Source organism: Bacteroidota bacterium, from assembly GCA_018831055.1.
Classification (GTDB): domain Bacteria; phylum Bacteroidota; class Bacteroidia; order Bacteroidales; family B18-G4; genus M55B132.
Window position 1 is genome coordinate 1 of record JAHJRE010000002.1, and the last position, 57,671, is coordinate 57,671.

49 protein-coding genes (1 of these 49 running past the window's edge) are annotated in these 57,671 nt (G+C 42.3%); 28 read left to right on the plus strand and 21 right to left on the minus strand.

Annotated elements, in window-relative coordinates; translation table 11 throughout:
- Positions 1–2,470: 4Fe-4S dicluster domain-containing protein (locus KKA81_00025; protein ID MBU2649292.1), on the plus strand; the 2,470-nt coding region annotated here is incomplete at its 5' end.
- A 165-nt stretch (positions 2,471–2,635) separates the two neighbouring features.
- Here KKA81_00025 and KKA81_00030 read toward each other — a convergent pair.
- Positions 2,636–3,562: a ribonuclease Z gene (locus KKA81_00030; GenBank protein MBU2649293.1), complete on the minus strand. Its 927-nt coding sequence runs from the start codon at positions 3,560–3,562 to the stop codon at positions 2,636–2,638.
- A 47-nt stretch (positions 3,563–3,609) separates the two neighbouring features.
- On the minus strand, positions 3,610–5,646 hold the full coding sequence (gene rpsA / locus KKA81_00035) for a 30S ribosomal protein S1 (GenBank protein ID MBU2649294.1): 2,037 nt from the start codon (positions 5,644–5,646) through the stop codon (positions 3,610–3,612).
- A 232-nt stretch (positions 5,647–5,878) separates the two neighbouring features.
- Between rpsA and ychF the strand changes: the two genes are divergently transcribed.
- Positions 5,879–6,976, plus strand: a complete 1,098-nt coding sequence (ychF, locus tag KKA81_00040; protein MBU2649295.1) for a redox-regulated ATPase YchF — start codon at positions 5,879–5,881, stop codon at positions 6,974–6,976.
- 76 nt (positions 6,977–7,052) lie between these two features.
- Here the strand turns inward: ychF and KKA81_00045 are convergent, their stop codons facing one another.
- Together KKA81_00045 and clpB are read right to left on the minus strand one after the other, a co-directional pair.
- Positions 7,053–7,769: a PorT family protein gene (locus tag KKA81_00045; GenBank protein MBU2649296.1), complete on the minus strand. Its 717-nt coding sequence runs from the start codon at positions 7,767–7,769 to the stop codon at positions 7,053–7,055.
- A gap of 103 nt (positions 7,770–7,872) precedes the next feature.
- Positions 7,873–10,461: an ATP-dependent chaperone ClpB gene (clpB, locus tag KKA81_00050; GenBank protein MBU2649297.1), complete on the minus strand. Its 2,589-nt coding sequence runs from the start codon at positions 10,459–10,461 to the stop codon at positions 7,873–7,875.
- A 260-nt stretch (positions 10,462–10,721) separates the two neighbouring features.
- On the opposite strand from clpB, the gene KKA81_00055 reads away from it, so the two are divergent.
- The 6 genes from KKA81_00055 to KKA81_00080 all read left to right on the plus strand — a co-directional run bounded on the left by KKA81_00055 (position 10,722) and on the right by KKA81_00080 (position 14,893).
- On the plus strand, positions 10,722–11,978 hold the full coding sequence (locus KKA81_00055) for a gliding motility-associated C-terminal domain-containing protein (GenBank protein MBU2649298.1): 1,257 nt from the start codon (positions 10,722–10,724) through the stop codon (positions 11,976–11,978).
- A gap of 20 nt (positions 11,979–11,998) precedes the next feature.
- A complete protein-coding gene (locus KKA81_00060; protein ID MBU2649299.1) occupies positions 11,999–12,469 on the plus strand; it encodes a DUF1573 domain-containing protein in 471 nt (156 codons plus the stop codon).
- Positions 12,470–12,599: 130 nt separating this feature from the next.
- Positions 12,600–12,872 (plus strand): preprotein translocase subunit YajC, encoded by a 273-nt coding sequence (gene yajC, locus KKA81_00065; protein ID MBU2649300.1) that lies wholly within the window; start codon positions 12,600–12,602, stop codon positions 12,870–12,872.
- 16 nt (positions 12,873–12,888) lie between these two features.
- Positions 12,889–13,887, plus strand: coding sequence for a YbbR-like domain-containing protein (locus KKA81_00070; GenBank protein ID MBU2649301.1), 999 nt, complete (start codon positions 12,889–12,891; stop codon positions 13,885–13,887).
- A complete protein-coding gene (gene coaE / locus KKA81_00075; GenBank protein MBU2649302.1) occupies positions 13,884–14,492 on the plus strand; it encodes a dephospho-CoA kinase in 609 nt (202 codons plus the stop codon). Before KKA81_00070 ends, coaE begins: the two co-directional genes overlap by 4 nt.
- Before the next feature lie 176 nt (positions 14,493–14,668).
- Positions 14,669–14,893, plus strand: coding sequence for a hypothetical protein (locus KKA81_00080; protein MBU2649303.1), 225 nt, complete (start codon positions 14,669–14,671; stop codon positions 14,891–14,893).
- Between the two features lie 75 nt (positions 14,894–14,968).
- Here KKA81_00080 and yidC read toward each other — a convergent pair whose 3' ends face one another.
- The 5 genes from yidC to KKA81_00105 all read right to left on the minus strand — a co-directional run bounded on the left by yidC (position 14,969) and on the right by KKA81_00105 (position 22,809).
- Positions 14,969–16,921 (minus strand): membrane protein insertase YidC, encoded by a 1,953-nt coding sequence (gene yidC / locus KKA81_00085; GenBank protein ID MBU2649304.1) that lies wholly within the window; start codon positions 16,919–16,921, stop codon positions 14,969–14,971.
- Between the two features lie 57 nt (positions 16,922–16,978).
- Positions 16,979–18,601 carry a CTP synthase gene (locus KKA81_00090; GenBank protein MBU2649305.1) on the minus strand — a complete coding sequence of 541 codons (1,623 nt, stop codon included), beginning with the start codon at positions 18,599–18,601 and terminating at the stop codon, positions 16,979–16,981.
- A gap of 111 nt (positions 18,602–18,712) precedes the next feature.
- Positions 18,713–20,161: a glyceraldehyde-3-phosphate dehydrogenase gene (locus tag KKA81_00095; protein ID MBU2649306.1), complete on the minus strand. Its 1,449-nt coding sequence runs from the start codon at positions 20,159–20,161 to the stop codon at positions 18,713–18,715.
- Between the two features lie 142 nt (positions 20,162–20,303).
- Positions 20,304–21,170, minus strand: coding sequence for an RNA polymerase sigma factor RpoD/SigA (locus tag KKA81_00100; GenBank protein MBU2649307.1), 867 nt, complete (start codon positions 21,168–21,170; stop codon positions 20,304–20,306).
- A gap of 169 nt (positions 21,171–21,339) precedes the next feature.
- Positions 21,340–22,809 carry a Do family serine endopeptidase gene (locus KKA81_00105; protein MBU2649308.1) on the minus strand — a complete coding sequence of 490 codons (1,470 nt, stop codon included), beginning with the start codon at positions 22,807–22,809 and terminating at the stop codon, positions 21,340–21,342.
- A gap of 169 nt (positions 22,810–22,978) precedes the next feature.
- Between KKA81_00105 and dapF the strand changes: the two genes are divergently transcribed.
- The 6 genes from dapF (at position 22,979) to KKA81_00135 (ending at position 28,651) form a co-directional block, all read left to right on the plus strand.
- Positions 22,979–23,767 (plus strand): diaminopimelate epimerase, encoded by a 789-nt coding sequence (gene dapF, locus KKA81_00110; protein ID MBU2649309.1) that lies wholly within the window; start codon positions 22,979–22,981, stop codon positions 23,765–23,767.
- A gap of 86 nt (positions 23,768–23,853) precedes the next feature.
- Positions 23,854–24,387: a GNAT family N-acetyltransferase gene (locus tag KKA81_00115; protein ID MBU2649310.1), complete on the plus strand. Its 534-nt coding sequence runs from the start codon at positions 23,854–23,856 to the stop codon at positions 24,385–24,387.
- Positions 24,388–24,403: 16 nt separating this feature from the next.
- On the plus strand, positions 24,404–25,492 hold the full coding sequence (gene mltG / locus KKA81_00120; GenBank protein ID MBU2649311.1) for an endolytic transglycosylase MltG: 1,089 nt from the start codon (positions 24,404–24,406) through the stop codon (positions 25,490–25,492).
- An 11-nt stretch (positions 25,493–25,503) separates the two neighbouring features.
- The gene (locus KKA81_00125) at positions 25,504–26,472 is read left to right on the plus strand and encodes a YfiM family protein (GenBank protein ID MBU2649312.1); all 969 of its coding nucleotides are present in this window, start codon (positions 25,504–25,506) and stop codon (positions 26,470–26,472) included.
- A gap of 128 nt (positions 26,473–26,600) precedes the next feature.
- Positions 26,601–27,239: an HAD family hydrolase gene (locus KKA81_00130; protein MBU2649313.1), complete on the plus strand. Its 639-nt coding sequence runs from the start codon at positions 26,601–26,603 to the stop codon at positions 27,237–27,239.
- A 44-nt stretch (positions 27,240–27,283) separates the two neighbouring features.
- On the plus strand, positions 27,284–28,651 hold the full coding sequence (locus KKA81_00135) for an acetyl-CoA hydrolase (GenBank protein MBU2649314.1): 1,368 nt from the start codon (positions 27,284–27,286) through the stop codon (positions 28,649–28,651).
- A gap of 22 nt (positions 28,652–28,673) precedes the next feature.
- Here the strand turns inward: KKA81_00135 and KKA81_00140 are convergent, their stop codons facing one another.
- On the minus strand, positions 28,674–29,396 hold the full coding sequence (locus KKA81_00140; protein MBU2649315.1) for a hypothetical protein: 723 nt from the start codon (positions 29,394–29,396) through the stop codon (positions 28,674–28,676).
- A gap of 104 nt (positions 29,397–29,500) precedes the next feature.
- On the opposite strand from KKA81_00140, the gene recR reads away from it, so the two are divergent.
- Positions 29,501–30,139 (plus strand): recombination mediator RecR, encoded by a 639-nt coding sequence (gene recR, locus KKA81_00145; protein ID MBU2649316.1) that lies wholly within the window; start codon positions 29,501–29,503, stop codon positions 30,137–30,139.
- Here recR and KKA81_00150 read toward each other — a convergent pair.
- Positions 30,136–30,381 carry a hypothetical protein gene (locus KKA81_00150; GenBank protein MBU2649317.1) on the minus strand — a complete coding sequence of 82 codons (246 nt, stop codon included), beginning with the start codon at positions 30,379–30,381 and terminating at the stop codon, positions 30,136–30,138. The two genes, recR and KKA81_00150, sit on opposite strands and share 4 nt — an antisense overlap.
- Before the next feature lie 43 nt (positions 30,382–30,424).
- Positions 30,425–31,810 carry a phosphoglucosamine mutase gene (gene glmM / locus KKA81_00155; protein ID MBU2649318.1) on the minus strand — a complete coding sequence of 462 codons (1,386 nt, stop codon included), beginning with the start codon at positions 31,808–31,810 and terminating at the stop codon, positions 30,425–30,427.
- A 120-nt stretch (positions 31,811–31,930) separates the two neighbouring features.
- On the opposite strand from glmM, the gene KKA81_00160 reads away from it, so the two are divergent.
- Entirely contained in the window at positions 31,931–33,334 is a 1,404-nt protein-coding gene (locus KKA81_00160; GenBank protein MBU2649319.1) for a tetratricopeptide repeat protein, read from the plus strand.
- Positions 33,335–33,386: 52 nt separating this feature from the next.
- On the opposite strand, the gene KKA81_00165 is transcribed toward KKA81_00160, so the two are convergent.
- On the minus strand, positions 33,387–33,758 hold the full coding sequence (locus KKA81_00165; GenBank protein MBU2649320.1) for a GerW family sporulation protein: 372 nt from the start codon (positions 33,756–33,758) through the stop codon (positions 33,387–33,389).
- Positions 33,759–33,769: 11 nt separating this feature from the next.
- Positions 33,770–34,324 carry a hypothetical protein gene (locus KKA81_00170; protein ID MBU2649321.1) on the minus strand — a complete coding sequence of 185 codons (555 nt, stop codon included), beginning with the start codon at positions 34,322–34,324 and terminating at the stop codon, positions 33,770–33,772.
- A gap of 74 nt (positions 34,325–34,398) precedes the next feature.
- On the opposite strand from KKA81_00170, the gene KKA81_00175 reads away from it, so the two are divergent.
- On the plus strand, positions 34,399–35,319 hold the full coding sequence (locus tag KKA81_00175; GenBank protein ID MBU2649322.1) for a DUF368 domain-containing protein: 921 nt from the start codon (positions 34,399–34,401) through the stop codon (positions 35,317–35,319).
- Positions 35,316–36,062 carry a shikimate dehydrogenase gene (locus tag KKA81_00180; protein ID MBU2649323.1) on the plus strand — a complete coding sequence of 249 codons (747 nt, stop codon included), beginning with the start codon at positions 35,316–35,318 and terminating at the stop codon, positions 36,060–36,062. The genes KKA81_00175 and KKA81_00180 overlap by 4 nt, the downstream gene beginning before the upstream one ends.
- On the opposite strand, the gene KKA81_00185 is transcribed toward KKA81_00180, so the two are convergent.
- From KKA81_00185 to KKA81_00205, 5 genes are all read right to left on the minus strand, one after another.
- On the minus strand, positions 36,059–37,051 hold the full coding sequence (locus tag KKA81_00185; protein ID MBU2649324.1) for a YhdH/YhfP family quinone oxidoreductase: 993 nt from the start codon (positions 37,049–37,051) through the stop codon (positions 36,059–36,061). The two genes, KKA81_00180 and KKA81_00185, sit on opposite strands and share 4 nt — an antisense overlap.
- Before the next feature lie 152 nt (positions 37,052–37,203).
- Positions 37,204–38,952 (minus strand): PQQ-binding-like beta-propeller repeat protein, encoded by a 1,749-nt coding sequence (locus tag KKA81_00190; protein MBU2649325.1) that lies wholly within the window; start codon positions 38,950–38,952, stop codon positions 37,204–37,206.
- Positions 38,953–39,106: 154 nt separating this feature from the next.
- Complete coding sequence (locus KKA81_00195) at positions 39,107–41,443, minus strand: PAS domain S-box protein (GenBank protein ID MBU2649326.1); 2,337 nt, start codon at positions 41,441–41,443, stop codon at positions 39,107–39,109.
- Positions 41,444–41,535: 92 nt separating this feature from the next.
- The gene (locus KKA81_00200) at positions 41,536–42,420 is read right to left on the minus strand and encodes a class I SAM-dependent methyltransferase (protein MBU2649327.1); all 885 of its coding nucleotides are present in this window, start codon (positions 42,418–42,420) and stop codon (positions 41,536–41,538) included.
- Between the two features lie 24 nt (positions 42,421–42,444).
- Positions 42,445–43,188, minus strand: a complete 744-nt coding sequence (locus KKA81_00205; GenBank protein ID MBU2649328.1) for a helix-turn-helix domain-containing protein — start codon at positions 43,186–43,188, stop codon at positions 42,445–42,447.
- Between the two features lie 290 nt (positions 43,189–43,478).
- Here KKA81_00205 and KKA81_00210 point away from each other — a divergent pair, with 290 nt between their 5' ends.
- Genes KKA81_00210 through KKA81_00220 form a run of 3 tightly spaced genes read left to right on the plus strand, consistent with a single transcriptional unit; the run spans position 43,479 to position 46,686 of the window.
- Positions 43,479–44,639, plus strand: a complete 1,161-nt coding sequence (locus KKA81_00210; GenBank protein MBU2649329.1) for a hypothetical protein — start codon at positions 43,479–43,481, stop codon at positions 44,637–44,639.
- Positions 44,640–44,652: 13 nt separating this feature from the next.
- Positions 44,653–45,018, plus strand: a complete 366-nt coding sequence (locus KKA81_00215; protein ID MBU2649330.1) for a hypothetical protein — start codon at positions 44,653–44,655, stop codon at positions 45,016–45,018.
- An 18-nt stretch (positions 45,019–45,036) separates the two neighbouring features.
- On the plus strand, positions 45,037–46,686 hold the full coding sequence (locus tag KKA81_00220; protein MBU2649331.1) for a PQQ-like beta-propeller repeat protein: 1,650 nt from the start codon (positions 45,037–45,039) through the stop codon (positions 46,684–46,686).
- A gap of 156 nt (positions 46,687–46,842) precedes the next feature.
- Here KKA81_00220 and KKA81_00225 read toward each other — a convergent pair whose 3' ends face one another.
- Positions 46,843–48,366, minus strand: a complete 1,524-nt coding sequence (locus KKA81_00225) for a DUF853 domain-containing protein (protein ID MBU2649332.1) — start codon at positions 48,364–48,366, stop codon at positions 46,843–46,845.
- Between the two features lie 177 nt (positions 48,367–48,543).
- Here KKA81_00225 and KKA81_00230 point away from each other — a divergent pair, with 177 nt between their 5' ends.
- A complete protein-coding gene (locus KKA81_00230; protein MBU2649333.1) occupies positions 48,544–49,800 on the plus strand; it encodes an Nramp family divalent metal transporter in 1,257 nt (418 codons plus the stop codon).
- A 7-nt stretch (positions 49,801–49,807) separates the two neighbouring features.
- On the opposite strand, the gene KKA81_00235 is transcribed toward KKA81_00230, so the two are convergent.
- A complete protein-coding gene (locus tag KKA81_00235) occupies positions 49,808–50,206 on the minus strand; it encodes an Rrf2 family transcriptional regulator (protein MBU2649334.1) in 399 nt (132 codons plus the stop codon).
- 145 nt (positions 50,207–50,351) lie between these two features.
- Between KKA81_00235 and KKA81_00240 the strand changes: the two genes are divergently transcribed.
- The 6 genes in view from KKA81_00240 to KKA81_00265 are tightly spaced (at most 52 nt apart) and all read left to right on the plus strand, a layout consistent with a single transcriptional unit that may run on beyond the window.
- Positions 50,352–51,221 carry a universal stress protein gene (locus tag KKA81_00240; protein ID MBU2649335.1) on the plus strand — a complete coding sequence of 290 codons (870 nt, stop codon included), beginning with the start codon at positions 50,352–50,354 and terminating at the stop codon, positions 51,219–51,221.
- Positions 51,222–51,266: 45 nt separating this feature from the next.
- The gene (locus tag KKA81_00245; protein ID MBU2649336.1) at positions 51,267–53,246 is read left to right on the plus strand and encodes a glycosyltransferase family 2 protein; all 1,980 of its coding nucleotides are present in this window, start codon (positions 51,267–51,269) and stop codon (positions 53,244–53,246) included.
- Between the two features lie 52 nt (positions 53,247–53,298).
- Positions 53,299–54,597, plus strand: a complete 1,299-nt coding sequence (locus KKA81_00250) for a 2-oxo acid dehydrogenase subunit E2 (protein ID MBU2649337.1) — start codon at positions 53,299–53,301, stop codon at positions 54,595–54,597.
- A gap of 3 nt (positions 54,598–54,600) precedes the next feature.
- Positions 54,601–55,425: a 3'-5' exonuclease gene (locus KKA81_00255; protein MBU2649338.1), complete on the plus strand. Its 825-nt coding sequence runs from the start codon at positions 54,601–54,603 to the stop codon at positions 55,423–55,425.
- A 7-nt stretch (positions 55,426–55,432) separates the two neighbouring features.
- Entirely contained in the window at positions 55,433–57,052 is a 1,620-nt protein-coding gene (locus tag KKA81_00260; protein ID MBU2649339.1) for an NADP-dependent glyceraldehyde-3-phosphate dehydrogenase, read from the plus strand.
- Positions 57,053–57,062: 10 nt separating this feature from the next.
- Positions 57,063–57,671 carry the 5' portion of a YciI family protein gene (locus KKA81_00265; GenBank protein ID MBU2649340.1) on the plus strand. 66 nt of this gene lie beyond the right edge of the window, so 609 of the gene's 675 nt are visible here — the first part of the coding sequence; its start codon is at positions 57,063–57,065; its stop codon lies beyond the right edge, outside the window.

The window sequence follows — 57,671 nt, forward strand, 5'->3', positions numbered from 1 at the left end:
ACGTGACCATACAATATCTGTAAACGCCATCCTGAGCGATGGCACCGAAGCCGAATTTGGCCCCATCAGCAAAGATCAGTTCCTGGAAAAAATGAAGGAACAAACCCTGGAGGCTCAGATATACAGGAATATTCATGAGGTACTCACCGATCCGGGCAACCGGGAGGAAATCATCAAAGAATATCCTGACCCGCGTGTTCACCGAAGAAATACCGGCTATTCCATTGACCTCCTCCTCAATTCAGAGCCTTTTACCAAAGCTGGAGAACCTTTCAACTTCGCTAAGCTTATTGCCGGTTCAGAGGGGACCCTTGCCTTCATCACGGAAATCAAGCTCAACGTAGTGTCGCTACCCCCGCGTTACACAGGATTGGTTTGCGTGCATTTTGAAAGCCTGCCACAAGCCTTCCAGGGAAACCTTATCGCCCTGAAGCATAAACCCGCTGCGGTTGAGTTGATGGACCAAACCATCCTCAGACTTACCGAACAAAATATCGGACTGAGGGATAACCGCTTTTTTATTTCAGGAGATCCTGCAGCCATCCTTATTATAGAATTTACAGGGGAAAGCGAGGAGGAAATCACCCTGCGTGCGGAAGCTATGGAAAAGGAGATGCGCTCTGCCGGAATGGGATACCATTTTCCGCTAATCTCCGGGAAAGACATCAGCAAAGTATGGAACCTCCGGAAAGCAGGACTGGGCGTGCTTTCTAACATGCCCGGGGACGCTAAACCTGTTTCAGTGATAGAAGACACAGCCGTGCACCCTGAAGTCCTGCCAGATTATATGGATGATTTCAGCCGGCTCCTGGAGAAATATAAGCTCGAATGTGTTTATCACGCACATATCGCCACAGGAGAACTTCACCTCCGGCCGGTGCTTAATTTAAAAAATCGTGATGATGTTGAACTTTACAGAATCATCGCAGAAGAAACCGCAAGGCTGGTCAAGAAATACAAAGGTTCGCTAAGCGGCGAACACGGTGATGGCAGGCTCAGAGGTGAGTTCATTCCCCTTATGGTTGGTGAAAAAAACTATGCCCTCCTGGAAAATATCAAGGACGCCTGGGACCCCCACCATATTTTTAACCCCGGAAAGATAACCGCAACACCGGATATGCGGACAAAGCTCCGGTACGAACCCGGACTGGAAACCCGCGATATTGTGACATTTTTTGATTTCTCCAAAGACCAGGGAGTTCTGCGAGCTACAGAAAAATGCAACGGTTCAGGTGATTGCCGAAAATCTGAAGTCATCGGAGGTACCATGTGCCCGAGCTTTATGGCTACCCGCGATGAAAATACCACAACTCGCGCCAGAGCAAATATCCTTCGTGAATTCCTGACAAACTCAGATAAATCCAATCCCTTTAATCACAAAGAGATTTACGATGTGATGGACCTCTGCCTGAGTTGTAAAGGATGTAAATCTGAATGTCCATCCAATGTCGACATCACCAAATACAAAGCCGAATTCCTGCAGCATTACTACGATGCCAATGGAGTACCCCTCCGGGCAAGACTGATCGCAGAAATATCCAATATCAATAAACTGGGGATGATCATGCCGGGAATATTTAATTTCTTTACCGGTAACCCATTTACATCAACTATAATAAAAAAGGCTCTGGGATTTGCACCAAGACGCTCAATCCCCCCCCTTTACAAAATTACCCTCAGAGCCTGGATGGCAAAAAACAGGAATAAGCTCATTGTTAACAGTGAACGAAAAGGCAAAGTATTCCTTTTTGCCGATGAATTCACCCAATATAATGATACTGCCATCGGGATCACAACAATCAAACTGTTGACCGAACTGGGATATGAAGTTGAAATACCCGGTCATACATTAAGTGGCAGGACATACCTGTCAAAAGGCCTTGTCAGAAAGGCTAAGAAGTACGCAGAAAAAAATGTACGCATGCTGTCGGAGAAAATAAATAAGGAAAATCCCCTAATCGGAATTGAGCCTTCAGGAATTTTGACTTTCCGCGATGAGTACCGGGAACTTGTTTCTCCGGAGCTCAGGGTTAAAGCAGAACATCTGTCAGGGAACTGTTTCATGATAGATGAATTTATCGCATCCGAATTTGAAAAGGGAAATATAACTGCGGATCAATTTACAAAAGCTCCACTCAACATCAAACTTCACGGGCATTGTTACCAGAAATCCCTGGCATCGACCAAGCCCACTCATATTATGCTTAGTATTCCTGAAAACTATAAAGTTGTGGAGATAAAATCAGGATGTTGCGGAATGGCCGGATCATTCGGTTTTGAGAAGGAGCATTATGACTTATCGATGAAAGTCGGGGAACTGGTATTATTTCCTGAAGTAAGAAAAACCGACGCCGAAACCATCATTGCCGCTCCAGGTACCAGCTGCAGGCATCAAATCCACGACGGCACCGGCCGCAAAGCCAAACACCCGGCCGAAATCCTCTACGAAGCGTTGAACAAACGTAAATAAACGTTGAATCTTACGTAAATAGTTACAGGTTTCAGGTTGCAGGTTGCAGGTTGCAGGTTGCAAGTTACAGGCTGCACCTCGTACCCCAGCCTCCAGCATCTAGAAACCCAGCACCCAGTCACCCAGCTACCTGTAACCTGTAACCTGTAACCTGCAACCTGCAACCTATTCTTCCTGATTCACGATCACAACCTTTCCGTCGTCCGCAAGGATAGTCTCCGGAAAAACAGCTTTTGCTTCGTTAAGTAAAGCACCCAGTGTTTTGTAACGGGCTGAATAATGACCAATCATAAGTCGTTTCACACCGGCCAGTTTGGCAATGGTAGCTGCCTGTGCGGCGGTTGAGTGGAATTTGTCAGCGGCATCCTGTGCCTTGTCCTCCATAAAGGTTGCCTCATGATATAACAGGTCTGCACCCTTAATTACAGGGATAACAGGCTCATAATAAGCCGTATCCGAACAATAAGCATAGGATCGCGGAGGTGGTGGTGGCGTGGTAATGTCTTGATTAAAATAAATGTTACCTTCAGGATCAATATAGTTTTCACCTTTTTTAATCTTTTGCAGCTCAATATTCGATAGTTGCCTGTTTTCCAGGAAGTCAGCACGGATATTGGGTCTGGCAGGCTTTTCCCTGAAAAGGAAACCATTTACCGGGAAATTATGGTTCAAAGGAAATGATTCTACGGTGACTGAATCGTTTTCAAATATCATCTCATGCTTTTCAGGATTGATTTCCTGAAAAAGCATGGGATAACGAAGAACTGTATTGGAGGCATCCAGGTGGATGTCGATGATCTCCTTTAGCTTTGCATGGGCGAAAACATACAACTCCTTTGTTCTGCCAAGCAAATGCAAAGAGGTTATGAGTCCAAGCAAACCAAAATAATGATCCCCATGCAGATGAGAGATGAAAATATGGTCAATGCGTTGCATCCTGACCCTGCTTTTCCTTAATTGCAACTGTGTACCTTCAGCACAATCAACCAGGTACAGGTTTTCGTGGATATTTAACAGATGGGCACTGGGGTTCCTCTGCAGCAAAGGTATTGCGGCGCCACTTCCAAGAACGGTTACTGCAAATGTTTTCATTATAGTACAAACAAGGGAAAAAAAATCCTCCTTTCGGAGGATTTTTTTTATTCGTTATCATTCTGTTCTTCCGCAGGAGCTTTGGATTTCTTTGATTTCTTTTCCTCCTGCTCCATTTCGTCTTTCAGATTTGCAAGGGCTTCCAGATCTCCGAGGGTCGTTTTCTCGATATTATCCTGTATCTTCTTCACAGCCTTTTTGGAATCCCGCTGAGCGTTTTTAATCTTCGCAGTTTCCTGTGACTTCTCGGTATCAGCCTTATCCTGGAAAGTTTTTGAATGTGAAAGGATGATCTTCTTGTTATCTTTCGAAAACTCTATCACCTTAAAATCGAGGCTTTCATCAGCTCTGGCGTTGGTTCCATCTTCTTTGGCAAGATGGCGGTTAGGAACAAAACCTTCCACACCGTAGGGCAGGGATACAACACCGCCCTTATCGTTGGTGCTGATAATTGTTCCTTTGTGTATGGAGTTGATGGTAAAGATCGATTCGAATACATCCCAGGGATTCTCTTCAAGCTGCTTATGTCCGAGGCTGAGCCTGCGGTTTTCAACATCCACTTCCAGCACGATGACATCGATCTCTTCCCCGATCTTTGTAAATTCAGCCGGATGTTTGATCTTCTTCGACCATGAAAGGTCGGAAATGTGGATCAACCCGTCAACACCTTCTTCAAGTTCAACGAAAATACCGAAATTGGTGAAGTTTCTGACAACAGCCTTGTGCTTCGAATTCTTCGGATATTTTTCCATGATGTTTTCCCATGGATCCGGGATAAGCTGCTTCATGCCCAGCGACATTTTCCTTTCTTCCCTGTCGAGAGTTAAAATTACAGCTTCTACTTCGTTGCCAACAGTAAGGAAATCCTGTGCAGTACGCAGATGTTGCGACCACGACATTTCCGAAACATGGATCAGTCCCTCAACACCGGCAGCAATTTCGATAAAAGCGCCGTAATCGGCAATCACAACAACTTTACCTTTTACCTTATCACCAACCTTGAGATCCGGGTCAAGTGAATCCCACGGATGAGGTGTAAGTTGCTTCAGACCAAGGGCAATACGCTTTTTCTCGTCGTCAAAATCGAGAATAACAACCTTGATCTTCTCATCAAGCTGCACGATCTCTTCCGGATGGTTGATGCGGCCCCAGGAAAGATCAGTAATATGGATAAGACCATCAACACCGCCCAGGTCAACAAATACACCGTATGAAGTGATGTTCTTGACTGTTCCTTCCAAAACCTGTCCTTTCTCCAGCTTGGTCATAATCTCAGCTTTCTGCTGCTCAAGCTCTGCCTCGATCAGTGCCTTATGCGATACAACCACGTTTTTAAATTCCTGGTTGATCTTAACTACCTTGAATTCCATGGTCTTGTCAACATACATATCATAGTCGCGGATGGGCTTAACATCAATCTGTGATCCCGGGAGGAATGCTTCGATTCCAAAAACATCCACGATCAAACCACCCTTGGTCCTGCATTTTACATAACCCTGAATGATCATATCGTTGTCGAAAGCTTCGTTAACGCGCTCCCACGATTTGAGTATCCTGGCTTTTTTATGCGATAGCACAAGCTGACCAGTTGTATCTTCCTGGCTCTCAACATATACCTCGATTTTGTCGCCGGTTTTAAGATCTTGCTTATAGCGGAGTTCATTCAACGGGATCACCCCATCTGACTTAAATCCAATATTAACAACTACCTCGCGGTTATTCAGCCCGACCACGGTACCTTCAATAACCTCATGCTCCGCAATAGAGCTCAGGGTTTTATCATATATCGCTTCAAGCTTTTCTCTTTCTTCGTTGGAATAAACTTCCTGTTTCTTGCCAATGGTTGACCAATCAAAATCGGCTGGTTTGGGTGCCGCTTTCTCAGCAACAACAGGGGTTTCATTTTGAGGTTCCGGAACGGATTCAGGTTCTGTTTCTGCAACAGGGGTGCTAATTTCTTCTGTAACAGGTTCTGCAAGCGTTGAATCTTGAATCTCACCGGTTTCGGCCTTTACTTCCGCCTGCGGATTAATTTCTTCTACGTTTTCGTTTTCCCTGTTAACGTTTTCCTGATTTTCAGTCATTCAATAAGTAAATTTGTATGAGCCGGTTGCATACAAGGGCAATACAACAAGCCCAGGGGTTAATACTTAACATTTTTTTGATTTTCACAGGTTTACTGTGCCCAATTGCCCTCGCAAATTGGCGTGCAAAGGTACAAAACATTTCTTGAAATAAAAAATACCTTCATTTATCTCTTCAGAATGGAGTCCTTAAAGCCGCGATTAAGTATCTTTACAGCCAAATTTCAATATCATGGCCTTGAAATGTGGTATCATAGGTATTACCAATACCGGCAAAACAACTATCTTCAATTGTATCTCAACATCCAAAGCACAGGCTAGCACTTTTGCTTTCAGTGCTACTAAATCAAATATCGGAACCGTCAATGTCACCGACGATCGGCTTTTTGCAATTGATAAGCTGATAAAATCTGCGAGAGTAGTTCCTGCTACGATGGAAATCATTGATATTCCCGGACTGGCTAAAGGTGCAAGTAAAGGAGAAGGCGTGGGAAACAAATTCCTCGGAGATATTCAGCAAACCGATGCGCTGATCCATGTGCTACGTTGCTTCGACGACCCTAACCTGCCTCATATCGAAGGCTCCGTTGACCCGGTGCGGGACAAGGAAATCGTTGACCTGGAATTACAGGTACGCGACCTTGAAATGGTAGAGAGAAAAATGCAAAGGACAGAAAAAGTGGCGAAAGTCGGAGATAAAGATGCAAAAAAAGAACTTGAGATACTGCAGGTATACAAAGATCATCTCGAAAACTTTCAATCGGCAAGAAGCGTTCCCCTTGACGAGGATGACAGAAAAGCCGTTAAAGACCTTTTCCTGCTTTCTGATAAACCGGTTTTATATGTTTGCAATGTTGACGATGCCTCCGCTATAAACGGCAATCATTATACAGAAAGGTTCATGGAAGTCGTAAAGGCTGAAAATGCAGAAGTATTGATCATTGCCGGCAAACTTGAATCGGAAATCACAGAGTTGGAAAGCCACGATGACCGGATGGCGTTTCTTGACGATGCAGGATTAAAGGAACCGGGCGTAAATAAATTGGTGAGATCCGCCTATAAACTGTTAAACCTTCAATCGTTTTTTACCGCAGGTCCTAAGGAAGTACGCGCATGGACCATCCATATCGGCATGAAAGCACCGCAGGCCGCCGGCGTTATTCACAGCGACCTCGAAAGAGGTTTCATCCGCGCCGAAGTGATGAAATACAACGACTTCATTGCTCTGGGATCAGAACACGCCTGCAAGGAAAAAGGAAAATTCTATGTTGAAGGTAAAAACTATATAGTGGAAGATGGCGATATTATGCACATAAGATTTAATGTGTAATCGAAGATGTCAGATCGGAGATCGGAGATCGACGATTTGATCTTCGATCTCCGATCTTCGATCTGCGATCTTCGATCTAAAACGGTAGTGCATACGCTGCACCGAATCCCCATACAAAAGAAAATGTCTTCATCTTGTTATCCTTATCGGCATCGGGAATATTCACAAACCCAAGGTTTACCCGAAGGTCGGAGAATACTCTCAGGTTCTCCATAATTTCATAGGAAGCTCCTCCTCCGATTAACCAGCCAAAATCAATAGTCTTGAAATTGTCTTTGTATTTTTCCGTTTTTGTGACAACTGTGGGAGGCGCAAAAGGATTATTCGGATCATATATATAGTCCTGGTATGTAACTTCCTTATCACCATCTACTCTAACTCCCATCAGAAATCCAACAAAAAATCCCGTGTTGGCAAAAACATTCAGTTTATCCATTACTTCAAAATCACCCCGAGCCATGAATGGAATAGTAAAATAACCCAATCTTAACTTTGTTGTTTCTCCTGAATACTTGAACTTGGTCCCTTTGCCTTCATAGTTAAGTTCTACCTGTGCACTGATCAGATCCGATATTTGATAAGTCCCATGAACCCCAAATAAAAATCCCATGCCCATCTTGTTGTCATCCACATCACTCCCATACAGGTTTTTAAAAACAGGGCCAAACTTAGCTCCGGCCATAATTTTCGGACCGCCGCCTCCACCCGTCTCAACAGCTTCAATAACCATTTCCTGGGAGAATACTCCAAAGGCTATCATCATAGCCACGAAAAAAATCATTGCTTTTTTCATATCAATTTGTATTAGGTTAATTTATCGCAAAGATAAAAATATGAAATCAAATTTGACAGAAAAGAGTGAAATTATGTGGGTTGGGGGCTGGGGAATTATCTGCTTAATTTTCAAACACCAATTCCCCATCCTTAATGTCAATGCGGATATCGGAATCACGGTTAACGGTTCCTGCAAGGATCATTTTTGATAGCTGATTCAGGAGGTTACGCTGAATAACACGTTTGATAGGCCTTGCACCAAACTGCGGATCGAATCCTACTCCGGCTATATGATCTATGGCCTCATTGGTGATGGAAATATGGATTCCATTTTTCTCAAGCATCTTTTTCACATGGTTAAACTGCATTTCCACAATATTTTGTATCTCGTCGCGGGTAAGCGGTTTGAACATGATGATCTCATCCACCCTGTTTAAAAATTCAGGTCGTATGGTCTTTTTCAGAAGGTCAAAAACCTGCTCCCTGGTCCGGTTAATTATTTCTTCCTTGTTCTTGTCATTAATCCGGCTGATATTTTCCTGGATGATATGAGAGCCAATATTTGAGGTCATTATAATAATGGTGTTCTTAAAATCCACTGTCCGGCCTTTGTTGTCGGTGAGCCGCCCGTCGTCGAGTACCTGCAGCAGGATATTGAAAACATCAGGATGAGCCTTTTCAATCTCATCCAAAAGCACAACGCTATATGGTTTTCTTCGTATTGCCTCAGTCAGCTGACCGCTTTCATCATATCCTACATATCCCGGAGGTGCTCCAATCAGCCTCGATACGCTGTGTCTTTCCTGGTATTCCGACATATCTATCCTCACCATGTTGTTCTCATTGTCGAACAGAAATTCAGCAAGGGCTTTAGCCAGCTCGGTCTTACCAACACCGGTTGTACCCAGGAAAATGAAAGATCCAATGGGTCTCCTGACATCCTGCAATCCGGCCCTGCTCCTTCGAATGGCATCGGCAACTGCCTCAATGGCTTCATCCTGGCCTACAACACGCATATGCAACTGCGTTTCCAGATTCAATAATTTTTCTTTTTCGCTCTGCAACATCTTCGAAACCGGGATACCTGTCCAACGAGATACTATCTCGGCAATCTCCTCAGCACTTACTTCCTCGTTAATCATGGGGCTGCCTTTCTGGGTATCCTGCAACTTTAACTTGAAGGCTTCCACATCACCTTCTGCTTCCTTGATCTTCCCGTATCGCAACTCAGCTACTCTGCCAAAATCCCCTTCCCTTTCAGCCCTTTCAGCCTCAATCTTATAATCCTCAATATCCTTTTTCCGCTTCTGGATGTTTTCAACTATCTCCTTCTCTTCCTGCCATTTGGCTTTTAACTTATTCCTGTCCTCACTCAGGTTGGCCAATTCTTCATTCAAGACCTTCAGCTTAACCTGGTCATTTTCCTTTTTAATCGCTTCTCTTTCAATTTCAAGCTGCCTGATCCTTCTCTCTATAATTTCCAGTGGCTCCGGAAGAGAGTTTATTTCCAGTCTGAGTTTTGAAGCGGCTTCATCAATAAGGTCAATGGCCTTATCGGGCAGAAAACGGTCGGTTATGTATCGCTGCGACAATTCAACAGCAGCTATGATAGCCTCATCCTTGATCCTTACATGATGGTGTGTTTCGTATCGTTCCTTTAATCCACGAAGTATGGAAATGGCATCCAGAATATCGGGTTCTTCAACCATCACCGGTTGAAAACGACGTTCCAGTGCTTTGTCTTTTTCAAAGTATTTCTGATATTCCTTTAAGGTTGTGGCACCGATGGCGCGTAATTCTCCTCTGGCCAGTGCCGGTTTCAGAATGTTGGCTGCATCCATTGCCCCTTCTCCCCCACCGGCTCCAACTAAGGTATGAATCTCATCAATGAATAAAACAATCTCCCCCTCTGAGCCAACTACCTCTTTCACAACGCTCTTTAACCTTTCTTCAAACTCTCCCTTGTATTTTGCTCCTGCGATCAAAGCGCCCATATCCAGAGAAAAAACCAGCTTTGACTTCAGGTTCTCCGGTACATCACCGTTAACGATCCGGTGTGCAAGTCCTTCTGCAATAGCCGTTTTACCCGTACCCGGCTCTCCGATCAGGATGGGATTATTCTTGGTCCTGCGGGATAAGATCTGAAGAATACGTCGTATCTCCTCGTCCCTGCCTATAACAGGATCCAGCTTGCCTGAACGGGCCAGGTCATTCAGATTCCTGGCATAACGATTTAACGCGTTGAATGCATCCTCCGCCGACTGTGAATTCACCGTGGATCCCTTTCGTAACTGCCTGATGGCTGTCTTCAACTCTTTCTCCGTCACACCGCTGTCTTTTAAAAGCTTGGCAGCCGTATCACTGCCTGCCAGTATCCCCAAAAGGATGTGTTCTATCGTAATGAATTCGTCGTTGAATTCCTTCATATAAGCCTGGGCCTTTTGCAAAGCCCTGCTAGCATCGTTCGACAAATATTGCTCACCTCCCGTCACTTTCGGATAAGAACCAATAATCCGGTCAAGCGCCTGGTTCATAATGGGGAGGTCGACATTTAACTTCTTGAGTAAAAAAGGAACCACATTCTCGTCGGCCGACAAAATACCCTTAAGTATATGTGTCGTTTCAATAGCCTGCTGCTCATGCGCCGCGGCCATTTCCTGTGCCTTCTGGATGGCTTCCTGGGATTTTATGGTATAATTGTTAAAGTTCATAATATTAATTTTCCTTTCAATCTTTTACGTTGCCTCTTTCCTCAAAGATACTGCCAGGTAGTGGATATTTAAATTTCAGGACGTTATGACACATTACTGCAAACAATATATGACTTTTTGTCCTGATATTTACTATCTCAGGGCAATAAATTTAAGAATATCACATTATTTGGTGTAAGTAGTTGCAGGATAATCCCAATGGGTTACATTTTTTTTAATAATTTTACACCCCTTTAACTTTAGAATTTAAACATCGGTTCATGTATAAAGGAATACTGATCTTCATCATTTTAAGTTATGCTTCGTTTTCCAGGGCTGGCATACTTTCCGACACTGTCAACGTATTTCAGGCCGATACTGTCCTTTTCTGTCACACCGATAGCGTTGCACTGGATGCCGGGCCCGGCTATGTGACCTATTCCTGGAATACCGGTTCCGAAGCCCAGGTGATTTTTGTTAAAGAAACAGGTTTATACTCGGTGAGTGTCTTCGACGGAACCAATACCTTCAGCACCGATTGCTATTTCATTAATTCAAAGATCATCCAGGAAGGGGAAAAGCTCTGCTATAAGGATACGGTCTTTCTTCTGGCCAGCCCGAACAGCGATTTTCTCACTTATGTTTGGAGCACAGGCGATACAAGCTTTTTTACACAGGATATAATTCTAGACTCAACAACATATTTTTTAAAAGCCATTCATAATAATAGCTTCTGCTTCGACAGCATTACCTTTCCTATATTTCCTCGTATGTATCTTAGCTTCGAGCAACCTAACCTTATTTGCCCCGGAGGCGATTGCAAAGGTCAGGTAAAGGCAACAGCCTCCGGTGGATCTGAACCCTATCACTACCGATGGTTTTCCAAAATTGACCCCGGGGATAGCAGTTATGCCATAGGGTTATGCGACGATCAGTACCGAATTATCGCTAAAGATGGGTATGGATGCAGATTTGATACATCCTATATGGTGGAATTGTTCGACATGCCTGAAATAGAAGCAGAATACACACCCGATACCGTTTATATCACAAACCCACGAGCCATATTTTTCTTTGAAAATAAATCCGCAGATTCAATTGAAGTTACTGACTGGAGCTGGAGCTTCGGTGATAATACCAAGTCCGATCTTGCATCCCCCGTTCATTATTACCAAAGTACCGGTAATTACGACGCTTTTTTCAAATACACAACCATCGATGGTTGTCAGGACTCCCTCCTGCTGATTGTCCCCGTCAAAGAACTGGAACTTAAAGTACCGAATGTGTTTACTCCGAACGGAGATGGTATCAACGATTATTTTGAGATTAAAAAACTCGAAAATTTCGTTTCCAATGAAATGGTCATATATAACCGCTGGGGTAAAAAAGTCTATGAAGTTGTTAATTATCAAAACGATTGGGACGGAAAAGGCTTGGAAGATGGAACATATTATTTTGTTATAAAGCTTAAAGGATACTTTGATGACGATGAAAAATACGGGTCTGTAATGATCATCGGAAGAGAGAAAAATCAGTAGTTCTGTATATATTTGCAAGCATGAAAAAGCGTTTAACCTGGATATTTGCTGCTGTATTGGTTGTATTTACAATTTCCTGCGGAAATCAGGGAGAAAATGAAAGTATATCGTCAGATGTAATAAACAATCCCATTACAGCAAACGGTGAAAGCAACCTGGATGAACTTCCTGTATTGGAATTCCTGGATACTACTCATGACTTTGGGAATGTGATACAAGGAGAAAAAGTGACGTATGCATTCCGTTTCACCAACGCAGGCAAGAGCGATCTGATTATTGCAAAAGTCAGCGCAAGTTGTGGTTGCACTGCAACAGAATACCCAAGGCATGCCATAAAACCAGGTGAAAAAGGAGTTATTTCCATAACATTTGACAGTGAAGGCAGACTGGGATTTCAGAATAAAACCGCTGATGTTCTCGCAAATACTCAACCAAACTTAACAACATTAAGAGTTAAAGCAAAAGTAATAACACCGGAATCGATGAGGTGATCCCGGCTTACGCCGGGACAGGCAGGATAGAAAAATAACCATATAACCATATAATAATTTAAATATGAACAACCTACTCAACATTCTATTATTCATGCCTCAGGGCGAAGGTGGTGAAGGCGGTGGATTTATGCAGTTTCTCCCGCTACTTCTGATCATAGTAGTCTTTTATCTATTCTTCATCCGGCCGCAAATGAAGAAATCCAAGGATCAGAAAAAATTCAGAGAAACTCTTCAAAAAGGCAGCAAGGTCGTTACCATAGGTGGAATTCACGGAAAAATTACGGATGTGAAAGACACTACCGTTACACTGGATGTAGGCATAGGCAATCCGATATTGATGACTTTCGAAAAATCCGCCATCGCCATGGATACATCATCTCAATTGAATCAGAACAAATAAACCATAATCACAGGATGTGAAACCATCCATCATTGGATTTTTAAAAAGGGCCAGGAAACCGACCGATGCAAGATTCAGGAACCAATTATATGTTTTATTGGTTTGTCTTGTATTGTCAGTTATTATCTGGATCCTGATCAAACTTTCCCAGACCTACGTGGCGCCGGTCAGCTTTAAGTATGAATTCACCGGTGTTCCTCAGGATAAAGTCATTTTTCCGGAACAAAAGAAGATCATTGCAACAATCAAAGGTAAAGGATCCGATTTATTCTCCCTGAAATACATGACCATAAAACCGGTTTTTTATATTGATATTTCAGGAATTAATTATAAAAAAGACAAGAAGAAACAGCATTTTTTCCTTTTGTCACGACAAATCCAGCAGGATGTGGCCAATCAGCTGCCAAACCCTTTCCAGTTAACGGGTATATCACCGGATTCTTTGTTTTTTAGCCTGTCTCAAAAAAAAATCATCAAAATCCCTGTCAAACCAAACCTAAACCTGCATTTCCGCCAGCAATATCTCCAGTATGACAGCCTTATTCTTGATCCTGCCTTTATTACGGTCGAAGGACCAGCTTCCATCCTCGATACAATTAAAGTAATCAAAACAGAGAGAAAATCGGTTGACAACCTCGATGAAACCGCAACGTTTAGCCTTTCACTCAAACTGCCCTTTGATGAAGAATATATTAACTACTCCGATAAAATGACCGAGGTCACAATTCCGGTGGAGAAGTTTACTGAATCAAGCGTGGAAGTCGCGGTAGAAATAATACATAATGAACCCGGAATCAGAATCAAGACCTTTCCGGAAAAAGTGCATATTACTTTCCTCATCGCCATGAAAGATTATAGCCGTCTCGATAAAAACCAGTTCAGGGTTGCTGTCCGATACGATGAAGCATCACGTCAACAGCGAAAATTAAAGACAGAACTAATCCAGATGCCGTCTTTTATCCGATTGGTTAAAGCAGAACCTGAATATGTTGATTTCATTATAATGAAGCAATGATAAAGGCAGGATTAACCGGGATCATGGGTAGTGGGAAAAGCACGGCAGCCAGAATATTTGAGGTATTAGGCGTTCCTGTCTTTAATGCAGATCAGGCTGCGAAAAACCTTTACAGCAACCCGGATACTGTCAGAGAAGTCATCACTGCTTTCGGTTCCGACATCCTGGATGATAATCATCGAATCGATTTCGGAAAATTATCTAATGTTGTTTTTAATGATAAAACATCCAACGAAACGATTAACAGGATCATTCATCCTAAAGTCAAATTCCTGGTAGAATCCTGGTTCACAAATAATTCAAATTACCCTATGGCTATTTACGAATCGGCCCTTCTTTTTGAAAGTGGTTTTTACGAATTACTCGATTGGAAGATTACAGTTACAGCTCCGCTTGAATTATGTTTGCAAAGGATTAGGGAGAGAAGTAATCTTTCCGATGACGAAATCCTCCAAAGGATGTCATTCCAATATTCTGATGAAAAAAAAAGAAAACTATCTGATGCCATAATATATAATGACGAAAAGCAAATGCTCCTTCCGCAGGTTCTCCGCCTTTATAAGTCAATCCTGAAAAATCAAGCACCAGGTACGCTAAAAAGCTAACAGAAGAATTCTCTTAGATTTTAATGGATTTTCCTGAAAATCAGCTATAATCCTATTGACTTTTCGATATTATTTAACTAATTTTGAATAGCTTTAATAAGTTTATTCTTATTCTGTTATTTCTAATAATCTAAAAGCACGCTTCATTTTTTGTCGGATTATAAAATAAAAGGAATATGGATAAAGGTCAGATACAGGAAATCCTAATTGAGACCATCTCAATGTGTGCTGATGATACAGGTTGGGCAAACCTAGCTAAAATTGGGGCAATTCTCAGGAAAAAAGGTTTGAAGTACGGTAGGTTATCCAGGATGCTCAAGGAATACGGCCAGATAATTGAATTGAGGGTTGACGAAAGCATCCAGCCTCCTGTAGCTTATGCCCGAATAATTCAAACGTAAGACAGTGGATGGCCAAGAGGCTTTGTTAAATCAAAGAAAAAACAGTTATTAATCTCCCAACAAGAGAAAGCAGATTTATTTTTTCCGTGCGTTGGGATTGTATCCTCTTTTTCTGGCAGCATCTTCCAGTCTTTTCTGAAATCCAGACTTCTTCGCGGGCTTTTTCTTGTTTTCCTGTAGCTGTGAATAAATTTTGTCTTCATTAATAGTTTGACGTATTACATACATCTGCCCGAATGTGAACAAATTAGCTAACAGATAATAATAACTCAGCGCTGAAGCATAATTATTGAAGATTCCAAGGAACATTACCGGCATAAGGTACATCATTGTCTTCATTCCCGGCATTTGAGTAGTTGATGACCCCATCATCTGGTTGTTCATCCAAGTGTAAATGATCGTTGATACTGTCATCAGCAAGGTAAACAAGCTTACATGATCTCCATAAAAAGGAATATTGAAAGGCAGGTTAAATATGGAATCATAACTGGAAAGGTCGTGAGCCCATAAGAATGGCTGCTGTCTTAGTTCAATGGAAGAAGGGAAAAACCTGAACATTGCCAGCAGGATAGGAAGTTGCAGCAGCATTGGAACACAACCGGCCATAGGATTCACACCCGCCTTTCGGTAAAGTTCCATGGTTGCCTGCTGTTTCTTCATTGCGTCTTCCTTCTTGGGGAATTTTTTTGCTAACTCGTCAACTTCAGGTTTCAATACGCGCATTTTTGCTGTCGAACGGTACATTTTATACGCTATGGGGAAAAGGACTATCTTCAATAAAATAGTAAGTACCAGGATGATAATACCATAGTTCCAGCCAAGGCCACCAAGATAATCGAATACAGGAATCACGGCAAAACGATTGATCCATTGCATCAGGAAAAAACTCCAGCCCAAAGGGATCTGCCTTTCAAGGTCCTGTTTGTAGGAACGCATAACTTTATAGCTGTTAGGGCCAAAATAGAACTGCATTCCGTAGGTATGGTTTCCAATCTGATTGTAAGGTAACCCGAGGGTCATATACATTGACTTGAGGTAGCGATCTCCCGCAGGGTGCTCCAATGTCAGGGTTTTCATTACAGGATTTACAAACTGATCATTAGCAATGATCGTTGAGCTGAAAAAGTGCTGTTTAAAGGAAACCCATTTTACTTTATCGGTGAGAGACTCTTCATCATCCTTCGTTTCGGAGAGATAATCAACCTCACCGTCGGTAAACCTGAAATATATGGTGGAACCGTTGAAACGGTCTACAACTTTTTCTTGCTTCCTCAGGTCGGTTTTCCATACCAAATCAATAATATTCCCGCTGCCGGCGATCGCATTATCCAAACCGACAAGGTTGATATCGAATCCGATCATGTATTCATCCGGCGCTATGGTATAAACATATTCAATGAACTTGTTTTCATCGGGAATTTCATCCTGGCCAACGGGATACAGACGCATGGAGACTATAACCGGCTGTTCGTTGTCACCGGAAAAAAACTCATCAGTCCCCTTCCATGGTTTTCCGTTAACATAAGGAGTAAAAAACAGATCACCGGTAAAAACTGCTTTATTATCTGCGTAAAACTGAAGACCGAATAAGGTAGTATCGGAGTCGAAAAGAATCAGAGGTAATGAATCAAAAGTCTGGTATTCCTTCAACTCAACGCTGTAGATACGACCTCCGCGGGGAGAAAACGTAATTCTTACGAGACCGTTATCAATAGTTATCAGTTCATTTTCACCTGCTAAAGCGTGGGCAAAAACACCATATTTGGTTTTTAGAGCCTGAGACAGGACACTACTATCCTTTGTAATCTTCAAAACCTCATCTGCCTCTTTTACTATTGAATCTTCCTGCATTTCCCTGACCCTGGCAAGAGAATCCTTTCTTTGCATCTCCTCAAACCTTACCATTTCGATGGAATCCTGCCTTCTTTGTTGCTTTTCCAGTTCCTCTTCTGATGGTTTCATCAGAAGACTCCAGCCAATAAAAATGCCGAAGATCAGGACCAGGCCTATGATGGTATTTCTGTTCATCCGAATAAATGTTTTTTATGGGATGGCAAATTTAATTGAAAAAAATGAGAATGGAAACTATTTGGAAGCTGCCACATGCTTATGTTCGATACACGCCTTCACAAAAGCAACAAACAAGGGATGCGGACTGGCAACCGTGCTTTTGTATTCAGGGTGGAACTGCACCCCGATAAACCAGGGATGATCCTTCAGCTCAATTATTTCCACAAGATTGTGATCAGGGTAGATACCGGCAGCTATCATGCCGTTTTGCTCAAATTCCTCCAGAAAGCGATTGTTGAACTCATAGCGGTGACGATGACGTTCTCTCACCTCTGCAACGTTATATATCTTATGCACTTTTGTTCCGGGAGTTATCCTGCAAGGATAAGATCCCAATCGCATGGTACCTCCCATCTTCCGGATGTTCTTCTGGTCCTCCATAAGGTCAATAACCGGGAATGGTGTGTTGGGGTTGATTTCCGAAGAATGAGCATCCCCGTAACCCAATACATTCCTGGCAAATTCAACTACAGCGCATTGCATTCCAAGGCAAACCCCGAAAAAAGGGATTTTGTTTTCCCGCGCAAATTTTACGGCAAGAATTTTACCCTCTATGCCCCGACCTCCAAAGCCCGGAGCTACCAGGATACCATCCAAACCTTTAAGCTTATCTGCTATGGTAGACGTGGTTATCTCTTCCGAATGAATCAGTTTCACATTAACCTTACACTCATTTTGAGCTCCGGCATGTATAAATGCCTCATTAATCGATTTATAGGCATCTTTAAGCTCAACGTATTTCCCTACAAGACCTATGCTAACGGATTCCTTTGGATTTTTTAGTTTTTTCAGGAATTCCTCCCAGCGTGTCAGATCAGGGTAAGTATCGATGGGCATTTTCACTTTTTTCAGGATCTCTACATCCAGTTCTTCCTCGCGCATCAACACAGGCACATCGTAAATAGTATCAGCATCAATAGATTCTATAACAGAACTTTTGGGAACATTACAAAACAAAGAAATCTTGGATTTAATACTGTCGTTGATGTGCTTTTCCGTCCGGCAGACAATGATATCAGGCTGAACTCCCGATTCGAGAAGGGTCTTAACGGAATGTTGAGTGGGCTTTGTTTTCAGTTCCTGTGCTGCGGCAAGATAGGGTATATAAGTAAGATGAACGACGATACATTCATGCCCCATTTCATTTCTCATCTGCCTCACTGCTTCAATATATGGCAGTGATTCAATATCACCAACAGTACCACCGATTTCGGTTATGACAAAATCAAATTTGCCTTTTTCACCCAAAACCTTTATTGATCTTTTTATTTCATCGGTAATGTGAGGGATGACCTGAACTGTTTCCCCAAGGTAATCCCCTCTGCGCTCCTTTTCAATCACCGTCTGGTATATCCTGCCTGTAGTAACATTATTAGCCTGTGATGTTGGAACGTTGGAAAAGCGCTCATAATGACCCAGATCCAGGTCGGTTTCTGCTCCGTCTTCCGTCACATAACACTCACCATGTTCATAGGGATTCAAGGTACCCGGATCAACATTAATATATGGATCCAGCTTTTGGATGGTTGTTGAAAAACCTCTGGCCTGCAATAGCTTGGCAATTGAAGAAGAGATAATCCCTTTTCCGAGGGAAGAAGAAACCCCTCCGGTAACAAAAATATATTTCGTGCTTGCCATCAGATGGATGAATTTTTTGGCAAAGTAAATTAAAACCGTATTAACGAAAAAATATGTTCCTGTTATTTTATAAACATTTTAACAGGTTTTCCCGGATTTTCTCAAGATATACTAATAATACCTGAACCTCTTCACCTTGGCGATATGTTTAGCCAGCCTTATCACCTGGATTGTATATCCGAACTCGTTATCATACCACAAATAAACCACAATATGTTTCCCATCGGCTGAAACCTGTGTCGAAGGAGAATCATAAATGGCTGTTACCGGGTCCCCGATAAAGTCGCTTGAAACAGATTCATTAGAAGCCGAATATCTGATTTGTTCCACAAAGGCTCCATGCAGGGCGGCGTCTTTCATCATATCATCCAGTTCATTGCGCGTTATAGCTTTTTTCACACTAAGCGAAAGTATGGCCAGCGAGATGTTTGGGACAGGAACACGAACTGCATTCGCAGTAAGCTTTCCATTAAGTGAAGGGATGGCCTTGGCAGCCGCGGTATTAGCACCTGTTGTGGTAATAACCATGTTTAAGGGAGCACCCCTGCCTCTTCGAGGTTTTTTGTGATAATTGTCGATCAGATTCTGATCGTTGGTATAGGCATGTATGGTTTCAATATGGCCCTTTTCTATGCACAGTTTAGTTTCGATCACCGATAAAGCAGGTACAATGGCATTGGTTGTGCAGGATGCAGCAGAAAATACGTTCTCATTGTCAACGTCAAGTTCTTTATGATTAACCCCATAAACAACATTAGGAATATCTCCTTTTGCCGGAGCGGTGAACAGGACTTTACTTATTCCCTTTGCTTTAAGATGCCGCGACAAGCCTTCTCTGTCGCGGAATATCCCTGTATTGTCTATAAGGATGGCATTACTGATTCCATATGACTCATAATCAATATCTTCAGGATTATTACCTTCCAGCATTTTTACAATATGACCATTAACATAAATTTCATTTTTTTCAACATCTTCAATAACATTACCACGGAAGGGTCCATGGATAGAATCATGACGGATCAATGACGCCCTCTTCCTGATATCATCCGGAGTCACCTTACGGGTTACCACGGCCCTTACCCTGAGTTGGGTGCCATTACCCTGGATAATCAATTCGCGTAAAAGCAGTCTCCCGATCCTTCCAAAACCAAAAAGTACTACATCCCGCGGTTCGGTGAATGGAGGTTGCTTTCCTATCATCTCCTTTAGCTTATCCTCAACAAATTCCTTTACACCGGCGTATTTCGATTTTTCTTCCGTCCATTCATAATTAAGCTTACCCACATCTATACGGGCCTGGTTAATGTCAAGCTCCTGGATAATCTTAGCAATGGAAAGGGAAACGGCAACAGACAACTGTTTTCCAATCACCGTTTTCGCATAGGAATGCTTAAAAATGATCACACTGGCACTTCGATCTATCAACTGGTTTCTGAAAAAGATCAGTTCAACGGATTTATCGATAAAAAGCTTCCCAACAACGCTGATAAATTCCAGACCGGTCTTCTCTTCATCATTCCATTTATTAAGCGATTCTGCAAAATAATTGCTCATCATTTGCTGATCATTTTCATTTAAATCTACCATATCCAGTTATTTTTCGTTGGTTAATACTGACTAATATCTTATCCAACCAAAAATAAAAAAAAGGGTTAACAAAAAAAATTTTGCTAACCCCTTTTTATCAAGAGTTTTTAACCTATTCTCCCAGATAAGCCTTTAAGAGTTTACTTCTGGAAGTATGTTTCAGCCGTCTGATCGCCTTTTCCTTTATTTGCCGCACTCTTTCACGGGTAAGATCGAACTTTGCCCCTATTTCTTCCAGAGTGAGTCCATGGTTCATACCAATGCCATAATAAAGATTTATGACATCCCTTTCTTTTTCCGTGAGGGTTGCCAACGATCGCTGAATCTCCTTGTTCAATGATTCACGCATCAGGGTGGAATCGGTCGATGGACTTTCATCCGTAACATATACATCAAGGAATTTTGTTTCGTCATCAGGATTGATGGGTGCATCCACTGAAATATACTTCGTGGTGATTTTCATTGCCTTATCTACTTTGTACTCGGGCAATTCCATCAACTCAGCTATTTCATTGGTGGAGGGCATTCTTTCATATTCCTGTTCCAGCCTTGATGTAGCTTTCTTAATTTTATTAAGCGATCCTACCTGATTAAGCGGCAAACGAACCAGCCTTGACTGCTCTGCCAGGGCCTGCAGGATGGATTGACGAATCCACCATACAGCATAGGAAATAAACTTAAACCCCCTTGTCTCATCAAACCTTTTAGCTGCTTTTATCAACCCCAGGTTCCCTTCATTTATCAGATCAGGTAGCGTAAGTCCTTGATTCTGATATTGTTTTGCGACTGATACTACAAACCTCAGATTAGCTTTTGTAAGCTTCTCCAACGCTTTTTGATCGCCCTGCTTGATCCTTTTCGCTAATTCAACCTCTTCTTCGGCGGTAATGAGTTCTTCTTTTCCTATGTCCTGTAAGTATTTGTCAAGGGATGCCGTTTCACGGTTGGTAATGGATTTTGTGATTTTTAATTGCCTCATATTCTCCTTTCTCAGATCCTTTAAAAATACTTATAACTTGAAGAACATACTTTTTTTTCAAATAACTTGCAAATATACAAAAAAATGAGCGTTTTTGAAAGTTTTTAACGTTAAAAGATCGTATAAATTTTTGACTTGTTTAAAAATAATCTAAATTTAAACAAGGTACCTACAATCCAAATTCATATGTTACCCTCATACCATTCGGATACACCCCCTGTATCCTTATCGTCCTGTCGGCAGACCCGATAGCAGACTCTACACTGGCTTTTGAGCTGACATCCTGGTCATTCACCCTTATTATAATAAATCCCTTGCGTATACCTCCGCTCTTAAGCATTCCACCTTCCTCTACTCCGGCAACTTTAAGCCCTCCCGGAATCCTGTAAATTCGCTTTTCATCATCGGATATTCTTTGTAAGGTAGCACCCAGGGCTTCCACAAAAAACTGTTCATCCTTCTTAACAACGGATGTGGTTCCATCCTCATTTCTAAGTTCAACATTAAAGGCCAGAGGCTTGTTATCCCTTCGCACGTCAACAGCAACCTTATCTCCAGGTCTGTATTGCCCGACGATTTCCAGAAGTTGTGCAAGAGTGTTAACTTCACTTCCGTTAACACGCATAATTACATCTCCCTTTTTTATACCTGCCTTATCAGCTCCACCATTCTCAGATACATCCTCCACATAAACTCCCTTCATATCCTTAAGCCCGCTCTCGGACGCAAGATCACTGTCTATCTCCCTGGGTATTATCCCTATATAGGCACGTTGTACCTCCCCATAGAGCAGAATATCATCAACAACTTTCCTGACAATATTGACGGGAATAGCAAAGGAGTATCCTGTGTAGGAGCCTGTATTGCTAGCAATGGCAGCATTTATGCCGATCAGTTGACCCTCTGTGTTAACCAATGCGCCCCCGCTGTTACCCCGGTTTACCGCCGCATCGGTCTGAATAAACGATTCAATACCGCCTTGTGTTCCCAGGATGTTGATATTCCTTGCTTTGGCGCTTACTATCCCGGCTGTAACCGTGGAGGTGAGATTAAAAGGATTTCCAACCGCAAGGACCCATTCCCCAACTTTAACCAGATCTGAGTTTCCGTATATCATATACGGAAGATCCTTATGATCTATTTTTATCACGGCGAGATCGGTCGAAGGATCTGTTCCAACTATCTCTGCCTCAAAAACCCTTTTGTCATTTAAAGTAACTTCTACCAGATCAGCATCCTGAACAACATGATTATTGGTGACAATATATCCTTCAGGAGATATGATCACCCCGCTTCCCCATCCTGAAATGGGATAGGATCGGTTATATTGAGGAGTATTGCTATATCCGAAATATTCACGCAAAGCCCCAAAAAAATCATCATACACACTGCTCTTCCGCATAAACTGGGACCGGATATGCACAACGGCATCCACTGTTTTTTCGGCAGCTTTCACAAAATCAGGACCGTTTACCGGAGTTGAAGTCATGTAACTGGCAGGATATACTGACAACTCTTCTGGTTGATGATATCCTAAGGGCAAATCTTCGCCTACTGAACTCTTCTTTGAAGATGCTGCCAGATAAACGATCGTAATCCCTAATACCAGCGTGAATGTTATATATAATATCCTTTTCATAATTACATAAAGTTTAACATTATATTTTTCCTTTTGTTCAGACTCCATGCAAATAACGTAAAAACACCTTAAAAGTTAAGCCTTTCAATGTTAATGTTTGTTAAAAGCACCATTAACAATTCATCAATTTCCGTAGTATTCTGTATTTACTTTGTTTAACTTTGCATTTATGAGGTTAGTTTTTGAAAAATACCAGGGAACCGGCAATGATTTCATCCTGATAGACAACAGGCAGGATATCTTCAAAAAAGATGCCAGATTTATTGCAAAGCTATGCAACCGGAATTATGGTATCGGTGCTGATGGCTTGATTCTTTTAGAGGAATCAACAAATAGCGATTTCCATATGAATTTTTACAATCCCGACGGTTCTCATGCCGGGATGTGCGGCAATGGTGCCAGGTGCATTACTTCTTTTGCCCGACGGCTGGGAATCATTTCTAATAAAGCCAGTTTTACCGCCGGAGACGGACTGCACGAAGCAGCCATACTTGAAATGCGCGATTCCGATGACACTATCCGGATTTCGCTCAAAGACCCTGATATTAAAAAGAATGACACTGGCAATTGGGTAATTGACACCGGTACTCCCCATGTTATTCTTTTTCCTGAAAAACAGCAAAGACTGGATGAATTATTTAAAACAGCCGTAGAAATACGCTATTCGGAGCAATATGCGGCTGATGGTATTAATGTTGACTTTGTATGGATGAAAGATGACCACATCCTTGTAAGCACCTATGAACGTGGCGTTGAAAATTTCACTCTATCCTGTGGTACCGGGGTAACAGCTTCAGCCATCGCCGCTTGTTTGAGTGGCTTTACTATTGAACCTGTAAAAGTTGTTACTCCAGGAGGTACTCTTTATGTTGGATTCTCAATCGATGGAAAGCATTTCCGGAATATTTGGCTTCAAGGAAACACAACCAAGGTTTTTGCCGGAACGATTGAAATATGATACGGCTCTATTGACAAAAGTCATGCTTCCATCCATAGGAATTTTATTAAAATAAACTATTTTTACCCATGAAAAATCCGGAAAACATGCTGAAATCGCAAACCCTTTCGCTCCGTGCGCCGGAACCAGAAGATGTAGATATATTATACCGTTGGGAAAACGACGAAAGCATCTGGCATTTAAGCAATACCCTGACGCCTTTCTCCCGGTTTGCCCTGGAACAATATATCATGAACACGCATGAAGACATCTTTTCATCACGACAACTACGCCTGATGATAGATGTAACTGAAAGCCAAACTCCTGCCAGAACAGTAGGGGCAATCGATTTGTTTGATTTTGATCCGGCTAACCGGCGCGCAGGCATAGGAATACTCATCATCAAGGAAGAGAGAGGCAAAGGCTATGCATCAACCGCCCTCGAAATGGTAATCCGATATGCATTTCATCGCCTGGGCCTGCACCAGCTATATAGCAATGTACTTAAAGACCATGAGGCCAGCCTGGAACTCTTCCGCAAACTCCAGTTTGAAATCGCCGGTCTGAAAAGAGAATGGATTTTCGTTGACAATCAATGGAAAGATGAATATTTACTGCAATTGATCAATCCCGACAGCTAAATCAAAATGGACAACTATGCCATACTATCACTCACGCTATACCACAAACTATAGGAAAAAGAAAAAACCATTCTTTCATAAACTGATTCTGTTTCTTTTGTTTTTATTAATCATCGCTGCCGGTATTATCGCTTACACCGGTTATCAAATTTTATATAAAAATAATGTCTGGCTTAACAACGAAGAAAAGGTTTCGGTATATATTCCTACCGGATCCAGCTTTGATGATGTAAAAAGTATTCTTTACAGCCAGGGAATCATCCTCCACCGAAATAGTTTTGAATGGGTGGCCAAACAAAAAAAATATCCCGAGCTTATAAAACCTGGTCATTATGTTATTACCAAAGGGATGAGCAATGACGAACTGATAAATCTATTGAGGTCAGGGGAACAAACACCGGTAAAATTGATTTTCAACAGCTTACGTTCCAAAGAACATCTCGCCAGGGTCATTTCCCTGCAACTGGAAGTTGACTCTGCCGAGATCGTAGATCTTCTGAACGATTCATCATATATGTCAAAATTTGATCTGAAAGATCCTTCCGGCCTTTCCCTTTTCATTCCCAACACCTATGAGTTTTACTGGAATACCAAGCCAACCCAATTCATGGAAAGAATGTATGCCGAATATCAGCAATTCTGGAACGATGACCGAAGGATGAAAGCAGAATCAATAGGATTCAGCATACCGGATGTAATCACCCTGGCATCGATTGTAGAAAAAGAAACCGCCAAAAATGATGAAAAGGATGATATTGCCGGAGTTTACATTAACCGTCTCAATTTAGGCTGGCGATTACAGGCAGATCCCACGCTCATTTATGCTCTGAACGATTATAGCATACGGCGTGTCCTTAACCGGCACAAGGATGTTGAATCTCCTTACAATACTTATAAATACGGAGGGCTGCCTCCAGGCCCCATATGTATCCCCTCCATTTCATCCATCGATGCAGTTTTGAACTATACTGACCACGATTACCTGTTTTTTTGTGCCAGGGATGATTTGAGTGGATATCATGTCTTTGCAAAGACATCCGAACAACATGCAGCCAATGCCCGAAAATTCCAGAAAGTTCTGGATGAAATGAATATAAGGAAGTGATATCCTTAATCATGGAAAACACCTGGACCCCTGAGCCCTGCCTTAAACCGCATAGAAAGTGCTGTGGATACAAGGCTTTTTGGTTTGCAGGAGTACTGCTGATTTTTCAACACGTTGCCTTTACTCAGCATTTGCACAACTTCTACCCCGACACACTAAATAAAAAAAGACTTACCGGGTTAATCATTACCGAAACAATAGCTTATTCAGCTACTATGGCTGGATTATATCAGTTATGGTATAAAAATTACCCATCTTCTTCTTTTCATTTCATCAACGACAATCAGGAATGGCTTTTAATGGATAAGGCAGGACACGCTACAACAGCTTATTACCTTGGGCGCATTAATTACAACGCCCTGAGATGGGCAGGGGTAAAAGATAAAAAGGCGGTCTGGTACGGTGGAGCCAGTGGGCTTTTGTTCGTGACCACGATAGAGGTTTTCGACGGGTTTTCAAAGGAATGGGGGGCATCTACCGGCGATATCATTGCCAATACAAGCGGAGCTCTGCTTTTTGTTTCCCAGCAATTATTATGGAAAGACCAGCGGTTTACTCTTAAATATTCTTTCCACCCATCCGAATATGCTGATTATAATCCGGAATTACTGGGGAAAAACACTTTACAGCAGGCCATTAAAGATTATAACGGGCAGACTTTCTGGTTATCAGCAAATATAAAGTCATTCATCCGGCGCGATTCCCGCTTCCCATCCTGGCTAAATATTGCTTTCGGATATGGGGCAGAAGGAATGACCGGTGCCGGTTCGAACCCAGTATCCATTGACGGTACACCAATTCCACCAAGTGAGAGATACCGCCAATTTTATCTCTCGCCCGACATCGACCTTACACGTATAAAGGTAAAATCAAACTTCCTGAAAGTTGTTTTTACCCTTATCGGTTTTATTAAGATTCCATTACCAACACTGGAATACAATAAGGAAAACAACTTTGTTTTTCATTGGGTTTATTTTTGATGAGAACGAAAAAAAAGCAGGCGACAAGTTACAAGCTTCAAGCTGCAGGCTGCAACCTGTAACTTGTCACTTGACACTTGTCACTTGTCACTTGTCGCTTGCAACATCACGAACACAGCATCATAATTATGAGCAACTTTAAAATGATCATCTGGGACTGGAATGGAACCCTATTGGACGATACCCGGGTTTGCATTGATTGTATGAATATTCTTCTTACCAACAGGAACAAGCCTTTGATCAATTTTGAGCAATACCGGTCTATTTTCACTTTCCCGGTTAAAGAATATTATGAGGCGGCAGGGTTTGATTTTTCCAAGGAACCCTTTGATACTCCTGCTCTTCAATTTATAGACCTTTACCGTAGGAGAATTCAAAATGCCGGTTTGCAGACTGATGCCAGATACATCCTGGAATATTTTCGAAAACAGGGATTTCCACAGGCAATATTATCGGCGATGCAACATGATTTCCTGGAAGAAACCATAGGGATGCATGATATACAAGATTACTTTACATATATACAAGGTATCGGGGATCATTTTGGCAATGGTAAAGCTGACCAGGCTTCCATCCTGATGCAGGCAAGCGGTTATCTGCCGGAAGAAGTGATTTTTATAGGTGACACGATACACGATCATGAAGTGGCATTGGAAACAGGATGTGAAGCCATCCTGGTATCAAACGGACATCAATCTAACGAAAGGCTTAAACAAACCGGAAGAAGAGTAATTAAAAATTTAAGCGAATTGAAAATGATACTATAATTTGCTTAAATTCGGTCAATTTTAACGAACTAAATAAGTGACATATGAAACTGGTAAAGAGTGTCGCAGAAGCCGTTAATCCCGGCACAATACGTCCGGGCAGCATAATATACATTCAGGGAAATGCAGCAACCCCACAAATGCTATGTCGTCAGCTTGCCGTTGATACTTCCATTGAGCAGGCCGATACGCTTCATGTACTTTTGTTGGGAGATATAGCTGAATTATTTTCAGAAGAAACCTGTAAAAGGATCCGGCACAGGATCATTTTTAACGGGCCTCACTCAAGAGTCGCTATGAACAGTGGATGGGCTGCATACCAGTTAATTCACCTGAGCGACATTCCGCATCAACTGAGAAATTACATTAAACCCAATGTTGTTTTCCTCCAGGTCAGCGGACCGGATAACGGGGGAAATTATAGTTACGGTACTACTATTGAGGGTACTAAAGCCGCGGTTGATTCAGCCAAAGCGAATAATGGGCTTGTTATTGCGGAGAGAAACAAGCAAATGCCATTTATTTTAGGAACAACCCTGCATGAAAGCGAAATAGATATAATGGTTGATGTCGACTATGAATTGCCCCACAGTCCTGTCCATGAACCGGATGAAAGGGCTAATCGCATAGGTGAAATCATAGCGGAATTATATATCCATGATGGGTCGACTCTGCAATACGGGATTGGTGAAGTCCCGGAAGCCGTAACCAATGCCATTATAAAAAAAGGAGTGAAGAACCTGGGAATATACACCGAGTTACTTGCAGATTCAATGAGGATCATGATCGACAAAGGCATAGTAACCAACCATTACCTTGAAAACAAATTCTCAACTGCATCAATTTTCCTTAGCGGCTCAAAAGAAGGTTATCAATGGATGCATTTTAACAGTTCCATTCAAAGCCGCCCTTCGGATCAGACCAACAACATTCGCAATATAGCCGCACAACCTAAAATGACTGCTATTAATGCGGCCATTGGCGCTGACCTTCATGGAAATATCTGGGCCGACTCTCTGCATGCCCGGCAGATATATAGTGGTATAGGCGGACAGGCCGACTTTCTCAGAGGCTCTTACCTCTCGCATGGAGGCGTACCCATCATCGCGATGAAGTCCACAACAGATAACGGGGTTTCTAAAATTGTTGATAAATGCCCCGAAGGAATTACTACAACTGCCATTGCGGCAGATCCGGTTGTAATTGTAACTGAGAACGGAGCATTCAATCCACGCGGACTAACCATTGCCGAACATGCCATTGGTATTGCCCATCTTTCTTCACCCGAAATAAGAGATAGCCTGTTGAAAAATATTTTTGAAAGCAAAGTTTTTAACAAACCCCGGGGAGCTCTGTTAAGCAGCAAGGCAAAGGGATTTGTTTCCTATGAGGCGATTAAAAACCACGGATAATGGCAAAACACTGAATACTCAATCATTCTTCATCCTTGTATATTTCCCGGCTGATCAGCTGGCCTTCTGAATAAATCTCTTTCTTGGTATTTTCACCTTTATCGTTGAAATACATCCAGATACCATCCTGGAAATTATCCTTATATGTGCCGGAAACATTCACAAAACCGTTCAGATGCTTGATAATGATCATGCCTTGCAGTTCACCATTTAAATAGTTGGCTTCCAATTTCGTTGACCCGTCTGTAAAATACTGGTGCCAGGGTCCGTTCTTCACCCCATCCTTGTATGTATATTCCTCAGCCACCTTTCCATCGGGGTAAAAAGTCCTCCATATTCCTGTTTTTATCGTATTCTCATAAATCTCCTCCGAAAGACGTATCCCGTCAAATTCGCTGTAATAGGTCCAGATACTGTCTTTCTGTTCATTCAGATAATTACCTGTCGCCATTAACATTCCGTTTTGATGAAAAATTTTGGTGCGTGCCCTCCTACCGTCATCATAAACCTTTGAGACAGCTTTGATTTTACCGTTTGGGTAATAATATTTCAACTCCCCGTAGGGAATATTATCTTTGAAATAACCTTCAAATTTCAGCTTTCCACTTACATCATAGACCTTCCATAAACCCTGCCTGCGTCCCAGGCTATCTACTTCATTACCTTTAATATTAAGCAATTCCTGTCCAAAGAATAAGGAAGGCAGGAAAAAAAACAGGCAATATGTTATAAATAAAATCCTCATTGTCAGAATATATTAGATCCAGGCTAAATGGGAATTCTATCCCAAAGATTCCCATGAAAGCCTTTTAACTTATTTTTGTGGATCAAAAATATAAATTATCACTGATTGTGAACGCATATTCTTCAAGATTACTGGAAAATGCGGTAAATGAGATTAGCCGTTTACCGGGTATCGGTCGCAAAACAGCCCTGAGGCTTGCCCTTTTTCTTCTCCGTTTGGAAGAAAGTGAGGTAGAATCTTTCTCCGATGCCATCATCAGGATGCGCAGGGAAATCCGGTTTTGCAGTCGCTGCCATAGCATCTCCGACGATGAAATATGTGAAATATGCCAGGATGATCGCCGTGATAAAAGTTTGCTTTGTATTGTGGAAGACATCAGGGATGTTATGGCTATTGAAGCAACCCAGCATTACAAAGGGCTATATCATGTATTGAACGGAATAATCTCCCCCATGGAAGGAGTGCGCCCGGAAAACCTTACGCTGGAATCCCTTTTCACAAGGGTGCCCGCAGAAAATATTCGGGAAGTGATCCTGGCTTTGCCCACAACTCTTGAAGGAGACACAACGAACTTCTATATTTATCGCAAATTGCAGAATTCAGGTGTTGTGATAAGTGTAATCGCGAGAGGGATTGCCATTGGAGACGAACTTGAATACACCGACGAAGTCACTCTGGGCCGGAGCATCGACAACCGTACTCCCTTCAAGGAACCAGGTACAGCTAACAAAAAATCCATTTAGTCCTTTTCGTCCCCTTCCTTAAAGAGATTCAGCTGATTCGGGGTAGCATAATTTCCTTCCGGAATTCCCTGGACATATGCATGTAAATACGGCTTCAAGACTTTGCGAATAAGTTTGTTAGGAGTTATTTTCCTGGCTTTGCAATAGTTCTCCAGGGAACGAACCTGACGGGAAGATAATTTTATCTCCACTTTTTTATAGCGGATCTTCCTTCTTTTCTTCTTTCTTTTATGTTCTCCCATGATTGCCTTTTAAGGCTGTCTAAAATAGGAAATGAAGATATTTTTACATCAAATTGTTGATATCTTTTAATAATTTACCGGCAAGAGAAACGGCAGTTTCTTCATTTCCGGACTCCGAATAAATACGGATAATGGGTTCTGTATTGGATTTTCTCAGATGCACCCACCCTTCGGGAAAGTCAATCCTGATGCCATCAGCTTTATTCAAAGGGTATTCTGCATATCGTTCAGATATTTTCCCCAGGATGCTATCGACATTGATCCCCTGCTTTAGCTCAATTTTGTTTTTTGAAATGTAAAAATCAGGATAAAGGGAGCGGACTTCAGAGCACTTCAATCCGGATTTAACCATATGGGTCAGGAAAAGGGCAATGCCTGCCAAAGCATCCCTACCGTAATGAAGATCAGGATATATTACCCCTCCGTTGCCTTCTCCGCCAATCACAGCATGATGCTTCTTCATCATCTCCACTACATTTACTTCACCGACAGCCGAGGCAAAATAGCTTCCTCCATAACTTTCCGTCAAATCTTGCAGTGCACGGGTTGAGGAAAGATTAGATACCGTGTATCCAGCCTTGTTTTTCAGAATGTAATCGGCAACAGCTACCAGTGTATATTCCTCGCCAAACATCTCTCCCTTTTCTGTAATGATAGCCAGCCTGTCAACATCCGGATCGACAACAAATCCTAAATGTGCTTTCTTTTCCCTGACAAGGGAGGCTATTTCAGTTAGATTGGCTGGAAGTGGCTCCGGATTATGAGGGAAATGTCCTGTGGGTTCACAGTACAACGGGATGATATTTTGCACACCCAATCGCCCGAGTAAAGGCAATACGGAAATACCACCTGTTGAATTTACGGCATCCACTGCCACTGTGAGATTGGCTGATCTGATGGCTTCGACGTCGACGAGAGGAAGTTCAAGAATTTTTGCTATATGCAAATCAATAGCATCCTGAAAAAAGGAATAACTTCCCAATTGTTGAACCTCTGAATACACATTTCCAGGTGATTCAGACAGTTCCAGGATTTTCTGTCCATCCACAGCAGATAGAAATTCTCCCTTATGGTTGAGAAGTTTAAGCGCATTCCACTGACCGGGGTTATGACTAGCCGTGATGATAATCCCTCCCTGGGCGGAAAAATGAGTAACCATCATTTCAACTGTAGGGGTGGTAGACAAACCCACATCAACCACGTCAACACCTTTACCCAAAAGGGTTCCTGTAACAAGATGGGATACCATTGGACCTGAAACCCTTGCATCACGGCCGATTACGACCTTTAATCGCTGACCGGGGTGCGCCTGGGATATAAACCCTGCAAACGCAGTAGTAAATCTGACTATGTCGAGCGGGGTAAGACCCTCCCCGGGTATCCCTCCAATAGTTCCACGGATACCGGAAATGGATGTGATCAGTGTCATAAGCGAAATTTTCCGCCAAAGATACGCCTTTTGAAAGGGAGTAAATAACACCCGAGAAAATAATTGACACTAATTGATGTATATTTGTTTAATTTTGCAGCGTACTACAGAAAACACTGAATGAGCGAAAACTTCGATTATCAGGATGAACTCGATCCTGGCAGCATTGTGAGACGATTTGAGGAGATGAAAAAATCCGGGAAAGAATATTTTTTCGATGTGGATGAATTTGATGTCATGATTGATTACTTTCTCGACAACCTAATGCTGGATCAATGCCAGGAAGCCATAACAATGGCCATGAACCAACATCCTTCCGGTATCAACTTCCTGCTGAAACAGGCCAGATTATATATCAATGCCAACCAGGCAGAAAAAGCCCTTGAATTGCTTACTGAAATAGAAAAAATAGAGCCTTCCAATGCTGATATATTCATCACGAAAGGCTCCATCTACAGCCAGATGAAGCATTACAACAAAGCCATTGAAGAGTATAACAAAGCCATCAACGATTCTGATGATATTGACGAGATATACACCAATATTGCTTTCGAGTACGAAAACATGGGTAATTACGAGAAAGCGATAGAATACCTCAGAAAGGTGCTTAATCTCAATCCCGATAATGAATCGGCACTTTACGAGATATCCTTTTGTTATGAAATGACGAAAAAGGTATCATCCGGCATTGATTTTCTCCTGGATTTTATCGATAAATACCCGTATTCAAAAGCAGCATGGTTTAACCTGGGGGTATTATACAACAACTTCGATTATTTCGAAAAGGCCATTGAAGCTTACGATTATGCGATTGCTATTGACGAGAACCTTGCCGCTGCATATTTCAACAAAGCCAATGCCCAGGCTAACCTTGGATTATTTACCGAAGCTATTGAAACCTACAAGGAAACCCTTAACCTGGAAGATCCCGAAGCCATAACCTATTATTATATCGGTGAATGCTTTGAAAAACTTGAGGACTATCAACAGGCAATAACTTATTATCACAAAGCCCTTGAAGAAGATTACGACCTTCCGGATGCATGGATGGGACTGGGAGTGGCATGCGATGAACTGGGTAAAACACAGGATGCGCTAAAGTACATGAAAAAAGCTGTTGAACTGGATGAAATGAACCCGGAATATTGGTATATGCTCGCAGAAATCCAGGATAAAATTGAACTTCCTGAAGAAGCGGTCCAGTCATATCAGCATGTTCTTGAATTGGATCCTGCAAACCAGGATGCCTGGCTGGATTATTCAGAGCTTACAGCCAGAATCGTAAACCTGGAAGAAGCCATCCGGATACTTGACCGGTTTATTGTACAGCATAATCCCGAATCACCTATACTTTACCGGCAAGCAGCGTATCTCTTCAGCCTCGGCCTTTTGAAAGAATCTTATATCAAACTTGAAGAAGCCCTTCAAACAGACCCGGTAAAATATCCGGAAATGCTTGACTTCCTGCCGGAAATGAATCACGATCCGGTTGTTGCCGAATTGATCACGAAGTATAAAGGGTGAGCCGGGCCTCGGCTTCGCTCGGCACAGGCTTCAAGTTACAGGCTGCATCCCTTCATTCCCCTTTCTTCTTTTTCATATCCATCAGCTTCTCAACCAGGTCGGGAACTTTTTCAAAAATAGCGTCAAGTCCCTTTTTCTTGTCGGAGGCGATAAAGGATATCTCATCCCCGCGGGAAACCAGGAATCCAATGGGGGTAATTCCAACCCCGGCACCGGCACCACCTCCCATTCCTTTCGAGAGTTTTAAGTCACCCGATCCTTTACCGATGGTACCTCCTCCACCAAATCCGAGTCCTACTTTAATTACCGGCACACATGTGAAGTCCCCGAGTTGGAAAGGCTCTCCAACAACGGTTTCGGTCTTCACCATCATATTCAATTGCTCCAGTACCTTGTTAAAAGTTTCGTCATAATTAATCGACATTGTAATACCTCCTATGATTTTTTATCAATAAATTTTAATCTTATCCATAATAACAGACCTAACCACGCAATCCTTCCCAGGTTGTTTCGGATTTTCAGCAAAACAGCCCAGGTCTCGGAAAAATTAACAAATACATTCACCTTTTTACCATTCACACAAGTAAGCAAAGGAACCAGGATGGCGTTCACAGCATAGTCACCGGTGTCAAAAGTTGCCTCCAAACGCTTCAACCGGAAAGAAGACCACAAAGCTCTCAGAAAACGGTAATATATCCTGATTTTTGCCAGAGTGTGCGGTTCAGACAACACTTTAGTCTTTTTTCCCTTAGACTTTAGAGATGGATACTTGATTTTCATTGGGGAAATATCCATCCTGAATGGGATAAAAAACACATAAAATTTTCCCCTGTAACCATTTTCGCTACCATAAACTACCATCCTGAAAAGAACAGGCCACGACAAGGAATATCTCTGCTCTTGAGTATCTGCATAAATAGTGAAAGGCAATAGTAAAATGAGCAGTAAAAACGCCAAGAGACATAAAAGGATCACCCATATCGCCATCATGGCCTTAAAGTTAATAAATATACCGTTCCAGTTCCATTTTTGCTAATTTTGCACCTTTCTGACATAATTATAAAATGAAATATCTGGTTCTTATACTGAAAGGCATAGCCATGGGGGCAGCCAATATCATTCCCGGAGTTTCCGGTGGCACCATAGCTCTCATCACGCAGGTTTTTGAGCGTCTGATCAATGCCATTAAATCAATAAATTTCACCGCTCTCAGGTTCTTATTGAAGGGAAAGTTTGGGGATTTCGCCAGGTATATTGATCTTTACTTCCTGCTGGCAATTTTTTTCGGTGTCGTCATAGCAATTCTAACTTTGGCAAGGCTTTTCGATTACCTTTTCACGAATTATCCTGTGTATATCTGGGCATATTTTTTTGGGCTGGTGCTTGCCTCTGTGTATTTTGTCGGAAAGAGGATTGAGAAACTAACCACAAGTGTTGCCGTAACCTTCATTATCGGAACCGCTATTGCCATCATTATTTCCGTTTTAAACCCGGCTACTGAGAACCACAGTTTTTACTACCTGGTACTCTGCGGCATTGTTGCGATTTGCAGTATGATCCTCCCGGGGCTCTCGGGATCGTTTGTGTTGTTCATTATGGGCAATTATAAACTGGTTGCCATAGATGCCATTAATGACCGTGATTTCAGCATACTTTTACCGGTTTTGATCGGGGCTGTAGTAGGATTGATTGCATTCTCACATTTTTTATCCTGGGTTTTCAGGAAATACCGAAATGAAACCATTTCCATTCTCACAGGATTCATTCTGGGTTCGGTGAGTATACTCTGGCCGTGGCAACGAAAGGAATACCTTGAGATTGCCGGGCAGGTGGTAATAAAAGACGGCGAGCCGGTAATCGCCCGATATATCAGGTACCTGCCCCAGGAAATAAATCCGGAGTTCTGGTATGCTATTGCTATCATTCTTGCAGGCATTGCCTCTATCTGGGCCATAGAAAAACTGGCGGAAAAGAAATCCTCATGAATCTTTACGGTCTGACCGGCTATCCGCTGGATCATTCTTTTTCAAAAGCCTTGTTCCAGGAAAAGTTTTCCGAAGAAAACATCTCCGCCTTTTATGATCTTTTCCCTTTGCAGGATGTTTCAGGTATCCGTGAATTGTTCCTGAAAACCCCTTCACTGGAAGGTCTTAATGTGACCATGCCTTTTAAAACAGCCGTTATACCCTTTCTGGATGCTCTGGATGCTATTGCCTTGCAAACAGGTGCCGTCAATACAGTCAAAGTTTACCGGGAAAAAACAGGTTTATTCCTGAAGGGATTCAATACCGATGCTTATGGATTTGAAAAATCGTTTGCCGGTTTTTATAAAAATGAAGGCGGTCATGCCCTGGTACTGGGGTCCGGAGCTTCTTCCCGCACTGTGCAGTATGTTTTGAATAAGATGAGTATCTTTTCCCGGATTGTCACAAGGCATCCTGCCAATAAGGAACAATTGCATTATTCGCAGACAGACAAGAAAATCCTTGAAAAATATAATATCATCATCAACACCACACCACTGGGTATGGTTCCCGAGATCAGCAATTGTCCACCCATTGCTTATGAATGGCTGAACACAGACCATTTTCTTTTCGATTTGATATACAATCCGGCAGAAACCTTATTCCTGAAAAAAGGCAAGGAAGCCGGAGCGCATACGGAAAATGGGATGGAGATGTTATTACTTCAGGCAGTTGAATCCTGGAGGATATGGCAGGAAGCTTAGTACTCCAGCAACATTCTTCCCATAATTCTTCCCTTTATAATTTCATCGATATAATGATCAAGTTCTTCCGGTTTCATAGGTTGAGCGATCTTATCCATATGGCTGATACGCCATTTCCCGGCCAGCTTATCCCATAGTTCTCTTCTGTGATCCATAGGGCAGGTTGCAGAATTGACCCCCAGCAGGTTAACGCCATTGAGGATAAAAGGAAAGACGGTGGTATCCAGCTTAAATGACAGGGCATTACCGGCAGTAGCTACGCTACCGTGGACTTTACATGCCCTCAGGACGGTATTCAGGATATTCCCGCCCACTGTGTCGTAAGCCCCTGCCCACATGGGTTTAAGTAACAAACGACCGGAGGTGTCATCTACTTCCTCTCTGTCAATAATCCTTTTAGCTCCCAGGGATTTCAGATAATCATGTGCATCCTGCTTTCCTGTGGCGGCAATAACATTGAAACCCAATCGTGACAACACAGCTACAGCAATACTCCCGACCCCACCGGAGGCTCCTGTAACCAGGATATCCCCATCCTCGGGTTTCTGTCCCATGCGAAGCATCTTATCCACCCCGAGAGCGACGGTAAAGCCTGCGGTGCCGTAAATCATGCATTCACGCAATGTTAAGCCTGAGGGACGAGGGACGACCCAATCTCCCGGTACACGGATATATTCGCCGAATCCCCCATCAGTATTCATTCCCAAATCATATCCTGTTACAAGCACCTCATCTCCCTTATTGAACAGAGGGCTTTTCGATGCTTCTACAATGCCCGAAGCATCAATACCCGGCTGAAAGGGATATGTCCTCGTAACCCCTTTATTGCCTGTGGCGGAAAGAGCATCTTTATAGTTTAATCCGGAGAATAGAACTCTGATAAGTACCTCGTGGTCCGGCAGTTCACTGATAGAGCGTTCTTCAATCTTACGGACAAACCCTCCATCCTGTTCCCTGACCATCAGGGCACGGAATTTCTTGTCTTCCATTTCTTTTTTTTATCAAAAGTAATAAATGACGTGAAACCCAAAAGTATTTTATACACAATCATGTAAAATAATAATTCACTGCATGCAGGTTCTATCATACCATACTCCTGCAGCAAGCCAATCACAAACGATCTTCAGGAAACAACAGGTTGCTATCTTTCAACAAGTACTTTAATCAGGGCAGATTGTCCTTCGGCATCCAACTTGAGGAAAAACAAACCGTTGGATATCGTACCGGGCAAACTTATCCAATTCACCGGATTTCCACTGATATTTTCTATACTAAGCACTTCACGGCCTGATAGATCGAGCAAGGTTACGGTAAAATCCATAGGGATATTCTGTGCAAATCTGATTCCCAGTTGATCCCTCACGGGGTTTGGGAAAACAGTTATAGCACTTTTCTCCGCTCTTTCCGGGAAACCTACTGCCGGAATAACTTCAATATAACATTCTTTCATAAGGGTATCAGAACCATCAGTACCAGACACGGCAAGACTCACATTATAAAGACCCGGATAATGATATTCAATACCCGTGGGATTCTGAACGGTAGAAACAGACGGGTCTGCCCCATCAAATTCCCAACTCCATGCATCTTGAGTAAAAGAAGAAAGATTAGTAAAATCCACGCTTTCACCTTCATAAATAACTCTTTCTGAAGCAACAAAATCAGCAACCGGGCCATTATCCACGAGACCCTGGTATGCCTCAATGCCATAACCTACTTTGGTAAAAACCATAATTCCTTCGTGGTTCAAATTAGGCCCGCAATAATAGTTATAGGATAACGGCAGTTCCCAAATGATTTCCTGGAAATCCGGACTGATCATCCAGTACCTGCCGCCGGCGGGTTCAGCATTAGAAACCATGATATTTCCTGAGGCATCGACGGTAATACGATGATCTGCAACAGGTTCTGCCTGCAATGCAGGAGACGAAAACAGAATGCTTCCATTGTTTTTACTAAGCTTGACAACGCGGTTGCTATCGGTAAGGATGGGGTTATTCTCCGCATCAAAACCAATATTACCATAGGTTCCCGGACCTCCTGAAACAAGGGCGTAAGTCCAGAGTATATCAAATCCCGAGCCGTTGTCCCGGAAGGCAAACAAATCACCCCCATCACGCTGTCCGTAGATAGTTCCATCAGGAGAAACAGTAAGCGGACCTTCCTGGTCGCCATCGCCGGGTAGGGCATCGCTGTAATAAAGAGTCTCCCCTGTGCGGGCATCCACCGCTAACAATTTAATAGCAGTTGTAATCGTTCCCTCCCATTTGTAAATAGTTTCATTATATAGGCAATAATCCGCTGAAGGCATGATAGATACAAAATTTTCATTCGTCCAGACCAGACTTCCATCATCTTTATCCAAGCGGATCATGGAAGGATTATATCCGTTAGGCCCGTTCAAAACAGGGTCGCCATTGCAGGCAAACAAAATATTATGTGCTCCGCCAAATGATTGTGATTTTATCTCTCCTCTCCACTTGACGCTCCCGTCGGTGATATTCAGGGCATAAAGTGTATCAGAAGAATAGTCGTGCACATAAGCTGCATCTTCATTCATCCCGACACAGTAAAGAATCGATGTTTCATACAGTTCCTGCTCCCATAAAAGACTACCAGTGTAAAGGCTTCTGCATTCAACCACCCCGGAGTAAACAGGCGAAAATCTCACCCTTGTAGTAATGAACCTGTCGTTCCAGGAATAAACGGCATTGCCGAAAACAGAATAATTTGCGTCAGTAACTTCCCAAAGTTTATTATCATCCAGGATAAGAGGAGCATTATATTTCGTAACACCATTGCGCTGATTATTGCCCCCGACAGAACTCCAGTTCTGCGATAATACTGCAAAAGATAACAGAATAAAAACTGTAAAAAAAACACTTTTCATAGGTTGGATTTATTGTACTTTACATTCAAACATAGAAAAAAATCGCGAATAAAGAAAAAACAAAAGTTGGAGGTTGCATGCTTCAGGATTCAAGTTATTGGTTGCAGGATTCTTCAGGACAACTCTTAGTTTTTTGCCTCATCGCCTTGGTTTATTAACCAGGATGCAAGACATTATATATTTCAGCAAGAATATCAACCTTCCTGGCCGGTTTTGAGATATATCCCACACACCCGGAATCAACACATTTCACATTTTCTTCAGGCATAGCGTATGCAGTCAGAGCAATTACGGGAACCGATATATTCTTTTTAGTTAATTCTGCCATAAAATCATAGCCATCCATAACAGGCATATTGATATCCAGTAAAATCAAATCAGGAATTATTTTGTTGATTTGATCAAGCAAAAGCTGTCCATTCATGCAATGAATCAATTTTGCCCCGGAATGATCCAGAACGGCTTCCAGGTAATGAAATGAAGAAAGGTCATCTTCAGCTATATAAATCAGCTTTCCCTGAAGATCAATCGTTTTCATCTTCGGCTTTTCCCGTTTTTCTTTTTCCTTAACAACTTCATCCCGATCAAAAGGGATGGTGAAGAAAAACCTGCTCCCCTCATTTTCACGGGATTCAAGCATGATTTTACCTCCCAGCAGTTCAACCAGTCCTTTGCATATACTCAGCCCCAAACCTGTCCCTTCCTTGAACTTATTACTTTCCACCTGATAGAACCGGTCGAAAACAAAGGGCTGGCTATCTGCAGGAATGCCAACTCCTGTATCCCTGACAAAGAATTCCAGATATGGAAAACCCTGGCTTTCCTTCATTTCATATCCCAACTCAACAAAACCTTTATCGGTATGTTTTACGGCATTTGACATCAGGTTATCAAGTATCTGTTTCAATCGTAAGGGATCGGTTTTAACCAAGACATTTGTCATTGAAGATGGGATTGACTGTATAATTTTCAAATCCGGTTTGTTTCTCAGAAGAGGATTATTCCTGAACTGAATTACCACTTCCTGAATAAGCATGTTAATATCGCAGGATTTTCTTTCAATCTTCAATTTGTTGAGTTCAATTTTTGACACATCAATGATATCATCAATCAAGCTCATCAATCTTTCACCGGAACTTTGGATTATCTGAACATACATATTGGTTTTACTATTCTTTGGGAAAGCATCACCCAACAGAGAAGAGAATCCGATGATTGCATTCATGGGGGTTCTGATTTCGTGGCTCATATTGGCAAGAAAAACCGATTTAAGCCTGTCACTTTCTTTCAGAGCTTCTTCCATTGCAACCCGGTCTGAAATATCCTGCATAATGCCAAAGACTTCCCTGGTATTTCCTTTATTATCCCTGGTTACGATCATTCGTTGCAAAATATTGCGTATCTCACCATCCGGTTTGATGATTCTAAATTCATACTCAACATGATCATCCTCCTTCAAGGCTTTAGCAACATTTTGATTATTGTAGTCCCGGTCATCGGGATGGATCCGTTCCTCAATCATCTCATAGCTCAGATCTTTTGGCCTGTCAAATCCCCACATACTATATAGCTGATCCGACCATTTCAGGGAACCGTTTAAAACATCCCACTTCCAGCTACCTATATTACCTAAATTCTGTGCTTCTTTCAGTAATTTTTCACTTTCTTCCATGGCTTTATCGGCCATATAATGATCGGTAACATCCTGAACCTGGGCAATCATATACTTAATAGAGTTGTCGTCTTCCCTCAACAATGCCATATTCAACCTGCCGTACAAGATTTTACCATTCTTATGCCTGTATCTTTTAATTATTTCGTAACCATCAACCATGCCCCCGGTCATTTCCTTCAGTTTGTCCAGACTACCCGGCAAATCTTCTTCATGGGTTATTTCCTTAAAATTCACGCCTATCATTTCTTCTCTGGAATAACCAAACATTTCGGCAAAAGCATTATTAACAGTGATATAATTACCCTGAGCATCGGACAGTGCCATGCCTATTCCTGAATATTCAAATGCATTCCGGAACAGGTCCCTGCTTTCCTTCAAGTCAGCATCTTTTTTCTTATCCGCGGTCAAATCTCTAACTATCCCAAACAGATAGACCTTCCCGTTTACAAGAAAATTCATTCCTATGACTTCGACGGGAAATAAACTACCATCTTTCCTGAGGTGCCTGGATTCAAATACGATGGATTTTCCAGGTTCATGCTTATCCCAGAAGGAAAGAAACTTTTCTTTATCAAATTCCGGATCAATTTCAGATATCTCCATTCCTCTGATTTCCTCCGGAGCTCGCCTTAGCATTTTTCCTGCTGCAGGATTTGCATCAAGAATGGTTCCTTCATTGTTTAAAAAGTAAACTGCATTGGAGGTGGTTTTGAAAAGATGCTCGTAAATACCCTTATAATCCTTAATTTCCTTCGAAATAAATGAATCTGTATCAGCATTTTCCTTCCTCGGGGCGGATTTTCCCGTATTTTCCATATATAGCAGTATTGGGTAAAGGACCAATACGCAATATAGTTAATATCCAAACAAGTACCAAAAATAAAATGCCTTTACTGAAAAATCGGGCATTAGGGAATTCTTGTAATTTTCACTCTTGTCAGGTTAAAGCCGGATATTTGATTTACCTGCAAATTAAATCTGTCGGAATCGAGAAAGCATTCTATAAAAGGTAATCCTGGGGCATAATACAATGATCCTCCGGGAACAAGCGAATTCAGGATTTGCATATACTTGTCTGCATAGAGTTTGTATTCACCATCTTCTCTCAGATGGTGATGAATAAAATGAACAGAAAAGCCCAGGTTGCTGATAAGCGTGCCCCAGGATGCAGCCCTAAAATGATAATCCAGCCAATCCCCCTGGATTAAGTACTGGTCATCATAAACAAAACGGTCAATCCCATAGGCTTCAACACCTTCATTTCTTAAAAAATTGACAAGGTTAGCAGATTGTCCACAACCAATATCCAAAACAGGTTCCAACAGACTATCGGCATCCATCCCGAGTATCATTAACTGAAAATCGGCACTGTATTCGGAAGCAGGGATGGGCTGCAATAAAGACTCACGATTCTGATATAGATTTTTGGCAAATAGATTTGTATGAAGGATCCAATCTTTCAAATTACCATAATGTATTTCCGCAATTTTCTCAATTGGCAAATCCCCGCGTTTCAACTCGGTGTATAACCATTGATAAACTGACCTTAATCTATCCCGGCCTTCTTTGCCGAAATAAAAAAACTGATTAATACGACAAAATTCTGTCAATGACCTTTCGGTAGCATAATCAACCAGTTTACCGGCATCATCATCACTGAGGCTCCCAACTCGTTCAAAGGCCTGAACCACATCTTCACAAAACTTCATGTTTTGCGGAAAATCATCATGGAAGAAGTTTTTCCCTTGATTAAAGATTATTTGTTCATCGATTACTTTCTTAAAATCTTTCAAAGCCTGTTAAAGTTTAAATAAAAGCTACCACTTCACACTCCCGATGTCATTCACCATCAACCACTGCCCATTGGAATGACGCCATTCGCTCAGATACTCTCCCCTGAGCAATTCGCCCGACTCATTTAGCTTTATGATCCATGCTCCCTTCTCAACTGCAATGGAATCGCAGACACTCACCGACAACGTTTTCAATTCATTGAATGTAAACTGCGTTGTCTGGTATGCATAATACTCCCCAATTGTGGCAAGACCGCAGCCAACTGCTATCAGACAAGCATCTTTTCGATAAACAGTCAGCAAAGAATCTATCTTCCCTTCATTAAACCATCGTACAAAGTTCTGATTTTTTTCGACAATGGTTTGTTGTACATCACCGGCATTTTGTGCTTCAGTTTTGTGGCAAACAAAAACCAGCAACAGGCATACTGCTGCAATGGGCAGGGACAAAATTGCAATTTTTCTCATGGGTTTGGTTTTTAAGTTAAATAAATCCTTGGTAAAAGTCAGTAAACTCAAAAGCCAGGGATCCACAGAACGTTTATCATTACTATAAATGGCGGCATGTTTTACAATGGTCTCATCTTCCTGATAATCCAGCTCACGGAAAATAGTTTTCAGGGTAAAACTCCTGGGCATAACTTCACCGGATTCAATACGCTGAAGAGTCCTGACGCTAAGTTTGCATCTGCCTACAAGTTCTTCCTGAGTCAGACCTTTGGCCTTCCTCAACTTTGCAATCAATTGTCCAAGTTCCGGTTGATCCATTTTCTTTTGAATTTAATACAAGAATATACATTAACGTAAAGACTGTCAACGAACTTAGGGGGTCATTGGCACGAATTTAACGCGACATTAACCCGACATTATCCGTTTGTTTCATTGGGAAAAGCATTTAAGCCCCAGGTTACAGGTTGCAGGGTGCAGGGTGCATCCAGGTATTTATCATTCCCTATACTTTTTACAATTTATTCAACAATATAACATTTTTTTTATTGACATCAATCAAAAATCATTGTAAATTGTTAAGCCCATTATAACATAAACCCTAATAACGGATGAAACCACTTTTCACCCTTATCTTTCTATTGATTTTCCAGCAAATTTCTTTCTCCCAGGCCGATGAGACCGATTACCGAAAAATCAGGTTTAGTGAAAATAACAACCTTGTTTCTTCAGGAGTAGACATTTCTCCTGATGGGCAATTTGTTGTTCTCAGCGGAACGGGAGATTTTCCGCTTATCTTTTTCGACTGGAAATCGGAGCAATCTTTACAAACTGCCAATACCGATTCCTGGACTGCCGGTTCAGCAGTGCATTATACGCCTGAAGGGAAGTACATTATTCTTGAAAAGCTATACTACAATCCAGGAATCGCCAATTATGACAGACCCTCAGTTTACAATTTACTGGATGGTGAATCGGGAGAAATCCTGAAGAAATTCGAGGGATATAATATTGTAAAGGTAAGTTCGGCCCAAAGCATGATACTCACGATGGAGGGTAATGAAATAACGTTATGGGACTTAAAGGATTTTAAGTTACTAAAAACCTTAACATTGGAAGAGGAAGGATTTGCTGCCACCTTCTCCCCTGACGGGAAAACTCTACTGATAGCCCACAGCCCCAATGCAGAGGAACTCAAACAATCGGGCTCATTTGGAAAAGATAAAAAATCACTTAAAGCTACTTCCAGATATAAAAACCAGATTTCTTTATATAATTTGGAAACGCTGAAAAAGGAAGGATCAATCAATCACTTTTTTGATCTGGTATACGACATGAGTTTTTCTCCAGACCACAATGAACTATTTGTTTTGCAGATATCCCATCCTGACATCAATTCTGCTGCAAAAGGTGAAAAGCAGTGGAACATCAAAGTTGTAAATGCGAAAAACTGGGAACCTACCCGCAAAGGGTTCACCTCAAAATCAGCTCATCTCCCGGATTATGCGATAAGTCCCGATAAAAAATACTTTGGAATAATATCCGCCGGATCTGTCAATACTTATACATCGTTCCCGGAGCTTCATATCTATGATTATGAAACAGGAAGGTTTTACGAGCGCTTCACATTAAGTCAACGCATGTTTGAAAAAGACCAGGGAGAATTCCTTCGCACCGATGGCAGGGCCGCTTTTGTTTTCCTGCCAGGTAATGAAATTATTTTGATTACAATGGGAAACCGTTTAATTTACTGGAACTTCCACCAGAAATAAATTCAAATACCTTATGAAACGAAGCATAATCCTGTTTCTTATTTTGCTTATAACAGCCGGCAGTTACGCCGGTAAACGGCTAATAGAAGATAAAAATCAGGTAATTGAGGCTGCTAAAGCAGACATTGAAGCAGCCATGAAGGGACCGGATGGCTCATTGTATAAATGGGCTATGGAAAACAAAGCCAAAGGAACCTATCATCTCGATATTACAATTCATGAAAGAGGCAAAGTCGCAACAGTCTTTTGCTCAGGAAGCGAAAACGGTGAGATCCGTTTTCAGAATGAATTAAAGGATATTCTTATGAATTTCGAGTTTTCGTTTAAAACCCCAAAAGGGCGCGATTATAAATTCAGTTATTCTTTCACATTTAACTAAAATCCAAAACCAAGAACCATGAGAAAAACAGTATTATTAGTAATAGCTGCAGCACTTACCTGCGGTGTTTTCTCCCAGGAGGATATGGCCATAGTCTGGGAACAAAAAATGGGCCACAAGATCATCTATCACGGAACCGACCTTGGTAACACCGAAAGTGGATTCAGTTTCGTTGCATCGGATAAAGAACTCACAGTATTTCAAAACAAGGATGGTAAAACCATCTGGACCAAAGCATTCAAGGAAATTGCTCCCAACCTGAGAAAAATTGACGAGCTGCTCGCTTTCTGGGAATCAAACACTATCTTCCTTTTCGACAGGAAAATGGGAAGTGATCAAATCGCTTGTATAAATATGGACGATGGTTCATTACTTTGGACTTCCGATAAATACCAGAATTTGAGCGAAGACCTTGTGATGTATATTCCTGAGAAAGATGCATTTGTTTTATCCTTAAAGGACAAACTTGTATTTATCAAAGCCCGCACCGGTGAAGAAGTATGGAGCACTGCGCAATTTAAGGGAGCAGTAGGCCAATGGCTATATCTACCTGGTGAAGACGCCATCCTGATGGTTAACTTCAAACCTGGTTTTTTAGCTTCTCTGTTTACCGGATTCAAAAATCAGATCATGAAGGTAAATGCCGGCAATGGAGAAGTCCTCTGGGAAAGCACATATATCGGCCGGGCTGAGAGAAAGGCTGTTACACGTGACTTTGTATTTGATCTTGAAGTTGTTAACGACAAAGTCATTCTCCGCCTTAACGGCATCCAGGTATACGATCTGAAAACCGGTGCCAATATCTGGTCGGCAGCTTATGATTACACCGCCGACGGGCTTGTCAGAAAACCGCAAGGACAGGTCTTTGCTTTTGGCGTTTACGGAGCAGTAGCCGACCCGCTGATTGTGGGAGACGACTTCTATGTGATGGAAATGTCGGATAAAAAGAGCCAGTATTTGAAAAAATATGATGTTCATACAGGACAACTGATCTGGACATCACCCGAAATACCACAAGCCAAGGCAATACCCGGCATGTATCTTGTCGGCGATAAAATCATCCTGCAGATCGGTGGTAAAGTAGAAGTTCAATACCATCACAAATACAAATCCGGTGATTCATGGGTTGAAGTGGAGTTTGTAGGCTATGAGGATGTCAAACCCTACGGTGTTAAAGCATTTAACGTGAGTGATGGGAAAATGGCATGGGAATCGGAAAAATTTAAGAAAGGAATTACCAATGCCATCTATCTGGGCAATGAGTTCATTGTGTGCAGCGGTAAAGAGCTTCACTCCATTAATCCTGAAAATGGGGAAGACAAATTCGTTGTGCCTGTCAATAAAGGCGGAGTCGGCCTGGCATCCCTCATTCTGCCTTATAATGACGATATAGTTGTGGTTGGAGAGAAAGGTATTTCCAAATTTAAGGCTTCCAACGGAGACCTGGTGTGCAACGCAAAATACAAGACTTCAAGACTGGAGGCCAGAATTGGCGATATTCTTATCCTGAAAACCGATAAGGCAGATATCGCTTGTTTCGATCTTTCTGCAGGATGCAGCTTTGCGGAATTCAAAGCCAAAACCGGAGCAGCAACCACACTGACAAATGATGCCAGTCATGTTTATGTATATGAAGATAAAGTCGTTACCAAGGTAAAGGCCAAATAATCTTCGGTTAAGGCAATTAAAAAAACCTGTCCGTAACAATCTTCTGTAAACGGACAGGTTTTTTTATTGAATCATTCCCTGAAAGAAAAGAATGGCATTACCACTTATCAGGCAGCTTGCAACCTGACATTCATCATTCCTGGTAATCATTTAAAGCTATTTCAGCACCCCGAACAAACCCCTTATCAATTCCCTTGCCAACGTTCTTCCTACTTGCCTGACCATGGTGTTTTTCGCCAGGGTTTCCAGTGTTGAAGGCTGTGTGGTTTTTTGTCTCCTTCCGGGCTTCTCCCGGGGTTTCTCTTCATATTGCATTTGGGTCCTGGCCTTTTCTATTTTGCGGGAAAGCATTTCATAGGCTGATTCAGAGTCGATAGTATTCTCATATTTATCGGCGAGAAAAGAATTTTCAACGATCTCGTTTTGCTCTTCATCACCCAGAATATCCATTCTCGTCATGGGAGCTCTCATGTATGTTACAGCTAAAGGCGTTGGTCTGCCTTTTTCGTCCAGTGCAGTAACCAAAGCTTCACCTATACCCAGAGACGTCAATACTTCATCGGTAAGGTAATATTCCGATTCAGGATAGTTTTCGGCTGTTTGCCGGATCTCTTTTCGATCTTTGGCTGTAAAAGCCCTCAAGGCATGCTGAACCTTGAGTCCCAGTTGGCTAAGAACAGCATCAGGAACGTCAGTAGGGTTTTGTGTGCAAAAATAGATGCCAACACCTTTAGAGCGAATCAGTTTAATGATGGTTTCTATCTGGTCTATCAGCACCCGGGAAGTATTTTTGAAAACCAAATGAGCTTCATCAATAAAAATAACAAGTTCGGGTTTCAACGGGTCACCCCTTTCCGGGAATTTCTCGTAGACCTCTGCCAACAAACTCAACATAAAGGTAGTGAACATCTTCGGCTTGTCCTGCATATCAACAAGGCGGATGATGGATATATAACCGTTACCTTCTTTGTCTTTTCTAAGCAGGTCATTCACATCGAACGACGGCTCCCCGAAAAAACTCTCAGCCCCTTGCTGTTCCAGTTCAATGATCTTCCGCAATATCGTATTTACTGTGGCTGGAGAAACACTGCCATACTCCCTGGAAACAATCTCCTTCCCATCCTGGATGGCATATTGGAGTATTCTTTTAAAATCCTTGAGGTCGATCAGGGGCAGGTCATGATCATCGCAATATTTGAAGACCAGAGAAACAACACTTCCCTGTGTATCATTTAGTTCCAGAAGCTTCGAAATCAGAATGGGGCCAAATTCCGTCACCGTGGAGCGGAGTCTCACGCCTTTTTCTCCAGACAGGGTCATAAGCTCTACAGGCATTGCCTTCGCCGTATAGTTAAATCCCAGCCTTGCATGCCTTTCTTTGATAATTTCCTTCTCTTCCCCTGGCTTAGCGAGACCACTCATATCTCCCTTAATATCCATTAACAATACAGGAATCCCATTTTCAGATAATTGTTCTGAAATTACCTGTAGGGTCTTGGTTTTTCCCGTCCCGGTAGCCCCTGCGATCAAACCATGTCTGTTAAGGGTTTTCAGAGGAATTTTCACAAAAGCTTCAGATATGCATTCACCATTAAGCATAGCCGTACCGAGCAGAAAACTTTCTCCTTTAAAGGAATAACCTTCCTGAATGTTTGATTTAAAAGACTGTCGGATATCCATTTTTGTATTTAATTTATGTTTTCTTGAAGGGAGTAAAATTAACCAATAATCGAATGATCCGGCAATTTGCTTTAAATGACATTCTACTCCGCCTGTCAATTTAAAAGATTAAAATTTTCATCAGTCTCTGAAAGACTTTATGTTTTCCATACATTTGACTTCCAAAAAGCGGCAAGGATGAACATCCGTCATTTATTGAGAATTCTGGGTCCCGGGCTTCTCTACGCAGGAGCAGCAATCGGGGTTTCTCATTTAGTGCAGTCTACCCGGGCAGGAGCATCATATGGATTCAGCCTGGTTTGGGTTCTTATCCTCGTAAATGCTCTTAAATATCCCTTTTTTGAGTTCGGTACCCGTTATGCTGCCGTTACCGGTGAAAGCCTTATTGATGGATACCGCAAAATGGGAAAATGGGCAATCGTTGCTTTTGCTATCCTTACCTTATTAACGATGTTCGCAATTCAGGCAGCTGTTACTATAGTTACGGCAGGTTTGACAGGAAATATTCTCCATATCAATTTGAATCCGGGGTGGATAAGCGCCATTTTGCTGATCTCCACTGTTGTCATATTGATGATAGGCCGGTATAATCTGCTCGACAAACTGATTAAATTCGTTATCGTAATTCTTGCAATCTCTACCGTTTTCGCAGTTGCCGGAGCATTATCAAAAGGGGTTCATGCCGGCTCAAACTGGTCGGGAGAGTTTTCCTGGTATAACAGTACCGACATTTTCTTCCTTATTGCCTTTGTTGGCTGGATGCCGGCTCCCATTGATGTTGCCGTATGGTCTTCCCTATGGTCGGTTGCCAAACAACGCAATTTACATTATAAGCCTTCCTTGCGCGATTCTCTTCTCGATTTCAGGATAGGATATATCGGGACAGCAATCATGGCATGTTGCTTCCTTTCCCTTGGAGCACTTGTATTGCATGGTTCGGGTATCGAATTATCCTCCAATGGAACTGTTTTTGCCGGACAACTCATTGAAATGTATACTGAATCTATCGGCAAATGGGCATATTATATCATTGCCGCTGCAGCCCTAACAACCATGTTCAGCACAACCCTCACATGCATCGATGCTTATCCCCGCGTACTTATGCCTACTACGGAAATACTTTTTCCCCGCTTAACTTCTCAGATTGGAAACAGAAACTACTTTTACTGGTTCTGGATACTTATTCTTTCCACAGGAACGATAATAACCCTGCTCTTCTTCGCAACATCCATGCGGTTTATGGTCGACCTGGCGACTACACTCTCTTTTCTTACCGCCCCTGTTCTCGCGTTCATGAACTATCGCGTAGTAACAGCCAAATCAATGCCTCTTCAGGGCAGATTAAGCAAAGGATTAAAAATCTATGCGTGGATAGGGATTGTTTTCCTGACAGGATTTACGCTGTTTTATATTATTACCTATTTTGCTTCCTGACCCTGTATCATTGATAATCCAACAAAGTCCTGGATTGCAGAAAATCACGAAAATCCTCGGCCATTTCTTTGATCTTGTTTTCAAAGATGCACTGATCGAAAGGACATATTGGCTTTTCCAAGGGACAATGATGTGTGCTAAGTCTTCCTTCGATAACCTCATAAATATCCAAAAGCGTAATCTTATCCGCGGATTTCTTTAACAAAAAGCCACCATTGGGCCCGCGATTCGAGCTCACATAGCCCTCTTTCACCAAACGCTGGAATATTTTAGCTACATGATGTCTTGAACTATTGTTAACCTCTGCTATCTGATTAACACTTACTGATCCCTCAGACCTTGCAAGGATAATCATACCATGTATCGCTATAGATGCCGCTTCAGTTAAGGCTATGATCCGGGACATAATAATGGAATTGGTATTTGATTACCCAAATGTATGATCAAATTCCAATTAACAAACCATAAAAGCAAAGATTGTTTCAAAAAATGGATTATTTTTACTTAATAAAAATAGGTTGTAAATCCATTATTCACAAAAAGCCCTTAAAATGAAAAAGATCCTGGTACCCGTTGATTTTTCAGAAAACACCTGGAGTGTATGCCAGTACGCGCTATTACTCGCCGGCAATGAATCCACAGAAATCCGTTTATTTAATTCTTTTTTTGATCAGGTAATAGTAACCGATAGCAGTTTCCCGACAGGAATTGATACTGAAACTATGATCAACGAACAATTGCTGATGGATATCCGGCAGCGTTCGGAAAACGATATCCAACTTTTGCAATCGCGTCTCATTGACCAGGTCAGGTCGAAAGGGCTTAAAAACATTAAGGTGGTTTATACTCTGGAAGGTGGAGAACCGGAGTTTGAAATCCTGGATATGGAAAATGAATACAAACCCGACCTGATTGTTATGGGAACCCATGGCTCGGGAGAAAAAGGTTTCCTGGAAGGAAGTGTCTCAAAAAAAATTATGGATCATGCCAAAGCCCCGGTATTCGCTATTCCCGAATTAAAAGATAATCCCGTTATCGGCAGGGTACTGTATCTTTCGGAAATATCCGATGCGGATATTCCTGTGCTCGATAAAACCTTCAGTATCCTGAAGCATTATAATCCGGCTTTGTTTTTCCTGCATCTGCTAATCAGCAACGAAAGACAGGAAGCGCAGGAAAGGCTTAAACCCATCGAAAATCATTTTGCCGATAAAGAAAGGGAAGGAAACATAACCTACCATATTCTCCCGGAAAGCAATATTCAGGATGATATCGAAGCTTTTATCCGGGAACACGACATCTCTCTTGTCGCATTTATTCCTCATAAAAAAGGATTTTTCAAACGATTGTTCTATCAAGGCATAACCAAGAAAAATCTATTGCAGACCAATATGCCTCTTCTTGCCATAAGGGAAACATAAATAGTTTTATCTTTGAACCGCAGTTCCGATTATCTACGGCAAGGTATGAAACTATCCATTGTTATTGTCAATTATAACGTTAAACACTTTCTGGATCAGTGCCTGATGTCCGTGAAAAAAGCACTGATCGACCTGGATGCCGAAGTGTTCGTTGTTGACAACAATTCGGTTGACGGCTCCGTCAAAATGGTAAGGGAAAAGTATCCTGATGTTAAGCTCATTGCAAACACTGTTAATACAGGTTTTTCCAGAGCCAACAATCAGGCTATCAAACAGTCGGAAGGAGAATATGTCCTCCTCCTGAATCCCGACACCCTGGTGGAAGACGACACATTCAGGAAGGTAATTGAATTTATGGATAAGCATCCTGAAGCCGGAGGTCTTGGTGTGAAAATGATTGACGGCAAAGGGAACTTCCTGCCTGAATCCAAACGGGGATTACCCACCCCGGATGTAGCTTTTTACAAAATCTTCGGGCTTGCTAAATTGTTCCCTAAATCCAGGGTTTTCGGTAAATATCACCTGGGGTTCCTTGACAAGGATGAAATACATGAGGTAGATGTACTCTCGGGGGCATTCATGCTTCTTAGGAGATCGGCTCTCGATAAAACAGGGCTGCTGGATGAGGATTTTTTCATGTATGGAGAAGATATAGACTTATCATACAGGATCAGCCAGGCCGGATATAAAAATTTTTATTTCCCGGGAACAAGGATCATACATTACAAGGGCGAAAGCACAAAAAAGAGCAGTATCAATTACGTTCTGGTCTTTTACAGGGCAATGGTCATTTTTGCCCGAAAGCATTTCTCCCAGAGAAGAGCAAATCTTTTCTCTTTCCTGATCAATACGGCCATTTACCTCAGAGCATCAGCAGCCATCATGGCCCGATTCGTACAAAAAGCCTTTCTTCCCTTCATAGACATTCTTCTCATCTTCTCCGGTATCTATTTCATAAAATCCTACTGGGAACTTCAGGTTATTTTCCCTGATGGCGGGCAATATCCACCGGAATTCATCACTATCGTTGTACCGGCATATATACTCATCTGGCTTTTTTCCGTATTTCTCAGCGGAGGTTACGACCGTCCTGTCAGGCTGATAAAGATCTTTCAGGGAATAGCCATCGGAACGGTAATCATCCTCGTAGTTTACGCCCTCCTGAATGAATCATTCCGCTTCTCTAGGGCAATAATCATCCTTGGAGCCGTATGGGGGCTCTTCTCAATGATCCTGCTACGCCTCCTTCTGCATTTGCTAAATCCCGGATATTTCAGAATAGGTACAACTAAGAACAGGCGATTCCTGATTATTGGAGAAAAAGAAGAAGCAGAAAGAGTTGCCGACCTTCTCAGAAAAACCTATATCCTGCCTTCTTTTATAGGGTTGGTCCACCCTTCTTCAGGAAAACATAAAAACGATGTCTTCCTCGGAAGCCTCGACCAAATTGAAGATATAGTTTTTATTTACAATATTGACGAGCTGATCTTTTGCTCACGCGATATCTCCCACCGGGAAATCATAGATATCATGTCGGAACTGGGAGAAACCAATATTGAATTTAAAATAGCCCCGGAAGACAGCCTTTCCATCATCGGTTCCAACTCCATTAGTACTTCCGGAGACCTTTATACCATTGACATCAACGCTATTACCAACCGGGCTAACAGAAGAAATAAACGTTTTCTCGATATTTGCATTTCCCTTTTTGCCCTGCTGTTTTTCCCGCTATTTATTCCATTTGTAAAAAACATCCCTGGATTACTCAGAAATATATTCCTTGTTTTTATTGGCAACCGATCCTGGGTGGGTTATAATTCCTTTAAAAACTCAGTTCATGTATCTCTCCCTCCTATTCGTAAGGGGATCCTTACTCCCACCGATGCCTTCCGGAAAAAAATTCTCCCCGCTGAGACCATCCAATGGCTGAATCTTATTTATGCACGCGATTATCGCATTAACACCGACCTCAACATCATCCTGAAAGGCATGAAGGAAATGGGTAGACGTCGAACAGATATTTGAACATATTAACCGTAAATTTGTATTATATTTCAAACTATAAATAATCATTATAATGGCAAGGTTTGAATTAGTAATGCCCAAACTGGGCGAAAGTATTATCGAAGCAACAATTACAAAATGGTTAAAAGGAGCAGGCGATTCCGTAGAAGAGGATGATCCCATCGTGGAGATCGCAACGGATAAAGTTGACTCTGAGATACCTTCTCCGGTGGAAGGTAAGATCACCGAAATATTGTTTCAGGAAGGACAAACAGTTGCGGTTGGTAAAACCATTGCCATCATAGAAACCGAGGGTGCCGACACCGGTGCTGCAACTCCTGAACCCCAGCCGGAAAGCGTGGAGCAACCCAAAGAAGAAGCGGATACGGAACCTCCTCTATCTGCCGCTGACACTGAAAACATTGAATCCGCATCAGACCGCTTTTATTCACCATTGGTAAAAAGTATTGCCAGAAAAGAAAATATCACCGTCGGTGAACTGGACTCCATCCCTGGCAGTGGCAAAGATGGACGGGTTACCAAACAGGATATCCTGGATTACCTGAAGAACAGGCCTGCCGCCGGCAAATCTCAAGCCTTTGCTGCTTCTACTCCACCCTCAAAGCCTGCCCCGGTTGAGCCAATATCCGTTAGCGCCGGAACCGGTGATGAGATCGTTGAAATGGACCGCATGAGAAAGCTTATTGCCGACCATATGGTCATGTCGAAACAAGTTTCCCCGCACGTTACCTCATTCATCGAAGCCGACGTAACCAATATCGTCAAATGGCGCGAAAAAGTTAAAGATGCGTTCCTGGAAAGAGAAAAGCAAAAACTGACCTTCACTCCCATATTTATTGAGGCTGCAGCCCGCGTAATCCGTGAATTCCCGCGAATAAACTCTTCTGTCGACGGAACACGCATCATCCTGAGAAAAAATATTAACATAGGTATGGCCACAGCCCTGCCTAACGGAAACCTCATCGTACCGGTTATCCGCAATGCAGATCAAAAAAACCTGCTCGGAATTACCAGAGATGTTAATGATCTTGCTAAGAGAGCCCGTGAAAACAAACTTCTTCCCGACGAAATTCAGGGAGGCACATTTACCATAACCAATTTCGGCTCCTTCGACAGCATCACCGGAACCCCCATAATTAACCAGCCTCAGGTTGCCATTCTGGGTATTGGAGCTATACGCAAAAAACCGGTGGTCATCGAAACCCCGCAGGGAGATATGATCGGGATCCGTCATATGATGGTACTCTCGCTGGCATATGACCACCGCATCGTCGATGGTGCTCTCGGGGGAATGTACCTGAAAAGATTAAGAGATGTGATCGAGAGTTTTGACCCAAACCAATCCGTATAAATCATGGAATTAAACCTTAACCGGCCAATAGTATTCCTCGACATAGAAAGTACCGGTGTAAAAGTAGCCTCCGACAGGATCATTGAGATCTGCATCCTGAAAGTGATGCCGGGAGGAGAGGAAATAATAAAGACTTTCCTACTGAACCCAGGCATGCCCATTCCTCCTGAGTCAACAAAAATACATGGCATCACTGATGACGATGTAAATGATAAACCCACCTTCCAGGATGTGGCCCATGAACTTAACAGGATGCTTGCAAACTGTGATCTGGCAGGATACAACTCCAACAAGTTCGATATTCCTTTGCTTATCGAGGAGTTTCTCCGCGCAGGCATAAACTTTGACATAAAAAACCGGTACCTGGTGGATGTTCAGAACATCTTTCACAAAATGGAACCGCGAACCCTCCATGCTGCCTACAGGTTTTATTGCCAGAAAGAACTTGTTGATGCACATACGGCCGAAGCCGATACACGCGCAACCTATGAGATACTCAAATCACAGCTCGATGTGTACAATGGGAAGCAATATACCGACCAGGATGGAAAGAAAAGCACTCCTGTGGTCAATAATGTCAAATCACTTTTCGACTTTTCCTACCAATCACATTTTGTAGATATGGTAGGGCACATTGTCTATAACGATAAAAAAAATGAAGTATTCAATTTCGGGAAATACAAAGGCAAGCCGGTGGAAGATGTTTTCAGGAAAGAACCGCAGTATTACGACTGGATGATGAAAGCCGAGTTTCCCCTGTCGACAAAAAATGTGATCACTGCCATTAAACTTCGCGGGTTTAACAAAGGAGCAATAAATTTTCAATAAAATACCGATGCAAACGATTAAGGATCACTTTTTCCCGGGTCTAAATGACATTCCCGAAGAATTTCGCATTTCCGAGCCTTTCGAGCAAAAGGAATACCTTATTGGAGGAAAAATCCTTACTTGGGCAGGAGATTATCAGGAAGTATTAAGTCCCGTTTGCCTTCAGGAAGGTGAAAATGTCATACAACAAATCCTGGGGCATTATCCCTTGCTATCGGAGAGAGAAGCGGAGATGGCTCTCGAAGCAGCATGCAAAGCCTACGACAATGGAAAGGGTGAATGGCCGGTAATGAGTGTACAGCAAAGGATTACACACATGGAAGACTTCACGCTCAGGATGCAGCAGAAGAAAAACGAAGTTGTAAAACTCCTGATGTGGGAAATCGGAAAATCCCTGAGTGACTCGGTTAAAGAGTTCGATCGTACCATTGAATATATCCGGGATACTATTGATGCCCTCAAGCAACTCGACCGCAATTCAAGCCGTTTCCAGATCGAACAAGGTGTCATTGGACAGATACGTAGAGCCCCGTTGGGAGTTGTACTCTGCATGGGCCCCTATAACTATCCTTTAAATGAGACATTTACCACCCTGATCCCCGCTTTGATCATGGGAAACACCGTGATCTTCAAACCTCCAAAATATGGGGTACTGCTTCACCGACCCTTAATGGAAGCTTTCCGTGATTCTTTCCCTCCGGGGGTGGTTAACATGGTTTACGGCGACGGTCAAACCATTATCAGCCCGATGATGCAATCCGGACGAATTGATGTTCTCGCGTTTATCGGGTCCAGCCGTGTGGCAAATATCCTGAAAAAACAACATCCGCGTCCAAACAGGCTAAGGAGTGTGTTAGGACTGGAAGCTAAAAATGCGGCAATCGTACTTCCGGATGCCGATATTGATCTCGCAGTAAAGGAATGCCTGCTCGGATCCCTATCATATAACGGCCAACGTTGCACAGCGCTTAAAATGCTCTTTATCCATGAGGATATCCGGGATGTGTTCATAAACAAGTTCACCCATGAACTTGAGTCCCTTAAAACCGGTATGCCCTGGGAGACAGGTGTGATGATCACGCCTCTGCCTTCACTGGATATTGTTGATTATATGAAAACCCTTGTAAATGACGCAACAAATCTGGGTGCGCATGTAGTCAACCCATCCGGTGGAAAATCCGAAATGACATTTTTCTACCCTGCCCTCCTCTTCCCTGTTAACGACAAAATGAAAATTTTCCACGAAGAACAATTCGGGCCGGTTATACCATCCCTTAGTTTCAAGGACATACAAGAACCGCTGGAATACATACAGAAGTCGAATTACGGGCAACAGCTCAGTATTTTCGGAACAGATCCTGGAAATATTGCCAGCCTGATAGACCCCCTCGTTAACCAGGTTTGCCGACTTAACATCAACAGCCAATGCCAGCGTGGCCCTGATACGTTCCCCTTTACCGGACGAAAAGACTCTGCAGAAGGAACACTCTCCGTTTCTGATGCCTTACGCGTTTTCTCCATCAGAACCCTGGTGGCTGCAAAATCAACCGAACTGAACCGCGATATCATTACCCATATCATCAGAGAAAGAGAGTCAAATTTCCTGAGTACGGATTTCATCTTTTAATCTTTATACCATGAAAAGAATTCTGCTATTCATCGCAATATCCTTGCTTCTGTCAGTCACACTATTTGCGCAGGATCGCTCCTCCCTGTATTTCGTCTTCCTGAATACAAATCCTGAAAGAGAAGCATTGAGTGAAGACTCTGTTGCCAGCCTCCAGAAAGGACATCTGGCAAATATTGACAGCTTGTTTAAAGACGGCAAACTGGTGGCCGCAGGGCCCTTTACCGGAGGAGGTGGTATCTTTATCCTGAAAGCAACATCTGCCACCGAACTGGATTCATATTTCAAACGCGACCCGGCCATTCAGGCTAACCGGTTCATCCTGGAAACCCTGCCCATGAAAATCCTATCCGGTAAATTATGCGATGTTCTCGGAGATTATACCATGCAAAATTTTGTCTTTATAAGATTTACCGATTTCCCTATGGATATTGATCTTGGGAAATCATCTCAGGAGATATCCGAATTACACGCTGACCACTGGAGACAAGATAATAGTGATACAAGGATTCTGTTTGAAGCAGAATTCCCGGAGGGAAGCGGAGGAATTATGATCCTCGAATCCGATAATGAGATTCTCGCGGATGAATGGATGCAGGAAGACCCGTATTTAATATAT

Coding starts and splice junctions, on each gene's coding strand:
- KKA81_00180 (MBU2649323.1), top strand. CDS start 35,316: ATGAATCTTTACGGTCTGACCGGCTATCCGCTGGATCATTCTTTTTCA.
- KKA81_00240 (MBU2649335.1), top strand. CDS start 50,352: ATGAAAAAGATCCTGGTACCCGTTGATTTTTCAGAAAACACCTGGAGT.
- KKA81_00225 (MBU2649332.1), bottom strand. CDS start 48,366: ATGGATATCCGACAGTCTTTTAAATCAAACATTCAGGAAGGTTATTCC.
- KKA81_00160 (MBU2649319.1), top strand. CDS start 31,931: ATGAGCGAAAACTTCGATTATCAGGATGAACTCGATCCTGGCAGCATT.
- KKA81_00205 (MBU2649328.1), bottom strand. CDS start 43,188: ATGGATCAACCGGAACTTGGACAATTGATTGCAAAGTTGAGGAAGGCC.
- KKA81_00135 (MBU2649314.1), top strand. CDS start 27,284: ATGAAACTGGTAAAGAGTGTCGCAGAAGCCGTTAATCCCGGCACAATA.
- rpsA (MBU2649294.1), bottom strand. CDS start 5,646: ATGACTGAAAATCAGGAAAACGTTAACAGGGAAAACGAAAACGTAGAA.
- mltG (MBU2649311.1), top strand. CDS start 24,404: ATGCCATACTATCACTCACGCTATACCACAAACTATAGGAAAAAGAAA.
- ychF (MBU2649295.1), top strand. CDS start 5,879: ATGGCCTTGAAATGTGGTATCATAGGTATTACCAATACCGGCAAAACA.
- KKA81_00210 (MBU2649329.1), top strand. CDS start 43,479: ATGAAACCACTTTTCACCCTTATCTTTCTATTGATTTTCCAGCAAATT.
- KKA81_00130 (MBU2649313.1), top strand. CDS start 26,601: ATGAGCAACTTTAAAATGATCATCTGGGACTGGAATGGAACCCTATTG.
- KKA81_00045 (MBU2649296.1), bottom strand. CDS start 7,769: ATGAAAAAAGCAATGATTTTTTTCGTGGCTATGATGATAGCCTTTGGA.
- KKA81_00260 (MBU2649339.1), top strand. CDS start 55,433: ATGCAAACGATTAAGGATCACTTTTTCCCGGGTCTAAATGACATTCCC.
- KKA81_00165 (MBU2649320.1), bottom strand. CDS start 33,758: ATGTCGATTAATTATGACGAAACTTTTAACAAGGTACTGGAGCAATTG.
- KKA81_00215 (MBU2649330.1), top strand. CDS start 44,653: ATGAAACGAAGCATAATCCTGTTTCTTATTTTGCTTATAACAGCCGGC.
- KKA81_00170 (MBU2649321.1), bottom strand. CDS start 34,324: ATGATGGCGATATGGGTGATCCTTTTATGTCTCTTGGCGTTTTTACTG.
- KKA81_00125 (MBU2649312.1), top strand. CDS start 25,504: ATGGAAAACACCTGGACCCCTGAGCCCTGCCTTAAACCGCATAGAAAG.
- KKA81_00195 (MBU2649326.1), bottom strand. CDS start 41,443: ATGGAAAATACGGGAAAATCCGCCCCGAGGAAGGAAAATGCTGATACA.
- KKA81_00140 (MBU2649315.1), bottom strand. CDS start 29,396: ATGAGGATTTTATTTATAACATATTGCCTGTTTTTTTTCCTGCCTTCC.
- KKA81_00080 (MBU2649303.1), top strand. CDS start 14,669: ATGGATAAAGGTCAGATACAGGAAATCCTAATTGAGACCATCTCAATG.
- KKA81_00185 (MBU2649324.1), bottom strand. CDS start 37,051: ATGGAAGACAAGAAATTCCGTGCCCTGATGGTCAGGGAACAGGATGGA.
- KKA81_00235 (MBU2649334.1), bottom strand. CDS start 50,206: ATGTCCCGGATCATAGCCTTAACTGAAGCGGCATCTATAGCGATACAT.
- KKA81_00090 (MBU2649305.1), bottom strand. CDS start 18,601: ATGGCAAGCACGAAATATATTTTTGTTACCGGAGGGGTTTCTTCTTCC.
- KKA81_00175 (MBU2649322.1), top strand. CDS start 34,399: ATGAAATATCTGGTTCTTATACTGAAAGGCATAGCCATGGGGGCAGCC.
- glmM (MBU2649318.1), bottom strand. CDS start 31,810: ATGACACTGATCACATCCATTTCCGGTATCCGTGGAACTATTGGAGGG.
- KKA81_00255 (MBU2649338.1), top strand. CDS start 54,601: ATGGAATTAAACCTTAACCGGCCAATAGTATTCCTCGACATAGAAAGT.
- KKA81_00030 (MBU2649293.1), bottom strand. CDS start 3,562: ATGAAAACATTTGCAGTAACCGTTCTTGGAAGTGGCGCCGCAATACCT.
- KKA81_00220 (MBU2649331.1), top strand. CDS start 45,037: ATGAGAAAAACAGTATTATTAGTAATAGCTGCAGCACTTACCTGCGGT.
- KKA81_00100 (MBU2649307.1), bottom strand. CDS start 21,170: ATGAGGCAATTAAAAATCACAAAATCCATTACCAACCGTGAAACGGCA.
- KKA81_00055 (MBU2649298.1), top strand. CDS start 10,722: ATGTATAAAGGAATACTGATCTTCATCATTTTAAGTTATGCTTCGTTT.
- dapF (MBU2649309.1), top strand. CDS start 22,979: ATGAGGTTAGTTTTTGAAAAATACCAGGGAACCGGCAATGATTTCATC.
- clpB (MBU2649297.1), bottom strand. CDS start 10,461: ATGAACTTTAACAATTATACCATAAAATCCCAGGAAGCCATCCAGAAG.
- KKA81_00245 (MBU2649336.1), top strand. CDS start 51,267: ATGAAACTATCCATTGTTATTGTCAATTATAACGTTAAACACTTTCTG.
- yajC (MBU2649300.1), top strand. CDS start 12,600: ATGCAGTTTCTCCCGCTACTTCTGATCATAGTAGTCTTTTATCTATTC.
- yidC (MBU2649304.1), bottom strand. CDS start 16,921: ATGAACAGAAATACCATCATAGGCCTGGTCCTGATCTTCGGCATTTTT.
- KKA81_00230 (MBU2649333.1), top strand. CDS start 48,544: ATGAACATCCGTCATTTATTGAGAATTCTGGGTCCCGGGCTTCTCTAC.
- coaE (MBU2649302.1), top strand. CDS start 13,884: ATGATAAAGGCAGGATTAACCGGGATCATGGGTAGTGGGAAAAGCACG.
- KKA81_00095 (MBU2649306.1), bottom strand. CDS start 20,161: ATGATGAGCAATTATTTTGCAGAATCGCTTAATAAATGGAATGATGAA.
- KKA81_00250 (MBU2649337.1), top strand. CDS start 53,299: ATGGCAAGGTTTGAATTAGTAATGCCCAAACTGGGCGAAAGTATTATC.
- KKA81_00060 (MBU2649299.1), top strand. CDS start 11,999: ATGAAAAAGCGTTTAACCTGGATATTTGCTGCTGTATTGGTTGTATTT.
- KKA81_00150 (MBU2649317.1), bottom strand. CDS start 30,381: ATGGGAGAACATAAAAGAAAGAAGAAAAGAAGGAAGATCCGCTATAAA.
- KKA81_00190 (MBU2649325.1), bottom strand. CDS start 38,952: ATGAAAAGTGTTTTTTTTACAGTTTTTATTCTGTTATCTTTTGCAGTA.
- KKA81_00115 (MBU2649310.1), top strand. CDS start 23,854: ATGCTGAAATCGCAAACCCTTTCGCTCCGTGCGCCGGAACCAGAAGAT.
- KKA81_00105 (MBU2649308.1), bottom strand. CDS start 22,809: ATGAAAAGGATATTATATATAACATTCACGCTGGTATTAGGGATTACG.